This is a genomic window from Candidatus Omnitrophota bacterium (assembly GCA_016209275.1).
In the GTDB taxonomy this organism is placed as follows: Bacteria; Omnitrophota; Gorgyraeia; order Aquiviventales; family Aquiviventaceae; genus JACQWM01.
This window is the reverse complement of the sequence record JACQWM010000004.1, coordinates 57,537-115,207: the sequence shown is the minus strand read 5'-3', so window position 1 is coordinate 115,207 and position 57,671 is coordinate 57,537. Positions and strand designations below refer to the sequence as shown.

The window sequence follows — 57,671 nt, the reverse complement described above, 5'->3', positions numbered from 1 at the left end:
CCATCCGCGTCGCAGCATGACCCAGAGCGCGGCCCCGAAGAGAGCCACCGCCACCGCCCAGATCCTCATGTAATACCACTGCTGGTTCGCAAATGCCGAGGCGAGGAACGTAGCCGGCAGCGTGGCCACGCACCACAAAAATGCCTCCATGAAAAAGAGCGGCAGCCATGGGATGAGCGCGGCGTAGCGGGGCAAGCACAGCGTGATCAGCCCCGGAAGGAGGGCGAGCAGACAGGATCCGACGATCGCCGTCCCGTAGGCCAGGGCCACTGAGGGCTTGACCATCCACGCGACGATCTCCTCGCGGCTTGGCGTCTTGCCCAACGCTTCAAGCAAATGGGGTTGGTACGCCTGGAGACAATCTCCGAGGAAGGAAATCAGCATGGTGACGAGGCTGCTCGCGAAGACGACCAACCCGAGCATCTCCATTCCCCCCAGGCTTCCGATGAGGCTGCGCTGCAGATAGATCATCAATCCGCTGGTGCTGGACAGCAGCGTGGCCAGGGCGAGCGGCCATCCAATCCGTGTGAGCCGCTTCAATTCAGCCCAGTCGATGGACGGGGTCAAACACAGCCGCTGCGATCGCGAATAGAGCCACACGCCGAAGAGCGTCGCGAGCACCGTGCTCGTCAATGTTCCCAGCGCCCCGAAGAACGCCGCCGCAGCCATCTTCAATGCCGCCCCCACCGTGGCTACCGTCGCTTCTACCTTAGCCTGGAGAGGAAAGTTCTTCTCGACGAAGGCGTCCAGCACATAGAGCTGATTCAGTTTCGCGATGATCATGCCGGCAGCGCTCACCAGCACGCCACATCGCATGGACCAGCGCGGCACGATGACCGCGACCACGATGGCCACAACGGCCCAACACGAGGCCAACGCCAACTCAGCGACGTACACCGTGTTGCGAACTCGCCGAGCCGCTTCCAGGTCTCCGCGCCCCCGAAGGTGGGAGAGTTCGCGTCTGGCGGCCTGATCCCATCCGACCCCGCCGAATAAGGCGAGCGAGGGGATCAACGTCCAGATCGCCAGCGCCCCATATTGGCTCGGGCCCAACGCTCGCGCCACCACATAGCTCGTCACAATGGAGAGGATGAGGCTCCACACGCGCCGGCCGGCGAGGTGGAGCGAATCATGGAGAATTTTCTTCAGGCTCATGGCGTCACGGACGCTTCATCTCGCAACGCGGCGAATGTCTGTAGCAGATCCGCCTGGGCCGGGGCCGCCAGCGGACGGTGGCTCACCGGCTGATCCAAGTACTGATCCACGATGGCCACAGCTTCCTCCGGGGCCGTAAAACGCGAGAGTGAAGCCGCGAATTGGCTCACGGCCGTGGGCCGCAGCGCCCATCCCCGAGGGACGAGCAGGCGAAACGGCACGCCGGCCAGTGCGGTTTCATACAAGGGGGTGGAGGGCGTATCCATGATGACTCGGTCGGCCCAGGAAAGCCACTGCGTGAAGGGCGCGCGCGAGATGGAAAGATGCGAGGCCCCCAGATCATGCACGAATCGTTCCACGGCCGTGGGCCGGGTCGCCGCGCCAGGAAACAGCTGAATGACGAACGTGTAGTCGCTGCGGCGGGCGAAGAGCCGCAGCAGCGCTGTTTCCAATCGATAATAGGCCGTTTCAGAATAGTCCGGCTTATTCAGATAGCGAAAGGCGTCCTCAGGCCGACCGACCACATACACCACCACGGGCCGTGCAGAGGAGAGTTTCATCGGAGGGCGACGCAGCCCCAGCCCTGCCTCATCGCGCCTGAGTCCGGCCAGCCGCGGCCAACGGTAGCTGCCCACATGCACCTGGGCCACGGCTCGGCCGGGGTAGAGCGCGCGGCGCGCGCGGAAGTAGTCCGCGAACTCGACATGAGGTACGACGTAATGCTGGTAAGGAAAGAGCTCGATCAGATCCCACGCCGGGGCCTCATCAGGACCGTCTCCATGCGCCATGAGCACGCTGCGGGCGCGGCTGTTTGGTCGATGACATGCGGCGACGGCGGCGGAGAGCGTCCGGTGATTCACGCAGGATGTGACGACGAAATCGACGCCAGCCTGCGCGTAGAGCGCATGAAACTGATCCGCCAGCGAGATCATGGGATACAGCTCAGAGGCCATCCATGACGTCAGGTGATCGGCAAGCAGCGGTCTCATCGGAACACCAAACCAGCTATCAGGCCATCGCCACAGCGGGCTGGCAGGAGCGCAGAGCTCCTGGGCCGCCGCGTGCCAGCGCGCGCGAAGCGATGCCGCCCCTTCCTCAACCTCATGCAATGTCAGCAGGCAGCGCCCGCCGTGCGAGAGATCAATCACCCGCTGCCCCCGGCTCAGCAAGCAACGATGCCCCTCGCTCAGCGCATGCCGCAGCAACCCTCGCAGGTCGCGATTGGTTTCGAGAAACAACAAGACCAGGGGACTCCCAGCCGAAGGACGCAGGCTCGAAAGCCAGCCCAACATCCGCCATGCCCACTCCCTGCTGCGTTCGTGACGCGCTTGAGCAGGTCCATGGTTGCCGTTGACGGCCGGCTCATTCGGCGCGATCTGCTCTTCGAACGGAATCCCCCGCGCCGCGCACAACACAGGCCACACGCGGGACCACACCCCGCCGCGAAGACCGTGCCGCTTCATGGGCAAGACGAACTGGTCAAGCCCTCCTGGCGGCTGGGGCCTGGTCCACAAGACGACGCGATCGTACGATCGCTGATTCAGCACCAGGGAACTCTCAAGGCCGCGGACAAACAGCTGATCGAGCATGATTTTCCAATAGTGGCCATACAGCATGGTCGGGCGGATGTTTCGCGCGCGCAGCGCTTCCAACCGTTCTTGCAGATGGACATCGATGTCATCGAACCACGCCAGCTGCTCCTGCCAATAGCGCTCCTCGCGCTGCCGCAACGCCTGCTCCGTTCCCGCGTCAGGCGCAATGGCGTAGGGCTGGCCGGCCCGGTCGAGCCAGTAGCTGGCCTGCGCGGTCAAGGACACCACATGATCGCCGGGTTCAGGCGCAAAACCTGGCGGATATTCATCGAGCAGTATGAGACGCGTCATCGCCGATACTCCTCCTGGAGCACCCCGTACTCGATGAGATCGATGTAGCAATGCTGCTTGAAGAGCGCTCGGCGCCGGCGGCCCTCCGGGCGCATACCTACTGTCTCGGCGAGCCGCTGCATCGCGGTATGGTGCTGGCTCGTGCCGCAGCCGACCCGATGAAGATTCATGGTCCCAAACGCATGCTCGAGCAGCAACCGGCAGGCCTCGGTCGCGTAGCCCTTGCCCCAATACGCTTTCTCTCCAACGAGAATGGCCAGCTCGGCCGACCGGTTGACCATGTCGATCTGTTGAAGCGCGATGTTGCCGATATGGCGATTGGCTCGTTTGGCGACGATCGCCAGCACCAGATCGCTCGGCGAGCGTGAGACGCTCCTGACATACGCGCGCGCCGCCTCGGCCGAATACGGCACCACATGGTGCCCATTGTGCCGGCAGACCTCGGCATCATTCAGCCACTGAGGATACCGGCCTGCGCAATCCGCCTCGGTCAGCGGACGGAGGATGATGCGCGATCCGATGAGAAAAGGGTGGCGTTTCATTGCGCGTTGATTCCTGTGGGCAGATAGGCGCTCAGCTCGGCAGCCATCGCTTCAGGAATCAGCGCCCGCTCAGACAAGAGCCGGCACAACCGCAAGAGGACCGCGTCGGCGTAACGGCGCGCCACGAATTGAGCGCCAAACGGCAGACCGGAGGGGCCGTGGAACACCGGCGCGCTGATCACCGGCGCGCCGCACAAGGTCCAGATCAAACACGTATCCGGCCGATCCGGCGCCTCAAGGCCGCGCATCGCTTCCCCGCCGGTGGATAGGGTCAGAAGCGCATCCAACCGCCGAGCCTGCATCCACTGATCAAACGCCTGTGTCAGCGCTGCCTGTCGGGCAAGCGCACCGTGATATTGGTCGAGCGTGATCTGCTGGCCATGCCGAATCATCGCCTGCAGCCGCCAGCTCAGATGCTCGCGCTGGCCATATTCCTGCTTGAAGTAATACGAGAGCGCCTTGTCATAAATCGTTTCATGCGCCGCATACGCCTCATCGAAGTCTGGCGGCAATGCGGCGTCTTCCACGACGATGTCGTGATCGCCGGCGAGTTGCTCGGCATACGCCAACAGCGCGGTCCTAGCATACGATTCCGCGTCCTGCCATGTCGGCCCACGGACCAGACCGATTCGCCATGGGGTGGCATTTCCTCGCATGGCAAAGGCTTGTTCCACCTCGCCGCTGAAGGGATAATCTGTGCCCTGGACCCGAAGAACGTCAAACAGCAATGCGATATCGTCGATGGTTCGCGCGAACCATGATACCGTATCCAGCGTATCCGTCGTTTTGAGGCTGCCTGTCCGCGGCAGCAATCCAAATGATGGCTTACATCCGTAGACCCCACAGTAGCTGGCTGGCCGGATGGTAGACCCAGCAGTCTGCGAGCCAAGGGCGAGCGGAACCATTGATGCGGCGACGGCCACCGCAGATCCGCTTGATGAGGTGCCCGGCGTGCGTTCACCATCATAGGGATTGACCGTTGGCCCTGGATGATGCACCGCAAATTCTGCGGTCACGGTTTTTCCCATCACGATGCCGCCAGCCAACCGTATGGCAGAAACGACGCGAGCGTCATTCCCCGGGGTGTAGCCGCTCCACAACGGGCTGCCCATGCCGGTGGGCATGTCATAGGTATTGAAGATGTCTTTGATACCGATGGGAATACCGCCGAGCAGTCCTGCATCGCCCCCCTCGTGAATGACGCCATCGACCGCCGCCGCCGCGCGTTTCGCCAGCTCCGGAGCCAGGAACGCCCAGGCCTTGAGCGACGGGTCAAGCCGTTCGATGCGGCTGATACACGAAGCCACCAGCTCTTTCGCCGTCAGTTCGCCTGCCCTGATCTGGCCGATAGCGTCGGTGGCGCTGAGCAGATACGGCTCACGGGCGCTCATCCGCCGCCACGCTCAAGCCGCTCCACGATGGCCGGACGCAGCGGCCGGGTCGCATCGGAAGGGTTTTTCGTCGTGTAGTCCGTCGGCAATGCTTTCGCCTTGCCTTGCCGAAGGGCCACCAACGTGTCGATAAACTCGCGCTCGGTCATACCGGTGATCTGCAAGTAGTAATCCAGGGCACGCGGCCGCGCCGAATCGGCGCGCTTCGCCAGCTCAAACGCTTCCTCGCGCGTCAGCAGGCCAGCACGCGCATCCGCGCTGGCATGATCGCTGCCGCGGCCGAAGCCGCGCTTGATAAACTTGGCGTAGTCGTGGACGCCGGCCATGATGCATTCAACGCTCTTGTATCCCTTGTACGTCCCCTCCACGACGTCTTCCCGCCAGCCGTACACCCGCTTGACGAACTCCATCTGGCGCTCATCATCCCAGAACATATAGTCGCCCAGATGTATACCTACGACCCCGGCGCGCTCAATCTCCTCCACAGAAGGCAGTTGAAACGGATGGATGTCCTTTGGCGTGATGGTCTCATCCACCATGCCGTCGGCCTCCACCCGAGCCGAGACCTTGGTGAAATAATCCCGGTCATAGCGCGTGACTCCTTCGAAGTAGGTCGCGCGCCCGTCGTTTTCCGAGAGCGATTCTCCCCAAATCAGCAGGGGAATCTTAAACTTCACCGCGATCTGCAACGGAAACGCCCCCACACCCATATGGCAGTGCCAGCAGGCATCTCCGATCATCGGCAGCGATTTTTTGGCCAGCGCGTTGATGAGGCTGCGGTGGGGCGTGAACATGATGTGGTCCACCTGGAAGGTCTCCAGGGCGTTGTGCAGATTGTCCAGGCCGGTCTGCGTGTACCAGTTGTGGTTGAAGGTCACCGCCAGCGGCTTCATCCCGTAGCGCTTCACCAGCACATGGAGCTGGAATGTGCTGTCTTTGCCTCCGGAAATCGGCGCGATGCAATCGTAATTGCTGCCGGAGCGGCTCTTGTGGAACGCCAAGAGCTTGCGAAGCTCTTGCTCGCGCGCCGCCCAATCGATGTGCATCTTATCTTCAGAAGATCGGCAGGCGGTGCAGATACCCAGCTCATCGAAGCTCACGCCCTCAAGCGTCTCGGGCATGCAGCAGCGGGTGCAATAGTTCAGCACCCCATCGTATAAGGGCTTCCCGGGCGTTGCCATTTATCCTCTACGGGAGACGCGTTCAACCGCCCGCGCGATGTCCATCACGTCATCCAGGGTATGCGGCGGACGCACATGCTCATTAACCAACAGCTCCTCGAAGGACAATGACTCGGCCGCGGGGCACGCCCCGGCATAATAATTCGTCTGAATCGACTGATTTTCAGGCGCGGCGAACGGATATCCGCGCTTGAAGGCGATCCGCCGCTGGTAGAGCGGCTGAAGATAGAGCGGCCGGGTGTAGCCTTCGTGCCAGATGATCCCCTCGGCACGCATGAGCCGGGCAAACTCGGCGCGCGGCATCTCCAGCGCCTCACGCCGCAGCCGGACCGGATACAGGTAATACGTGCTGCGGCAGCCGCACGAGCCGGCCTGGCCGAACGCCGCATGGCTGCACGCCGGAGGAGGAATCAAAAATCCGTGAGGTGCGAGCGCTCGGCTGAGAGCTTCGACGAGACATAAGCGCGCCGCATTGAGACCCGCCAATTTCTTCAGTTGCTCACTGGCGATGGCCGCCGGCAGCTCGGTGAGCCGCAGGTTCAGGCCGATGATGTTCGTGATGGCCTCATAGCCGGCAGGGCCGACGACCGCCTCGCCATGATTGCGGATCAACGCCAGCCGATACCGCAGATCATCGTCGTTGGTCAGACACACGCCGCCCTCCCCGGCCTGGATCGTCTTATTCACGTTGAGGCTGAACACGCCAATATCTCCCAGGGTTCCAACCGGCCTTCCTCTATAGAGGGCCCCATGGGCCTGGGCGCAGTCTTCCACGACCCTCAAGCCATGTCGTTTGGCGATGGCGAGAATCGGGTCCATGTCCGCCGGAATGCCGAACTGGTGGACCACGATCACCGCCCGGGTCCGCGGGGTGATGCGCGCGACAATCGATTCCGGATCCACACTTCCCGTCTCGCGCCGCACGTCCGCGAAAATGGGAATCGCCCCGTAGAACAGCGGGCAGCTCGCCGCCGCGGTCATGGTCAGCGGCGAGACGATCACCTCATCGCCGAACCCTAGCCCTAAGGCGCCGATCGCCGCCAGTAAACCGGACGTGGCGCTGTTCATGCTCACGGCGTGGCGAGCGCCGTAGGCAGCAGCCCATTGCCGCTCAAGCTCTTGCACCCTCGGCCCGCCCCAGAAACTAAACGGCGGCTCAGGCGCGTGCGAGCCCTCGAATAATGAGAGATAGCCGTCACGCATCACCGCCTTGACCGCATCTAGCTCTTCTGGGCCGGTGGTGATGTTATCCAGCCATGGCTTGGTCCTGACTGGTGAATGGTGCATGAGCTCTGTCATCCCGCCACCTGAGGCATGGCCAGCTCCTGCGCTTGCCACACCAACGCCATGGTCTCTGACGCCGCGGCCAGATCAACGCCAAGGGCTCGCCCGCGGTCTTCACCGCCCAATATGGCGGCGATCGCATCCACCGCATGCGCCAGCGGGTTCATCAAGCCGAGCCGCGGAAATCCCTCGGCGGGCACGAGCACGCGCTCCCCGTACCGGTTGACCTGCACGCGATCCACGATAATCCGTTCTCCGGCATCGAGTAGGCGCGCGCGGCCTTGCTCAAAACGAAACTCGAATTCCAGCAGTTTGTAGTGAGTTTCTTCGATCGCCTCAAGAACAAGCGTCGCGCCTGCGCACCGCGCGCGCACCGTCAAGTTCTCATCGCCTTCTCTGCCTCCTGCGACTACGGCGGATGACGCCACCTCAATGGGAGAGTCAAACAACAGACGCACCGTATCCACCACGTGGGTGCCATTGTTCAGCCAGCCGCCGTAATAGGTGCAGCGTCCGCCCAGCAGCGCCCCGAGCGCGCCGGAACAAATCAGGGACGCAAGCTCCTGGTGGATCGGATCAAACCGCCGTGTATGATTCACCAAAACCCGCACGCCGGTGGCTTCGGCGCGATCGCGCAGCTGCCGCATTTCGTCAGGGTGGCCGCACAGCGGTTTCTCAACGAAGAGGACCCGAGGGCGATGCGCCGCCTCCATGATCTGCATCGCCTGCGGAACATGGCATGGCGTCGGGCTGCAGACGCTGATGACCTCGCACGATTCGATGGCCAAGAACTCATCCAGCGAGGCATAGCCTCGCGGCACATCCCAGGCACGCTGAAACCGCTGCAGCCGCTGCTCGTTGGGATCCATCGCGGCGATGAGGCGGAAGCGCGGATGTTGCGCGTACGCCTGCGCATGGCTCTCGATCGGCGCGCTACTGCCCGGCGCATCGTAGGTGCCGGCCATTCTGCCGCACCCAATAATCCCCACGCTCCACCGCTGCGCCATTAGCCAATGTCCACTTTTCGTTCGGCAACCCACCGTCGAGGCACATGGCGGTTGCGCTCGGCGAGCGCTGGATGCGCATCCAGAAATTCGATGATCTGAGCCAACCCAAACCCCGGATGCTTGGGGTAAAAGTGCTCAAAGATCGCCGAGATCACCTCGAAATCCTCAGCCGCATCGACTTCAAGATGGAGATCAGGACGGCGAAACCACGCTGGGGCTTCCAGATTGCGCAATCGGTACCGTTCGGGATGATGCGCAATATGGAGATCCACATTGGCCCGCTGAGCCGGGTCGGTCACATAGCGCTCGGCATCCACCAGGACGCGCGTTGGATACACATACAGATCGATGCCCGGGGGGTACGTGATCGTTAAGGCATTCGAGACATAATCATACTGCTCGGCGTGCTTCAGATAATAGCCGATGACCTCATCAATAATGCGGGGGTCCGGCAGGGGGCTGTCCCCCATGAACTCCGCGTGAAGATCCACGTCAAAGGCCTTGAGCGCTCCGATGATTCGCGATAAGCAGTCCTCTTCGCTGCCCCGGAAACATCCGACGCCAAGCGTATGGGCTAGCCGTTCAATCGGATCGTTGCCCTGCTCCACTGAGGTGGCAATCACAACCTGATCGATCAATCGGCTCTGCTGAATCCGCTCAATCTGCAGTTGCAGCATCGGTTTTCCGACAATCGGCTTCAGCACTTTTCCCGGAAGGCGCGAGGACCCCATCCGCGCTTGAACCGTCGCCACGATATTCATGACGCCATCCTGGCCTCAACCGCCAGCTCCATCACCAGATCGGCGATCCGAGCGGCGGCCCCCTGATGCGCGAGCACTCCTGCGGCGGCCTGGCGCATCCGATCTCTGGCGGATGATCCGGCGCTGCACGCCTCGCTGAGCCATCGCCGCAGCGCCTCAACGGAGAAGGCAGACTCAACCAGACCCAGCTCAGAGCCGATAAATGCCTCGGCAGCGGTCCGCGTCGGCCGGAAGCTGCTCGCCGGCCGGCCGGCGAGCACCGCCTCCAGCAACACCATCGACAACATCCCCACGACGAGATCAGCCGCCATGACGCAAACAGATGACGGCTCTTGTCCTGACACCACGCAGAGATTGCGACGCTTCGCGCGCGACCCAAACTGCAGCGGTTGCGATTGCTCCCGCGGGTGCCGCTTCACTACCAGCGCTAGACGCCCGCGCGTCTGCTGCTCGAGTGTTTCAATCGCTTCCACAACGCCCTCCAGGGCGTCTTGCTCAGTAAAATCATACGGGGACGGGCTGCCTGGCCCATGAAATTGAGAAAACGGCTCTGATACGAACAGGACGACGCGCGAGCCATCAGGCGATCGGCCGAGCGATTCGCACCAAGCCCGGCGCAGCTCGCGAGCGCGCGCTTGGCACCCTGGGGCTTCCAAGGCGTTGATCATGGTTTCAAGATGCGGGTGCCCGGTCGCGATCATCAGATCCTCAGGCAGACCTGCGCGCGCGGCTTGGGCGAGTGCTACCTGATCCGGCACCGCGATTCTCGTGGGAAGCACGAGCCGATTCGATCTCGGATCAAGAAACCGCTCTCGGTAATGGGTCCAATGATCCACCACCGAGACCGACGGCAGCAAGCACTCATTGCCGAGCGACAGCAAGCGTTTATCGAGCGTCCATCCCCACGATGTGCCCAATAGCAGGACGTTGGGCGATGCCTCGCGCATCAACGGTTCGATCGCGTCCGCCTGGCGTGGCGAGAGCCCGGCACCCGCAAAGACCTCTGCCGCTTGCGCGCAGGCGGCGACGACCACCTCGGCAGACAGGCTTCGGCGCAACGTGGTGATGACCGGAACCAGCGCGTTGGCTGCGCCCGCTTCCTGCGCAGCCGCCAACACGCGCACGCGGCCCGAACGCTCCATTAATTGTTCCATGCCGGCCGCCACTCAGGGCGCTGGGGAATCGTGACCGCCTGCCCCGCAGGCTCCACGGCGCGATACAAGGTGTTCAGCGATGGATTGCGCGCGAAAATCCTGGCCAGGCCGATGCGATCAAAGCCGTAGAGTCTCAGGCATTGTTCACGCTCTTTGCGTTGAGCATCCGTAAAGTACACGCGGAAGGCCATCGGCGTTTCGCGCGCAAAGGCGCCGAGGGGTTTGCCGCTGCTGTCGCTGAGCCATTGAGGGATGTCGTAGGCAAGCTCCACGAACACGTCGTCAACGTTTCCATCCTTGCGCAAGACCCCTTCGAATTTCGCCAGCAGGAACTGCTCAAGCGCGTGAACCTCCTTCCTCACGGCCTCAGGGTTCGCGGTGGGCACGCGCTCCTGGACGAGTTCGCGGCACATGCGGGCGATGAACGGCACCCAGTCCTCAATATGCCGGCTGATCATCAGGCCTTTATGGGTAAACACGACATTATGCCCGGCCTCGCCCTTGAGCAGCCGGGCATAATGTTCCGGCCGGCGATAAAACTCGAATAAGGCCTCTTCTGAATCCCACAGCTCTTCTTGGGTATCACGGATGAAACTTTGCACGATCTGTTGAACGGACTCGGGGGCCTGGTGCAGGTGCTCCGCCGTGTTCGCCAGCCAATCAAACGGCGAAATCCCCCACGCATTGAGATATTTCACGAATTCCCAGCATTGATAATCGTTGTACATCGTCTCCGTCAGCAGCGCGAAGACGCGGATCTTCACATAGTCGTCGAATGACAGGCTCTTGGACGCCACCGCCACTTCTTCCACGTCAAAGATCTTCGTGCCGTCGTAGGCGCCGAAATTCAGCGGCACGAGCCGCCACTTGCCCTGGTAGCCCCACTGGGCTCGGTACGCCGCGTCCTTGTACTCCGTGCCGTAGAGCAGTTGCAGCGTATAGGAGTAGATGAGCTGGGCCTTGGTGTCCATGAGCTCCTTCAGACCCTGCATGAACGACGCGAGCGTTTCGCCAGGCAGCGGCACGATCATCTCGGCTTTCTGCACGCGGCCCTGTCGCACCAGCACCTCGTTGATCTGCTGGTACGCCTCAAGACTCACATTCTGACGCCGGATGTTCTCCAGCACCGCCTGGTTCATTGATTGGACAGACATGTTGATGCTCATGCTGGTCCCTAAGATTTCCGTCGCCTTGATGATGCGGTCCTTGCTGTTCTTGCCGGTGGTCGAGAGGATGCGCAGGGGCCAGCCGTGCCGCTCCTGCAGCCGCTTGAGGATCCGGCAGAGCTCCGCATCGCGAGGATACATGCCGAAATTGTTGTCGGCCAGCACGAGCAGGCCCACGCCTGAGGCCGCCATCCGCGGCGCGATGTAGGAAAACTCCGCCTCCAGATGCTCCAGCGGGAACATGTTGACCTTCGAAAAATAGCTGTTGCCGGCGTTGCAGAAGTTGCACGTGAAGGGGCACCCGCGATTCGTTTCGACAATGGGAGTGAGCCGCCCATCGAAAAATTGATCCAAGAGGCCGGTGGCATAGGGCGAGGGGATCTCCCCCAACGCGCTGATGCGCGCCACCGCGGCTCCGGACACCAACCGGCCGGTGGTCGGCGAGATGGACTGGCATCCGTCGATCGGACGCTCGCGCAGCTCGCGGACATCAGGAGACGATTGAAACGCCTTGAGAAGATTCACAAACGCGGCCTCGCCTTCATAGTACACGTGGAGATCCGTGGCTGGCCGCGTTGACAGAAACGCCAGCTGGCTTGGCGCGTCAAACGGATAGTTCGTGCCCCCTTGCACCGTGACGATCGCGGGGTTGATCTGCTTCGCGTGCTCGCAGGCGAATTCCGAGAGGTGGCTGTTCCACACGTAATTGCTGCATCCGAGGATGTGCGGCGGTTGGCACTTCAGCGCCTCAAGCAGCGGTTGCACATATTTGAAGAGCGAAATCTGCACCGCATCGCCAAGCTGCTGCTTGGCATACGAGGCGATGAGGCCGATGTTGTAGGGCATCATGTCGACGGCGAGCTTGCCGGTGCCGTCGTGCGTGAGATCGGCGAGGAAGATGCGCATCGGCTCTTGGCTCATTTCGGAAACCTCGCACGGACCGCGTCGCGAATGGCCAGCTCCGCCGCCACCGGCTGCTTCTCGGCCACCCCCAAGAGCCGCTCCACCCGGCGAATGCCGTCCACCATGGCCCTGAGCTCCTCCGGGGTGACAGAGAGCGCATGATCCGTGCCTGGCAGCGATTTATCCATGGTGAAATGCTTCTCGATCACGGCAGCGCCCAACGCCACGGCGATCAGCGGCGCCGTGATCCCGATGGTGTGATCAGAGTATCCGATCGAATGCTCAGGGAACGCCTGCCGCAGCGCTTCGATGGCCCGCAAGTTGGCGTCCTCATCCTTCAGCGGGTACTGGGTCACGCAATGCATGATGATCACGCGCGGGACGGCGCGCAGGCGGGTGACCGCCTCGCGCACCTCATCCAGCGTCGCCATCCCTGTCGACAGATACACCGTCTCCGCCTGCGTGCTCACATAGTCCAACAACCGCCTGTTCAACAGCTCGGAGGAGGCGATCTTGACGGCCCGCAATCCCATCTGCTCGCACAGAAACTGCGCCCGCTCAACGGTGAACGGCGCGCTCAAGAATCCCACCCCGGCGGCTCGAGCCGCCTGGGCGAGCTGCCGGTGCACGGCATCCGGGACTTCCACGCGCCCAAACCACGTCTTTTCCGGATCGTCATCCGCCACATCCGCGCTGCGATAGGACTGAAATTTGACGATGTCCGCGCCGGTGGCGGCGGCAGCACAGATCATCTGCCGCGCGCGATCCCAGTCGCCGACATGGTTCTCGCCGATCTCCGCAATGATGGTGGTCCGCGGCGCCATCAGAACGCGGCCTCTGCGCAGGCTGTTGAATCCGGACACCGCCCAAACCGTTCCAGCATGCTTGCCGGCCACACTCGCTGCAACTCTTCCCATCCACGGCGCACCGCCGCAGGATCACTGGTCATGCTGCCGTGGTGGCGGCGGTACGTAAACAGCGGCTCAGGCACCCGGGACGCCGCCCGGCCGCTGCGCAGCAAATACCGCAGGTAGAGGTCGTATTCTTCCCAGAAGAGTTCGCGGTACCCCCCGACGCTCAACACGAGATCGCGCCGCATCATGGTCCCGACGGCCGTCAGATCAAAAAGATTAAAGCTCCCTAATGTGATGAGACGGCGCGCCCGGCGCTTCTCGGACCACTCGTAGCGGTCGGAATACACCAGATCGGTCTGGCCCTCACGCAGCAGCGTCGACATCCGTTCAAGCAGCGGCGGCTCAAACGTGTCGTCCGCATCCAGGCGGACGATATACTCGCCGTGTGAGGCCTCAAGCGCCTGGTTGCAGGAGGCCACGAGCCCTTGATTGCGCTCATGGGCCAGGTACTGCACGTTGCTGCGCGCACGATACGGGGCCATCGCCTGTTCTGTCGCGTCGGTGGACCCGTCATTGACGAAGACCACTTCGTAGCCATCGCGCGGCATGGTTTGTCGGTCAAGGCTCCCCAGCGCCTCGCCGACCCAGGGGGCTCCGTTATAACAGCAGAGGATCACGCTGATCCGACTCATGCCCAGCGCATCGCCGCGCTACCGCAAGGCCGGGTCGAGCCGGGCTTCTTCCGCATCCCGCTGGTCCTTCCGGTGCTTGACCCACTGCACGTACCGCCGCACGCCCTCTTCAAATGGCGTCGTCGGCTCCCATCCAAGCTCCTGTTTCGCCCGCGCGCTGAGCACCCGCTTGCCGCTGAAATCCCCAGGCCGGGCCGCCACATACTCAATGCGCGCGCCGCCGAGGACGCGCTGCACCGTCTCGGCGATCTGCTTGATCGTCACCGGCTCAGCTCCATCGAGGTTATAGATGCGATTCTTCGCGGCTGGAGCTAACGCCAGCGCGTTGCCCTCAGCCAGGTCCTCGACATAGACGAACTTGCGGAACTGCGAGCCGTCGCCGGCGATCGTCAGCGGCTCGCCCTGAAGCGCTTTGTTGACGAAGATCGGGATCACCGCCCCATCGCGCGCGCGAGGGCCATAGGGAATGCCGAAGCGCAGGATCGTGTACTCGATGCCGTAGAGCTTTGCGTACGCCTGGCAGTAATATTCCGACGCGATTTTCGTGGCGGTGTACAGATGCGAGGGCGCGGCCAATGGCGTGTCTTCGTCCACCTCCTGCTGGGGCACGTCGCTATACACCCAAGTCGTGCTGCCATAGACGATGCGCATCACCTTGGAGCGCCGGACCGCCTCGAGCACGCAGGCCGTGCCGCGCGTGTTCACCATTTCGGCGTAGGAAGGATCCTCGAATACATCTTTCACATCCGCAACCGCCGCCAGATGGATGATCGCTTGCACACCGAACATCGCCACCCGCAGGGCCTCCACGTCCAGGATGCTGCCGATGCAGTGCTCGACCGACGGGTGATACGTGGAGCGCTGCTGATCGAAGATGAGCGGCACCACCCCGTGCGCCACCAAACGATCCACCACATGCGATCCAATAAAGCCTGCGCCGCCTGTCACGAGAACTCTCATGCATCCACTCCATTGTTGTCCAGCTCAGGATGGTAATAGAGCGGAACGCACCAGTGATGCTGCGCGATCCACTCGGCGTTGGGAAATGATCCGCCCTGCCCCATGATGGTGTGGCAGAGCGTGTCGTAAACCTTGCCGCTGGAGCGCGCAATCGGCTCAAACACGATGTATTTGTAGTAGCCGGACTGCATACCCTCAGGCAGCCGCACGCGCTGCGCAAACACAGGATCAAGATCCCTGGCCGCCACCGCGCGCTTCCAGGCCACGATCTCCTCCATGCGCTCAACCTGGACCACGCCGAGGGCCGCGGTGAACTCCGACATCCGGTAGTTCAGGCCCGACACCTGGTAGGTTGGCTTGCCGTAATTGCGGAATCCTTTCGCGAACTCGATGAGGCCAGGATGTTTTGAGACCAGCATGCCGCCCTCGCCGGTCGAAATCGTTTTGGTGCCGTAAAATGAATAGACCCCGGCATCGCCGAAGCTGCCAGGCCGCTGGCCGTGCCATGAGGCCCCATGCGCGTGGGCGCAATCTTCAAGCAGGATGATGCCGTTGGCCCGGCAGAACTCCGCGATGCGCGGCGTGTCAAAAGCCAGATGGCCGCCGATGTGCACGAGCCACACGGCCGCAAGCTCCTGCGCCTTGGCCGCCTGCGCCACCGCCTCGTAGCTGAGGCACAAATCGTCTCGGTTGCAGTCGCCGAAGACGACCGTCCCGCCGGCATGGATGACCGACAGCGGGGTTGCCATGAACGTATTCGTAGGGCATAGCACGGTTTTCCCGCGAACCTTGAAATAGTCCAAGGCGGCCAGCGCAGCCCCGCCCCAGCTTGAGGTCGCCACCGCCGGCAGCGCATTCCACGCGGCCCACAACTCCTCGAAGCGCTTGGTGTACTGGCCTTCCACCCACTGTTGCGAATTAAAAATTTCACGCCAATACTCAAGCACCCTCACCTGATCCGCCGGGTGGAATCCGATCCGAAATGCGCTAAACGCCGCGGCGGAGACAGGCATGGCCAGGGCCGATGGATCACCGGGCATGGAGCGCCCACCGTGTTTGGTCATACGCGCCGGCCAGATGCAGCGCGCGCCGGAGCTCAAACCATAGGCGCGGCCCGGGCATCTGCTGCTGCGCGCGCAGCGTGTTCGGAACGGAAAACGGCCGCATCGTTTCAAGGTAACGCCAGTACTCGATGCCGCTGCGGGTGCGCGCTTGCACCACGGTTTTCAGCACGGGCGGGTTCTCCACGAGTGCGGCGGCATCCGCCAAGGAGCCATCCGGCATACGGAAGATCAACCCATCCGCCACGTCGACGATCACCCACTGGCCATCGATCTTGGCAAACGACAGCACCAGCACTCCCGGAGTGTCGCTCGCGCGCAAATCTTTCCAGAACGCGGGAACGCCAGCGTACGTGGAGAGTGTGGTGAAGACATCCGCCATCTGATCGCCGAGGCCATAGCCTCGGATGATGATGTTGAGGATGTGGTCATCGATGACCGGCCAGCCCTTTGGCATCGGCTGGATATGCTCCCGCGTCCAATTGAAGACCGCGAGCACTCGGGCGTCATCGGTCGTCTTGCCCTCGGTGATCTCCCGTGCCAGGCGCTGATAGGCGTAGTGCCGATGGAGGAAATCGATCGCTTTCACATACGGAGGGATGCGGTGCTGGGACACCTGGAAATTCACCCCTTGCCGCGTCGAGGCGACCGGGGCGATCAGCAGACAAACCGCGCCGAGGCCGACCCCCATCACCACCAGCGCCTTCGGAATCCGCCGTCGCTTCACCCTCATGATGAGGAGACCTCCACCATCGCCTCCGGCAGCGATGGGACTTGCTGCTCTTCAGCAATCCGGACGATTTTTTGCTCCGGCACGCCCCAGCGGCAGAGCTGCTGGATAATCTGCCGGTGATTCTTAAACGACGCGATCAGCACCCAATCAAACGAGAGGCGCTCGAGGGCCTCAGGCGGGGTGATGGCATGGCTCATGAACAGGCTCTGGTCGCTGCGCGACTCATCCACGACCCCGACCACGCGCAAGCCGCGCTGCTGCATCAAGAGAAACGCGATCTCCGCGATCTCCCCGGTGCCGTAGAGCACGACGGAAGCGCCCGCTGAGACGGCCATGGTCGAGATGGTGCGCGTCACCAGGGTGCGGATCTGACGGTAGAGGTGGAGCGAGTATTCCACGTATTCGTAGGTGAGCCGGGCTTTTTCAGCGATGCCTTTCGGGGTGATGAGATAGCGAAGGCGTTTGCGCTCCAAGTTGACGATCTTGACATAGCCCTTCTTGACCAGCCGTCGGATCAGGAAATTCGTCAGGCCCAGTGCCAGGCCATGCTTTTGCGCCAAGCGGCGCTGAGTGACGGAATCGCTTGCGGAAATCTCCGTCAGGAGCTGTAATTCTCGGTAGGCGTCAACGTCCATGATGATGTTCAGAATATGAACACTGCATCAATTGTATGGAAACCGCTCTTCACTTGCAACTCAATTATTGTGTGACGAGGTTGAGGGAAGGCGCGGCCGCGCGGAACGCGCCGCGGCGCAGCTGCTGCAGCCAGACTTCAAAGGTCAGCAGCGTCCACAGCCGGTGGGAATGGTCGCAGCGCCCGGCGAAGTGCTGTTGAACCAGCTGCCGCACATACGGCTGATGCAGATACTGCCGCAGCAACGCGTTCGGTGCAAGCAGCCAATCGGTGACGAAATCGCGCAGCTCATACCGAAACCAGTGATGCAGCGGCACGCCGAAGCCCATTTTTCCCCGCGTGAGCACTTCCGGGGGCAGCAGGTCGGCGAACGCCTTGCGAAGAATGACTTTGGTCGCTCCTCCGCGGAGTTTCATGGCATCCGGCAGCCCACACACGTATTCGATGAGGGCACGATCCAGAAACGGCGATCGGGCTTCCAACGCATGCGCCATGGAGCACCGATCCATTTTCACGAGCAAGTCATCCAACAGATACATCTTGAAATTGACATAGAGCAATTGCGTCAGCGCCGAGGCCTGCCGGCTGCGCGCCAGGTAGGACGCGCAGGCTATCGAAGGATGCGTCGCGCCCCCTGATGCGCCGAGCCGCAGCTGCGGCAGATCCTCGTAGAAAATTGAGACCCAGCGGTTCACCCGGTGCTCAAACGGCAGCACGGTGCCCTGCGCGAAGCGTTGCGCTCGGCGATACAGGCTTCGGGGATGCCCCCAGGCCGGCAGCCGGGTCAGCGCTGAAGCGCCGGCCGTGCGGAGCCACCTGGGAATCGCTTCTGACAACAGGACCGCGCGGAACCGCTGATAGCCGGCAAAGAGCTCATCGCCCCCATCGCCGCTTAACGCCACCGTCACGTGCTGTTTGGTCAACTGAGCCAGCAGATAGGTCGGAATCGCCGAGGAGTCGGCAAACGGACCGTCGTGATGCCACACGAGCCGGTCGATGAGCTCAATCGCTTTCGGCTCGACGATAAACTCCGTGTGGCGCGTGCCAAATCGCTTGGCCACGATCCGCGCGTAGGACGTTTCATCAAACGCAGGATCCCCGGCAAACCCGATGCTGAACGTCCGCACCGGCTCATCACACAGCCGGCTCATGATCCCCACGACGATCGAGGAATCAATGCCGCCGCTGAGGAACGCGCCCAGCGGCACGTCGCTGATGAGCCGCCGTGCCACTGCCGCCGTGAGGAGCTCGCGCACGCGCGAAGCCGCCTCAGCCTCGGAGGGTGCGCGGCCGCTGGATGCCGGCGGCAGCGGCGCATCCCAGTACTCCTGAAGGCGCACGTGGCCGTCTCTTGCGATGAGCACTTGCCCAGGCGGCAGCTGTTGGATCCCCTGGTAGATGGTCGCGGGCGAGGGAACATACCCAAAGAGAAAAAACGCAGGAAGTGTTGCGGTGTCTACTTCAGGAACGATATCCGGGTGCTGAAACAACGCCTTCATCTCCGAGGCAAACGCGATCATCGTCGGGGTCGCACGGTAGAACAGCGGCTTCTTCCCTGCCCGGTCTCTGGCCAGCAGCAGCTGCCCTTTCCGGCTGTCCCACATCGCGAAGGCGAACATGCCCTCAAGCTGCTGCACGCACGCGTCGCCGTCCGCCTCGTAGAGCTTCAGCAACACCTCGGTATCCGAGGAGGTCCGGAACCGGTGGCCTCGCTGCTCAAGCGAGGCGCGCAACTCACGAAAGTTATAGATCTCCCCGTTGAAGACGAGCCAGATGGAGCCATCATCGTTTCCCATCGGCTGAGCCGCCGCATCGGACAGATCGATGATCTTCAGCCGCGCATGCCCAAGTCCGATACGGAGCGAACCGGTCGCCAGGCTCTGGATCCCTTCGCCCTCCGGTCCGCGGTGGCGGAGGGCGGCGACCATGCCCTGCAGGACGTCGCTCGCAACCGGACGCCCGTCGAAGTGGACCACGCCAGCGATGCCGCACATCGAGCTACTTCACGCCTCCGGACAACGCGTCTTCGAGCGCGCCGGCCTGACGATGCTCATGGGGACTTCCCTCAGGGAGTGCTGGAGGCCTCCGAAAGATCCTCCGATAGATCTCGATGGGGTCACCGTGCGCGGCAATGAGCAAGAGGGGCAACAGAAACAGCAGCCGAAGCCGAAACAGCGTGCCCATGTTGGCCACGACCAGGGACACGGGCGCTGCAATGGAGGCGATCACCGCCAGGAGGAAGAGCGCTTCCACGCGCCGCAGCGATGCGAGGCGAGACACCCCGCGGATCAATCCGGGAATGAGCAGATAGAAGCCCAGCATTTCCAGGCCCGCGAACACCCGCATGATCCCGGTGCTGCCGCGGAGATCAAACCATTGCCAGGGAAACGGAGCGAGAAAACCAATCGCCATCGCTCGCGGAAGATACGTGATCAGTTTGCGAGGGCTTGAAATTTTCGCCCAGGCATCGGTGAGGGAGTACCCTCCGCTGGAGACAAATCCCTCGCGCCGCACCGCGAGGGCTTCGGGGGATGTTTCACGGATCGTCGCGATCGCTTGCTCATCCATCTGGGAGACGCTGTGCGACAACATGGAGAACCCTCGGCCGCTTTCGCGCGACAACCGCAGCCGCAGCGCACCCCCGGTCCGTGGGAACAAGGATAACGCCAGCGACAGCAACTCTTCCGGATTCACTGACATACCGCTGCTCTTCGGCAGCACCGCAGGCATGATGGAGCGTTTGCGGATCCACCTTCGCGGCTTTCCCTTAAGCAGCGCCTGAAGCTCGGCCTGCGCTGCGGCGAAGTCCGCTTGCTCCTCCGAGGTATGGATCAACGGTTTGGCGCGCTCCAGCGCAGCCTGGGCCTTCTCAAAACGCCGCAGCTGGGCCAGCGCCATGCTGTACTCCAGGTGAATCGGCAGCAGGGTCGGCTCCAGCTCCAAGATCTGTTGATAGGCCGCGGCCACGCCTTCCCAGTACGCTCCATCCGTATTCGCCTTCGCGCGATCCAGATAAATCTGCACCATGCGATCGATCGCCGCCGAGTACTCCGCCTGCTCCTCCGGGGTGCGGATCAACAGCTTGGCGTGTGCCAGCGCGTCCTTGGCCTTCTCAAAACGCCGCAGCTGGGCCAGCGCCATGCTGTACTCCAGGTGAATCGGCAGCAGGGTCGGCTCCAGCTCCAAGATCTGTTGGTAGGCCGCGGCCACGCCTTCCCAGTACTCCGCATCCGCATTGACCGTCGCGCGATCCAGATAGATCTGCACGATGATCTTCCGGATCACCGCTTGCTCAGTCGGATCGCCTTGATGCAGGTACTGCTTATAGATCTCAAGCGCCTGGGGGAATCGTTGCCGCTGCACCTGCACTGCCGCAAGCCCTAGGGCCGCCTCTCGAGAGGTTGGATCCAAGGATACGGCTCTCGATAAATGGTGCTCCGCCCGCTCGAGGTTCCCCTGCGCATAGTAGCTCTCGGCGAGCCGGAAATGGCCGCGTTCCGGATGGGCTGGCGACACGAGGGCCAGCACCGGCAGCGTCCTCGCAAAAATGGTCGAAAGCGCGACCACCGTGACGAGCCCTCCATACGCCAGCGCGCGCGCCATCTGCCTTCGCCGAAGGGCGAGGCCTGCAGCCGGAAGCGCCACGATGATGGCCCCGAGGAGGAAGGCGGACCCGAGGTAGAACCGAAACCGCGTAAGGAAGAGCACTGAAACGGCAAGACCAAGATACCGCGCAGACAAGCGGCCAGCGCCGCGTCCTTCGTGATGCTTCGCCGCGCGGACGATGCGCACCACCAGCACGAGCGCTGAAAACACCAGGCACCATGTCACCGAGTCCTTCAACAGTTGGGCGGACCAGATGAAGGTGGAGGGCCAAGCGCTCACCAAGGCCGCGGTGACGATCGCCGTCCGCGGCCCGAAGACGTCCCGGGCGAGCACAAATGCCAGCAACCCGGTCGCCGCCGCCAGCCAAGCGTTGAGCAGGATGGGATACAGGGGGTGGGCGCCAAGCATCGTGTAGATGCTCGCGACCACCACGAAATAATCAGGAGCCAGGACCGGATCCGGCAGCTGCGTGCCGTTGGCCCACGCCTGGGCAAATTGCCAGCCGTAATAATGGTACATCCGCGAATCAGGGCTGAAGAGCCAGAAGCCGCGCGAAAACTGCAGCGACCGAAGCACGGGCCAGCCCCAATAGGAGATCGCGTAGAGCGACACGCCGAGGATGGCTCGTAGGCTGAACGTCGCGATCAGCACGCTGCGAAGCCCTCGATGCGGCGTGACCCGCCTTGCCAGAAACCACAAGAGCCCAGTCCCCACCCCGATGAGGAGCAGCAGCCTGAATCCGGCCTCGAATGGGCTAGGCTGCGGCATGACTCGCTCCCGCATGAACCGGCTCGCTGAGAGGCACGCCATCGCCCCGAGGCCCGTCATGCGCCTCGCGGAGCACGCGAATCAGGCGCGGCGCTTGGGCCTTGACGGAATATTCCTGCTCGACCATCGCGCGGCCAGCACGCCCCATGCGGCGCCGCAACGCTTCATCGTCGATGAGCTGAGCGAGCCGATCGAACCACGTCTGCTCATCGTTGGCCAGAAACCCTGACACCCCATCCTGGATGATCGCGCTGTTGACCCCAACCGGCGAGGCCACGACAGGAATCCCAACACTCATGTAGAGGAGGGCCTTAAACCCGCATTTGCCCTGGGTCCAGGGATCATCCGGCATGGGCATCAGGCCGATATCAAACCGGTGCAACTCGTGTTGCTCGGATTCCAGCGTCCACGGAATCTCCTGGAGATTCGGCAGCCGATACGGCAGATGCCCGGCTCCCACCACGCGAAGCTCGACCTGCGGATGCGCTCGGAGGAGCTGTTCAAGCGGACGGCGGATTTCCTGCAAGTAACTGGCGGTCGTGTGGCTCCCCATCCATCCGATCACCAACCGGGACGAATCCACCCTGGCCTGCCGCGGATGAAAGGCCTCGGTATCGACCGGCGTGGGAATGATGCTCACCTTGGGGTTGTACCGGCGGGCGTAGCCGGCCAGCACGGAATTGCCGGCCGTGACGTGCGTGCTGGCGGCAATGACCTGGGAGATTTTTCCCGGACGCTTGAAGACGTTCGCCCACGCGTTGACCCGGCTCGCGTGCGGAAGGTAAATGGCATCATCAAAATCAAACACCATGGCGGAAGATCGCCGAGCCATCAGCCGCTCAAGCAGCGCCGTGCCCAGCGGCCAGGCTTCGCGATGGACCACCACCACGTCGGCCTTCGCCACGCGCCCCACATCGAGGCAGCGACGGATCACCGCTGCAGCGCTCATCGAAATTTTCTGCGGGAGCCGCCCAGGCTGATACAGGAGCCGATAAAGCGCCGGCGGCATGAACGGGCGGACCTCGCACTGGATGCCCTGCGCATGCAGCCACGGCAAGTACTGCAACACCCGCAGGCGGCCGCTTGCGGCCTCGATCGGATGAGGAATTACGAAGAGGACGCGCACGAGGATCCTTTCAGGGTCGCCATGTAACGCTGCACATACCGGCGCAATGAGGTCTGCCACGACGGCATCTGATCCATCCCGACGGCCTGCAAGCGGGCATTCGCCAGCGCTTCAGAAGCCGCCCGAGGCGCTGGCAACGGAAACGCATCTGAGCTAATCGGCCGGACGGTCACGTCGGTTCGGCCAAGAGACGTCACGATTTCACAGGCCACGTCATACCGAGAGCAGACGCCTTGGTTCGCCATGTGAAACAGGCCGGCATGGTCGGTGGCGATGAGCGCGGCAATACCGCGGGACACATCTTCCGTAAACGTGAGGCTGCCAATCTTATCGGTGACCACCGTGAGCTCTCGGCGCTCTTCCAACAGCCGGAGAATCTTCGCCACGAACTTCTTGTCCCGCGCAAAACCTCCCACCATCCAGCTCGCGCGAACGATTTGATGCCTGCCGCGGTACTGCGAAACGGCGTGCTCTCCGATCAGCTTTGAGCGTCCGTACACATTGACCGGATTGGGCGCGTCCGTTTCGACATACGGTGTGAGCTTCTCGCCGTCGAACACCCCGGCCGTGCTCATGTACAGCAGGCGGGCCTTCCCGATCCGGCAGGCACTGATCACATGCTCGGTGCCGGCGGCATTGACGCGATAGGCGAGGGATGGCTCCTGCTCGCATCGGTCGACGTCCGTCGCCGCCGCCAGATGAACCACCAGGGCGGGTTTCGCCTGCTCAACAGCCGCGCGCACCGCCGCCGCATCGCAGATGTCCAAAACCTGCGTGCCGGGGGTCAGCGGAGCCAGATCCGTCGGGATCAGCTCATGTCCGCACCGCCGCAGCTCAGGGCAGAGCGCGCTGCCCACCATGCCATCAGCACCCGTCACAAGAATCTTCATGATTTGGCCCACTCAAGAGGTCGAACCACCGAAGCCGATAATGGCTCCACATTTTCGGCGAATCGGTCATAGAGGGCAAGATATTTCTTCACGCCATCCCTCAGATCAAACAGGGCCAGCGCGGTGTTTCGGCACCGCCGCGCGCAGGCAGCATCGGCGAGCAGTGCTTGGACATCCTGCAGGCTCGCCGTCCATTCGCGCTCGGCGACGTCGCGCAACACCACGCCCACGCGATGCTCGCGAACCACCCCTCCGGAATCCCCGATCAGGTCGTTGATCACGACCGGCACCCCGCTGGCGAGAAATTCCGCCAGCTTCGTGGCGGCTGAAGCCGTTTTCGAAAACGTCGGCGTGATGAAAAAGACCCCCACATGCATCAAGGACAGATACCCAGGCATCTGCTCAAAGGCCGCCCGTGCCAAGCGGAAACGCTCCGGCGGGATGCCGGCGGCCTGCGCATCTCGGCGCAGCTGCGCATGGTCTTCCTGCGTCACGCAGAGGATGACGGCATGCTCGAGGTGCCGCAGCAAGAACGAACAATAACGCAGCGTCGGTGTTCTTAGATACCAGTTGCTCAACGTGCCAACACAGCCGATGACGGTCTTCCCTTGAAGGCCAAGCTGCGCTTGCAGATCACGGTCTGCTGCCTCCGGCGAAAAGCGCGAGGTGTCAGCGCAGGTGGGGATGACGTCGATGGGGGTTGCCGCCGGAATCTGATAGCCGAGCGTGTCGAAGGCCTTGACCCCGGCGTGCGTGAGCGAGACGATGGCGTCCGCCTGCTCAAAAAATTTCCGCTCGCACCATTTCGTTAGGCGATACGCCAGCGAGCCGCGGCGCCAATGGCCGGCATCGACCTTTTCCTCCGGCCAGAAGCCTCGCATGTCAAAGAGAAAGCGCGCACCAGTTGCGCGCTTGAGTGTGAGCGCAATCACTGACGGCACATACCCCCGCGCATGGATGAGCCGAATCTGGCGGCGCCGGCAGACGATCCATCCGACGATGATCCCGATGAGCGCATCCCACCCGGTGGCCAGCAGCGACGGGCGCTTGTGATACCGCAGCGGAATCCAGCGAATACCAGCAGCCTCCAGGCGCTGGCGCATCGTCGCATATCGGCTGACATCGCGGCGATCGGATGGCTTCTCGTACGAGAGCAGCGTGATGCGGCGCGTCACGGCCATGGGCAGCAGGTAGCTCACGACTTGGGAAGCCCCCAAGGGTTCGAGCATGCCGTCATACGACACATACAGAATTTCCCTTCCGGATGCTTGCGCCGATTGCCATCGATTTTTTAGCGTCTGTGTCATCAGGCGAGCCACATACTTCTGACGGCCCAACGCCATCACCGCGTCTTTGCAGATCTTCCTGAGCGTTGCCCCGAACAATGGGGAGGCGGCCAGCAACACCGGATACGAGGCCACCGCAGGGTACCGCAGCATCGAGATTCCCCCCTCCAGGGAAGCCGTATAGAGAGGAAGGCTCTGCCGCCTGCCTTGCAGGGCGGCAAACGCCGCATTGTGGCCGAACCACCACCGAACGCGGTGATTCAGCCGTGCGGACTCTTCGGGGCTGAGCCGCAGCGCAGCCGTCATGGTGGTGCGCATCTGATTCCATGCCGCTAGCGCTTGCCGCACATCATGCTTCGTTGGGCACGCCTGCCAGAAGGCATCGTCGCCGCGCAGCAGCGAGCTGATGAGGTCGAGATGCTCGGCATCTGCCCAGGCCGAGAGAAGCCGCGCATGCGCCCGCCTGCCCTGCGCCTGCTGCGCGGCCAGCCGCACGCGGCTTTGCTGCTGCGCATGACGCCGAAGCTTCATGAGCGGCCGAGGAATGCTGACCAATCCGTGGCGCCGCTCGGCCAAGTGGCACCATAGCGCGTAATCTTCGCACGGGGCAAACGACTCGTCATATCCGCCAAACGCTGCCAACACGTCGCGGCGGATCACCAGGGTTGGATGGCCGATCGGCGAGGCGAATGTCAGCGTCATGCCGAGGAATGTCCCGAACTCATCCACCCGCGTTCCGACCATCTCGGTCGCGCGTCCCTCAGGCCCGATGAGAAAGGCCCAGGTGCCGACGGCGGCCACGTCTGACCGCGCATCAAGACACGCCACCTGCTGCTGCAGCCGATCCGGAAGGCACACGTCGTCTTGATCCATCCGGGCGATGTAACGGCCACGCGATTCGGCCATCCCCAGATTCAGCGAGGGCGTTTGCCCGAGGTTGCGGGGATTGCGGATGAGGCGAATCCGAGGATCGCCAAATGACTCGATGCGCGCCGCTGATTGATCCGTGCTGGCATCATCGATGATGAGCAGCTCGAAGTCTCTGAAGGTTTGCGCGAGGACGCTGTCAATCGCTTCTCGCAGATAGGGCACGCCGTTATAGACGGTCATGAGCACAGTCACGCGCGGAGTCATCGTCGCGTTGATGCGGCAGCGAAGAAGTCGACCACGTGCTGAGCGCAGCGTTGCTCCATGGCCATGCGTGACGCACGGGTCAAGGAGCCGATATGCGGAGTACACAAGACTTGGGGCAGCGTTGCCAGCGGCCCGACATGCGGCTCGGCCTCGAAGACGTCGAGCGCGGCTGCGCTTAGCCGGTGCTCCTGGATCGCATCATGCAGCGCGGCTTCATCCACCAGATAGCCCCGCGACGTATTAATCAGCGCCGCCCCGGGCTTCATCAACGCGAACTCCTTGCGGCCGATCACCACACCCTCAGTTCGAGGCCGGCTGACATGCAGCGAGACGCAGTCCGCCTCTACCAACAGCGTCTCAAGCGACCGCAGATGGACCGATTTTGGAAGCTCGCTTGACGTGGCCTGCGGATCCGCCACCAGCACCGTCGGCTGAAACGGGCGCAGATACTGCTCCACACGACGCCCGATGCGTCCAAACCCCACCAGGCCGATGGTCCATTCGGACAACAACACCCCGGTCCGCTTCGTCCATCGGCCTTGGCGCGCATCGGCAAGGTGCTCAGGAATCTGGCGCGCGAGTGCCAGCATCATGGCGATGGTCAGCTGGGCCACCGGCTCGACGACTTCATCTCCGGTGGTCAGCACGGCAACCCCCAGCCGCTGTGCGGCCTCAAGATCAATCGCATCGGTGCCGACTCCGCAACGGCTGATGCACCGAAGCTGCGGCAAGGCCGCGAGCAGCTCGGCGTCGTAGGGCTCGATCCCGGCGAGCACCGCATCGACCCCTGGAAGTTCCCGCAGCAAATCCTCCCGCTTCATGCGCCGCCCAAGCCTGTTGACGTTCACGGCAACACCGGCTTCCTGCAGCAGACGCCGCGGACGGTCATCCGCCTCGCAGAACTGCTGCAACGCCACATACACCACCGGCCGCGTCATCGGAGAATCTCCTGCAAGACGCCCTGCTGTGACGCATCGCTCCTCAGGAGCTGCTCCACCACCGCGACCTCGCGCGGCTCGTTGATGCCAGGATAGCCTCGGGTGAATTCAATCGCCTGCAACAGCACATCGTGCTCCAGGATGCGGTTTTGATCAATGGAGCCTGCGCGCTCAAGCGGTGTGCGCGGAAGCTCGCCGTACCGCTGAAGAAATTCCCTCCGGTAGCCGAGAATGCCGAGCACCCGGCGCACCGGTTCATAGCCTTCTTCGCGCCGCACTCCAAGCGCCGAGAAATCCCTCGCGCAATACAACACCCGCCCGGAGCCTGAGAGCACGCACTTCACCACCGAGGGATCGCCGAGCTCCTCGCGAGTTTCAATCCGGGCCACCGCATTCCAGGCTGGAACTTCGGGCGCGGCTTCGATGGCTGAGGCCATCCGCTGCAAATCATGTGGCAAGACCAAAATTTCATCCCCTTGCACATTCACCACATGCGTGCAGTCACGCTGCGCCATCGCCTCGGCCACGCGATCCGATGCGGCCGGGTGCTCCGGTGATGTCATCACGCAGATTCCGCCATAGGCCTTGACCACCTCGGCAATGGCCTGATCGCATGTGGCCACAATCACTTCGGAAAACCCGGCGCACAGCGCGGTCCGGCGCCGCACATGCTCAATCATCGGCAACCCGTTGACCGCCAGCAGCGGCTTGCCGGGAAAGCGCGAGGAGGCCATGCGGGCCGGGATGATCGCGGCGATGCGCAAAGCACTCATTGGGGCAGCACCCCGCAATCCACATTCACGCACTGGCCGGTGATCGCTGAGGCGGCTGGACTCGCAAGAAAGTACACGACCTCGGCGACTTCACGCGCCGTCGGCAGCCGGCCCAGGGCGGTCTGTGTCGAGGCAAATGATGACAAATACGTTCGCACGTTGCGTCCGGCGGCCGGCGAGGCAGGATCGGCCAGCGATAGAAGAACGTGCTCGGTTTCCACATACACTGGGCAGACCGCGTTGACTCGGATGCCGCGGGGCCCAAGCTCCTTGGCGAGTGCTTGTGTGAGGCCATTGACGGCAAATTTGGTCGCGCAGTAGACGCTATTGTTGGCACTGCCCCGCTTGCCCGCCAGGCTGGAGATATTCACGATGCACCCACCGCGCTTCATCACCGCCGCGGCCGCCGCGCAGCCCCACAGCGTTCCCAGCAGATTGGTGCCGATCAATTCTTCTGCAAACACCTCATCCACATCGGTGATCGCGCGCCAACGCGAGACTCCGGCGCAATTGACCAGCACATCCAAGGTTCCGAATCGTTGTCGCACGTCCTTGGCAAATTGCGCCACCGCATCCCGCCGCCGGACATCCAGCGGCACATGGACCATCGCTGATCGCAACGCGTTCGCCCGCGGGGACCGCGAGCAGACCGCCACCGGGTGTCCTCGCGCCATGAAGAGCTCGGCGACCGCCAAGCCGATGCCGCTCGTTCCCCCGGTGACCGCCACCACCATCGGCGTGCGTTTCATCAGATCGTCATGGCGGTAAACCCGCCGTCAACCGTGACCAGCGAGCCGGTGACAAAGCTTGCCGCATCCGAGGCCAGCCAGAGGACGGCGCCGATCAGCTCCTCGGGTTTCCCAAACCGGCCCATCGGCGTGTGGCGGAGAATATCCCGCCTGCGCGTGCGATCGATGAAATGCGTCAAGCTCCACGCGGTGGGAAAGAACCCCGGACGCAGCGCATTGACGCGGACTTGAAACGGCGCCCACTCCCGCGCAAGATTTTGCGTGAGATTGTACACGCCGGCCTTGGCGGCCGAATACGCAAACGCCTTCGAGAGCGGAGGGCCGAGCGAGACGGAAGAAAAATTGATGATACTGCCACAGCGTTGCTTCACCATCGTCTCGCCGAAGACCTGGCAGCCGTAGAGCGTGCCGAGGAGATTGACATCAACGATCCGGTGAAACTCCTTCGCGGTGATCTTCAGCGCCGGTGTCGGCGCATTGGCTCCTGCGGCATTGAGCAGCACGTCGATGCGCCCATGGCGCTTCAGGATCGCCGTGCGGCAGGCGATGACATCGCGTTTTTCGGTCACGTTGCACCGCAACCACGCCACCTCGCGCCGCCGGATGCCGGCGCGCGCGCGATCCAACGAGTAGACCGTCATCCCGGATTCCGCCATGGCGCGGCTAAGGGCAGAACCCAATTGGCCTTCGCCTCCGGCGATGGCGGCGATTTTCCCGCGCAGGCGAAACCGATCCTCAAGCGCGATCATGACCCTTGACCCCGGCGATCATGCGATCGACTTCTTCGCTGCGATGCGATAAGTTAAACACGTCAGAGCCCAGCACTAAGAAACTAAACCCGGCCTCAAATTCCCGTCGGAGATCATTGGCATCAGGATAGACCAACTGATAGCCGCAACTTTTTCCGGCCGCAGCGCACGCGGCGATCACGCGGCGGCACGCCGCCGCCACCTTCGGATGCTGCAGCTCGCCGGGAAGGCCGAGCGAGCCGGAAATATCGTACGGCCCGACCATGACCGCATCCACGCCGGGATGGGTCACGAGCTCCTGAATGCGCTCAACTCCGTCGATCGATTCGATCTGGATCATCAGCGACAGCGCCTCGTTCGCCCCGCGCACATACGCGTTGAAATCGCGGCCATACCCCTGGGCGGCCGCCACGCCGAAGCCTCGTGCGCCTTGCGGCGGATACCACATGGCGTCCCGCACCCGGTCAATGTCTTGCCGGCAGCTGACCTGCGGCACAATGATGCCGTCAGCCCCCGCATCCAATAAGCGGCGGACCTGCTGTAGATCACCGCCGTAGATCCGAGGAAGGCACGCTTTGCGAAACTCATGGCAAGCCCGGATGATCTGCCCTGCCGTGGCCAAGTCAATCGTCGTGTGCTCCATGCAGATGCCGATGAAATCATTCTCGGCCCGCGCAAAAATTGCCGCGGTCTCCGGGTGGCCGATCGAGATCCAGCCACCGAAGAGCTGCTGCCGGCGCTGAAACCGTTCCCGCAACGACCGGGCGATCGTCAGGCTGTGAGGCGCTTTTGGAACATCCCGACGGACGATGGTCCGGCGAGCCGTGATCGTTTTTGGCATGGCCGCTCCGGGTTACTGCCGCTGGGCAAGGACCACAAAAAATCCTGGAAAATATTGGTGTTGTTTCACGTTGCGCTGGTACGAGACATCAGACAGCGTTTGTTCTTCCTCGATGACCGCGCGCCAATCCGTCGTCGGTTGGAATCGATTCAGGCTCGTCGCTCGGCAACTGAACCCTGCGTCCGCCAGCCACCCGTGGACCTCCTCAAACGTATGCTGGGACTCATGCGGATGCAGCACCTGATCGCGGAACCACGAACGCAGCAAGGTCTCGCTGGTGAAGGCGCCATGCAGCCTTCGGTAGCGCGCAAACGCCTCCTCCTCAATGGCGCTGCGCTGCGCATCAGAGGCCGCCGCGCGCAGGGCCTGCCGTGCCGGCTCAAACAGATCCAAAAACGGCTGGCGGCCGTAGCGATGGTACAACCCAAGATGCACCCATCCGCCGGGTGCCACCCACTGAAGGACCCGTGCCGCCGCCGCACGGCAATCGTGCGTATGATGCAGCACGCCGAGGCTGTTGATGACATCAAACGCCGCTTGGCCAAACACCGCTGCAGGATCCAGGGCGAAGAGATCCGCACAGGCCAGCTGCACACGACCCGCAAGACCAAGGGCCTCGGCCACGTCGCTCGCCCGCGTTAAGGCCGGCTCGCACAGGTCGACTCCGCATACGCGAGCCTTGTAGTGGGAGGCCACCGTGTTCACGAACCATCCAGCACCGCAGCCGACATCCAGGATCGAGGCGCCGCGAAGCCGCTGAAGCAGGGCATGAAGCGGCGGGTATGCCTCCGCCACTTGATTGCGCTCGGTGATCGTCTGGCAGGTCTGCTCGACCGTCTCTTCATAATTAAACGGCAGTGCCCGGTAAAACTGGGCCACCGTATTCGTCACAGACTCTTGCGTCGTCATCGGCATCCCCTGGCTACCACATGGGGTAAATATTTTTCTGCGCGCCGGACTCAGTTTTTTTCTTCCGAGAGAATAGCGATCGCACGCGCGCCCAGAGACGACCCCACCATCCTCGCATCATCGGCCTCCTGCGCTGACCATCAATGATTGGACCACCGGTAGTAATCCATCGGCCACCCGCCTGGCCATTTCCTCAAGACCCTGCGGGCTGAAGTGAATCGTGTCTGAGAAATGCTCCGGGTCGAAGGGCCCGACATCGAGATAATGGCATCCTGGAACCGCGGCTCCGAGCCGGGCCAAGGCCTCATTGTTCGCCTGCAGATAGCGGAAATAGACCTCGGCGGTTTCTGGGTGCGGCTCAAGGTAATTCGGCACGCGCCGCGCAGCCCAGTCGCACTCCCATTTGATGAGCACCGGCACGCAGTCCCAGGTCGTGGCGAGGGCGATGAGATTCCTGATATTTCGCTCAAACGCGGCGACGGCCTGCGGCTGAAACGACCGCGCGGATCGCCACGGTGGATCAGCGATCCAGTAGATTAGGGCATTCGCCTTGCCCCACCTCCGCATAATCCAGCCTCGAAGGAGCTCATAGCCGGCCCACCATGGGATCGGGGGCAAGCGGTTGATCCAGCCGACATCCCAAGGCTTATGGCGTCGGGCATGGGAATAGTCTGAGCGGAATCCCTCGACCATTTGGCAGGTCCACGCATCATTCACATTGTGATACACCACCAGCAGATCAGGTTTCAGGTCCACCCCGCGAAAGGCGAATTCGGCGAGCGACTCGGCAGACGTATACCCGGCGGTCCCGGCATTGATGCATTCAAATGCCGTGCCAGGAAACCGCTGCGCGAGCAGGTCTTGCAATTTTCCAGGCCAGCTCGCATCCGGTCCCTGAGCCGGATCATGCGCTTCGGTCGTCGAGCCGCCCACGCAATAGATGCGGATCGTTCCTGGCAGGCAAGCCGGCGGATACTCGCGCTTGCCGGCATAGCCGAGGCTGTTGGACGGATACAACCCGTCGCAGTTCGGCCGACGGACATAGAGCGCGTAGGGATGGCTCAGGAATGACAGCAGCCGCGGCGGGGCGGATGTCCACGTCAGGCTTCGAGCACGACGGAGACCTCGAACCATGCCCTCGAGGAGGGCCAGTGCCGCGATCAGCCCGGCGAGCGGCGTCATGCGCTTCTCACCCACAGTTGATTATCGCATCGCTCCGGCTGGCTCCAGGACATCTCGCGGCGCAAGCCGGCGGTCGCCAGCAATCGTTCGCACGCCCCTCGGATGGAGGGTTCCTCGGAGAGCTCGACGATCAGCGACCGCATCGCGGTCGACTGAAGCGTCCGCGCCGCCCCCTCCAAAATTTCGCGTTCGGTCCCATCCACGTCGATTTTCAAGCAGGTCGGCGCGCACTGCGTCTCTTCGCAAAACTGATCCAGCGTAAAGGTGCCGATGCCCTCCTGCCAGATGACGGAGCGCTCCGTTCTCGTGCGGCGCAAGGGCGCTTGCGATTCCGTATGGAGCGCTGCCCCGGGAGTGAAATCCTGGATGTGGAGCCGGCTGATGCCGGTGTGATTGCCGAGCGCGACCGAATAGACCTCCACCCGATCGTGCACGCCGTTCTGGATAAGATTATCTCTCAGCAAGTGCAGGTTGGCGTACTCCGGCTCGAACGCGATGATCCGCGCAGCAGGATGCCGCAGCGCCGCATAGATAGTATAGAGGCCGATGTTGGCCCCGATGTCGAAGAAGGTATCGCCATCGCGGATCCACCGGTCAATCCAGTCCAGCGTCTCAGGCTCCTTGGTGTTGTACGTGGACCACCGGTAGTGCGTGATCCAATTATCGCACTGCAGCGTAAACCGCAGCCCGCGGGCATGGACCGTGCGCCGGGGCGCGGCCCGCCACAGCAATTTTCTCGGAAGCAGCCGCACGCTCGCCAGATGAGGCCTCATGTCGCAATCGCCGGCTCCGGGATGGCCTGATGCAGCTTCGCGCCATCCGCCAGGAATTGGCGGACCGTTTCCTTGCTATACGGATGCACCAGCATGCCCTCCAGCAGCTGCGGCACGGCCGTGACGATGTCGGCCCCAGCCTCGAACCACTCAATGATGTTGAGCACTTCCCTGGTTGAGCCCACGATGATCTTGGCAGGACTCTCGAAGGCATCCAGCAATTGCCGCAGGCGGCGCACTTCCGATCGCGAGTCGTAGCCCATGTTGTTGACCCGCCCGCCGAAGAGCGAGACATACGTCGCCCCGGCTTGCGCGGCCAGCAGGCACTGCTGCGCGCTCATCATCGCCGTGACATTCACTCGGATATCTTCCTCGGTCTCCAGCCGATGCACGAGTTTCAGGTTCTCGGTGCCGCCGTCAGGGCCGTGGATCGTGACTTTCACGTTGACGTTCTCCGCCCAGGATCTGAAACGGAGCGCTTGCGCGAGCATCTCATCCGGATCGTTCGTGGTCACCTCGACCGACAGCGGCAAGGGATCAATCAGCGCCGCGAGCTGCTTGCACCGCCGCTCAATGGCTGGCCAGCCGCCGGTCAACCCCTCCTTGCAGAGGATCGTCGGGTTGGTCGTGACTCCGCGGATGATGCCAAGCTCATGGTAGGTGCGGACTTCCTCCAGCTTGCCCGTGTCCAAGAAAATTCCGGTCAGCGTTCTCATGCCCTGACTCCTTTCGCTAATCGAGTTGAAACTCCTTCTGCCATGAGGCATCCTCCGCCACCGGCTTCTGCTGAGATTTTTCGATCAGAAAGCTCTCCAGGACCAGCGCATCCATCTGTGTGCGCATGAAACAGCGATAGGCGTCCTGCGGCGTGCACACCATCGGCTCGCCGCGGACGTTAAACGAGGTGTTGATGACGACGGGACAGCCGGTGAGCCAATCGAACGCCTGGATAATATCATAGAACAGCGGGTTCGCCTCCCGGCGGATCGTCTGGATGCGCGCCGAATAATCGACGTGGGTCACGGCCGGAATCTCAGAGCGGACCACGTTGAGCTTCTTCATTCCCCACAGCGATTGTTCCGCATCCGCCATCGGCCGGCGGCGTTTCTCGGAGACATCCGCCACCAGGAGCATGTAGGGGCTCTCGCCATCCAGATCAAACCAGTCGCTCACCCGCTCCCGCAGCACCGTCGGGGCGAAGGGCCTGAATGACTCCCGGAACTTGATCTTCAGGTTCATCAGCGATTGCATCTGCGGCGAGCGCGGATCCCCGAGGATCGAGCGGGCTCCAAGCGCTCTGGGCCCGAATTCCATCCGGGATTGAAACAAGCCGACCACCTTGCCCTCGGCGATCAACCCTGCGACGCGGCGGGGCAGCTCATCGCGATCCACCCGGGTCGCGGCCACATCTTCCTGGCTCAACCAGGCGCTGATCACTTCATCAGAAAATGCCGGCCCTAAGAGACTGCCGCGCATATCATCGGCGAACGCTTGACCGATGCGAGCGCGCCGTGGCTGTCCCAGGGATCGATGCCACAACGCCAAAGCCACGCCGAGAGCCCCGCCGGCATCGCCGGCCGCAGGCTGCACCCAGATCTGCTCAAACGGCCCTTCGCGCAAGATCCGGCCGTTGCCGACACAGTTGAGCGCAACACCGCCAGCCAAACACAGCGATGACAATCCGGTTTCCCGGTGCACGTGCCGGGCCATCTTCAGCATGATCTCTTCGGTCACTTCTTGAATCGACCTGGCCAGATCCATCTCACGCTGCGTGATCGGGCTTTCCGGCTCGCGCGGCGGCCCGCCGAAGAGCCGCTCGAAGTTCCGGTTGGTCATGGTCAAGCCGGTGCAATAATTAAAGTAGTCCATGTTGAGGGTCAGACTGCCGTCGTCATGAATCTGCACCAGATGATCCCGGATCCGCGAGGCGTACCTCGGCTCGCCGTAGGGGGCCAGCCCCATCACCTTATACTCCCCGGAGTTCACCTTAAAGCCGGTGAAATAGGTGAACGCCGAGTACAGCATCCCCAACGAATGCGGAAAGCGCATTTCGCCAAGCAGGGTGATGTCCTTCCCCTTGCCGTAGCCGTACGATGACGTGGCCCATTCCCCGACCGCATCCATGGTCAGAATCGCCGCCTCATCAAACGGCGAGGGGTAAAACGCCGAGGCCGCATGGGACTCATGGTGGTCTCCGAAGAGGATCTTCCCCGAATACCCCAGCTCCCTGCCGATGAGGTCGGGAAGCCACAGCTTCTCGCTCAACCACACCGGCATCGACGTCAGAAACGATCGCCACCCGCGTGGGGCGTACGCCAGATACGTTTCTAAGAGCCGATCGAACTTCACCAGCGGCTTCTCATAGAAGCCGACGAGGTCAAGATCGTTCATCGTGATCCCAGCCTGCGTCAAACAGAACTCCACGGCGCGCGAAGGAAAGCGCGCGTCATGCTTCTTGCGCGTGAAGCGCTCCTCCTGGGCCGCGGCCACAATATCCCCATCGCTCAGCAGGCACGCCGCCGAGTCATGGTAATACGCTGAAATCCCCAGGATCCGTGTTGGCATCAAAACAGCGTGTAGATAAAGGGGGCCACCGCGCTGCTTTGCGAAAAGACCAGCAGCGCGCCGAAGAGGACCAGCACCACCACAATCGGAATCAGCCAGAACTTTTTTTCTTGCCAGAGGAACTGCCAAAATTCCCGAAGGACGCGTCCTTTGCTCATCATGCCCCTCTCAATCAAGCCGCTGCAATAACGGATCGACTAGGGCTTCGGCGATCCGCTGGTTGCCCTGCACCGTCAGGTGGATGCCGTCAAAACAGAGCGCTGGATCCCGAAGATCCGCCGTCTGCCCCACGTTGACATACTGAATGCGCGGATCATCCTTCCATCGCTCCTGAAGCCGGCGCGTCATCACCTGTTGCTGCTGGATATGGCGCGGAGACAGATACGGCTGCGTGACGACCATCACGGTCTTGCCATCATCGAGTGCCACGCTCACCGCCCGCTCCAGCGACCAACAGTAGAAGGCCCACAGATCTCCGCAGCCCTCCGCGGCGAGCTGCACCTGCTGGGCATTCACCGCCCCCAGCGCGCGCGACAGGTCGCCGTGCACGACCAGATCCTCTTCAGGAAACTCGAGCAGCGCTTTCTTGACGGCGGCCACCGCCTGCGCACCCTCGGAGGATTGCACCTGCGTATAATTCGGGCGGAAGGTCGGGCGCTTGCCCTGCTCGGCGAGATACGCGGCCTCCAAGTTGCCTCCGTAGCGAAGGGCCATCAGCTTTTCTTTGACGACGAGCGGCAGGATCGGGTAATAGCCGGTGAGCCGGAAGAGCGGCGACTCCCGCCGAATATTTCGGATGTTCGGCGCACCCAGATCGTTGTAGCCGGTGTAGAAGAGCGCCACATCGTAGTCCAGCGACGCGTAATCGCGCAGGGTGTCGGTAAATGAGTAGGCGCCGACATGCAATGCTCCCAAGTTGACGATGCTCACCGGCCCTTGGTGGCGCGCTCGCCGCTGCGCATTCACAGACCGCTCCAGCGCCGCAGGCCAGGCCTCGGCGCCCGAGACCCCGAAGCAAAAGGCCGTGCTGCCTCCGAGGACGGCGACGCGCTGCTCCCCGGGGAGTTTTCGATGGACGACCGGGCCGCGATAGCCCCGCCAGTTCATTCCGGCGACCTTTTCGAACCGTTTGTGGTACCACAGATCAAGCCCGAGGAGCGCGCCGACGATCAGGACCGTGGAGATCATCACCGTCGCAACCGCAAACTTCAGAAAGCGCGTCTTCGTCATCATGGGCGATCAATACAGGCGTTCATAATGCTTCGGGCTCCGATGGCCTTCGGGATACGGCACCCACCCGCTGGACCGCCGCGGAGAACGCACACACAGCGGGTCCCACCGAACAAAGCGCAGGAGAATCCCCAGCGGTGTCAGGATGATATAAAACATCACCGACAGCAGCACGCGCGCGTTGAACCATCCCAACGCGTGAGCCATCGTCCACCACCATGCGCTCGGCCAACGCAAGAGCATCGGCCGCAGCCATGCGGCGGCGATCAACACGATCGCGAGGACGCTAAAGACACTCGCGGCGAGTGGCCGCGCGCGCCACACCTGAAACCCGGCAAGCAGCGCGCACACGATCCCCACGGAATAGCCAAAGGAGCGTTCTTGATTCGGTCGACGCGTCATTGCGGAGCTTTCAGCAACAGGACAATGTCCTGGCAGCCTTCTGGGTAGGCTTCAATGGCCCCCTCGACATGATCGAGCAGTGTGAGCCCGCTCACCTTTGGCCAGTGCGCCGCCACGTACGCTGGGCTGATAATCGCCAGCCCGTAGGCTGGCTGTGTGGGATCATCCATGGTATAGGTATAGCCTGTGCCTGAGCGGATCAACGCATCGACCGGCTGCGGTAATGCGTACTTCACCAGCGATTCCGGGCTGAAACGCGATGCCCGCCGGAGAAACTCATGCGAGTGAATCGTATGCAGCATCACCCCGCCGGGGCGCAGCACGCGGGCGAGCTCCTTCAACCAGGCGCGATGATGCGCTTCCGGCAGATGCGTGAAGACGCTGTAGGAATACATCAAGTCAAACGATCCATCCGCGAACGCCAGCGGCGGCAGCGCGCCATTGGTCACAAAGCGTCCCTGAGGAAACTTCCGTCGGCAGACGGCGACCGCCTTGTTCAGCACATCGCACCCGGCAATGGAAGCACCCGGAACGAAATCCGCCACCGGCTTCAGCAGCCGCCCATGGCCGCAGCCGAACTCCAGAATGGTCGTGCAGTCCTTGAGGGACCGGCGATGGCGGTTGAGGACTGCCTCGAACCGCTGCAGCTGATTCAGCGCCGCCCGCTGCTGTAATTGGGCCTTGGAGAGTCCGCGCCGGCGCGGGATGAGAGCCGCAAGCTTCATCAGACCTTCACGGCCTCCTGGTCCGAGGCCAGACGCTCCCACGTGTTGCTGTGGGCCATCAGGCGAGGATCGCACACGATCCCATGCCACACCACCGCCTGAAACGCTTCGGTGTGCGGCGTAATCGACTGGGGATTCACCGTCGGAATGACGAGCACGATATCGCCGCGCTGCTTGGTGTAGCCGCCGTCTCGCCCGACAATGCCCAGCACATCCATGCCGCGGGCTTTGGCTTCATCGATGGCCGCCACCAGATTCGCACTGATGTTGCGCTTGCGATCGCCACCGCCCACGGAGAACACCAAGAGCACATCGCGCGCTCCAGCGCGGCTGCCCCGCAGCCAGCCGGCAAACACCGTGTCCCATCCCTCATCGTTGGCGCGCGCGGTTAATTCAGACACATTGTCCACCGGCGAATACGCTTCGATGCCGGCCAGCTTCCTGAAATCATTGACCGCATGGCTGCAGTTGCCAGCCCCCCCGCCGACCCCGCAGAGAAACAACCGACCGCCCTCATCGCGAAGCTTGACCAGGCGCTGCACCATGCGGTCGACCACTTCCACGTCGAGCGCGCGCGCAACGTGTGAGGCCTCTTCAAAATATCGAGTTAAAAACGTCTCTGGGATCATCAACCCTCCGAATGTTTCCGGCCAACCAGACGGGCAAAGGAGCTCAGCGCCTGCTGCTGCAAAAATGTTTGAAACGCGCGCTGCGTCTCGTGATCCGCCGTGACCAGCTGCCGCTCGAAGACCGATAGCGGTAAGGACGCCTCGTGCTGCAGATGGGCCTGGATGATCTCCACATCAAGCATGCCGGGCGTGCTCACCTCTTGCAGCGCAAACCCCGAGCGCTCCAGCAGCAAGGAGAGCCCTCGCAGGCTAAAGCAGTTGGCGCGATCCGGAGGATAGAGGTAGGCGCTGCGGCACCCCAAGACCGCCAGGTCAAATCCGGAGGCGACCAGCGCTGTCACAAACAGCAATCCGCCATCCACCAAGCGGCCAGCCACCGCGCGCAGCAAGGCCGCGGGATCATCCACCCGATCGAGCGACTCGCAGAGCATCGCCGCCTCGACCTGATCCGCCGAGGGACGAGGCGTGCGCTCATGGGCGAGCGCCATTTCATCCTCAACGAGCAGGTCTGAAAATCGGCCGCTGGCCTGTAACAGCGCGCTGATCGCGCTCGGCGGTGTCGTGACTTCCAGGACCCGTGGCCGGTCCAGGCCGTGCAGCCGCATCGTCTCGAGCATCCACTCGACCTTGGGCGCGTGGACATGATCGGCGCGCGATTGCGCGAGCCCGGGATAAAAACCGCGGGATGACACGCGGTGCCGGCTCACCTCGCGCAACAGCTCGGCCCATCGCGCGGAATCCGCAGGGAGTCGTGACAGCAACAGGCTGCCGGAGTCAGGACACCGCGAGTACGGCAGCCCCTCGATCGCTTCCCACGGCTCAAGCCGTGCGTTGCTGACTGGCGAGCGCGCTCGCACCGTGGTCGGCCCTGCGGCCAACGCTCGGCGCGTGGCCTCAAGGCAAAACGCTCGATACTGGAAAACCTCCTCAAGCGGCTTGACGGATGAGAGCGGCACGGTGGTGCTCGTTTGAATCAGTCGCATGAGACGTGTCCTTTCGCGCGTTGCCCTTCGGCAAGCGCATACGCGTCGCGCACGACTTGCATGGCGCGCCGCGCATCCTCCAGCGTGCCGTGGGTCGCCGGGCGACGCTGAATGGCCGCATCAAGAAATTCATTCACTTCTTTTTCCCATGACTCATCGCGGTCGAAATAAATAATTTCCTCGCGCGGATTGCCCAGCGCCATCGCCTCATCCTCGAACTGCCGTTTGCCGATCACCAACTGCTCCCGGCCGTAGCTTCCGGTCTGCGACAGCAACCCGCTGGCCACGAGATAGCCATCGCGGCACCCGATTTCGATGCGGAACGTATGCTTCCACAGCGTCGCCGAGGAATGCAGGAATGCCGGAATCCCCTGGGCTGAGCGCATCAGCACGAACGCATTATCCTCGCCGCCCACACCCCAAAACGCGTTGGCCAGGACCGCATCGACCACGGTCAGCGGACCATCGAGGAACAGATGAAACACATCCAGCATGTGGATGCCTTGATCCAGCAGAATGCCGCCGCCGGCAAGCTCAAGATTGCTGCGCCAGTTCTCGCGGAAGCGAAGCCCTCCGGACTTGCCGTAGGTGCCTTTGACATAGAGAATCTCGCCCAACCCCCCTGGCCCCACGAGCGCCTTGGCCGCTTGCACCGAAGGATGCAGCCGGTGGTTGAAGCCAAAGACCAGTGTGTGATCCGGAATGCGGGCCGCAGCCTCGGCGATCCGTGAAAAATCATCCCAGTGGCGGCCGGGAGGCTTTTCGCAGAACACTCGCCCGCACCGTCGGAGACTCTCGATACACAGATCCGCCGTCGCATGATTGGGCGTGCAGATAAACGCCGCATCGCATGTCTCCCACGGAATCGGCGCACCCTCAGGCAGGGCCACCACGCCCAGCCCTGACACCGATGCAGCGTTCAGCGCTGGATCGACGACGACGATCGAGCGCACCTTCGGATGGCGGCGCAAGACCTCATAGCGGATTTTCCCCATGTAGCCATAGCCGAAAATGATGCACCGCATCACGTCCTTGCTCCGCGGAAGGCGTCAATGAACCGATCAATCGCCGCCTCATCCACCGGTATCACGTACTGATCGACATAGGCGGCGGCCGATAGCCATTCGGCGGCCGCTGACGGCACGGCACCGGTGGCATACGCCGCGAGCCGATCATGCGCCTGGGTGGCCGCCTCGACCCCCTCACGCCACGCGCTGAGCTCAAACAATGGATCCACATCAGGGGCTGCCGCGTCATGCACGTAGATCGGCTTCACACCGTGCAGCACCGCATATAAGACCGTCGAGGATCCTCGGTACAGCACGACGGAAGCCCGGCTGAAATCTTCTTCGATCGTCTTGCGCGTTGAAATCTCGATATTGGTCATCTGTGCTGGATCGCGCTGAAGATGCGGCCGGACTTGAGAAAACGGCAGCACTGGGTGCGAGCGGAAAATGAACCTGTGGTCTGGCATGATCGCTGCGACGTTCATGGCGAAACGAAAGAGCAGGCGCGCCTCGCTCTGGAACCCCTCAGGCAAGACGAGGACCGTCCGAAGATCCGGCCGCGGGCCGCGAGCCGAACCGCGGGAAGCTGGCCGCCGGCATGTGCCAAACGTGATGAGGCGATTGCCGTGCGGCTGATGTCCTGGGGCGATCATTCGCCGAGTGGTTTCTCCAAGGCACAGGACGATGTCGGGTGCTGCAATTTCTTTCCCAATCGACTGGGGGCGGCGGACAGCCAAGGAATGCGGCATGATGACGGTGTGCTGATAGCCGACGAGGCGGCATGAGGGATTCGCGGCTCTGGCTCCATGCCACGCCGGTTGTTCCCAGGGTTGTCCTTCGTACAACGTGACAAACGCGCCGGCGTTCCATCGTTTCACGGCCGCCCGCGCGATGTGATATTGCAGCAGATTACGCATGGTAATTGGTGTCAAAGCATTCACGCAGGCCGTCGCAGCCACGGCGGCCAACGACGAAGAGGCGGCTCGTTGTGCCACGCGGCGCAACGACAACGCTCCCCAAAGCTGCCGGCACAGGGTGATCATCGGCGCCCACCAGGGCAGCAACAGCCATTCGGGCACGTAGCGAACCGCGCCCTCCCGCAAGAATGCTGTGAGGAAGGCGAGGTCGCATCGCTCTCGGGTGTCGCCGCACAACACGACCGTGGAGATCCCTTTCGCCTGCAGCTGATGCGGTACGGTGCCGTAATAAAAGTCACGCGCGGCATCAAACGACTGCGGACCAAAACACCAGGTCTTCATCACCACGGTGGCTGGCTGCTGCGACAGGCGGCGCAACATGCCTCGGCCATGCCAGGAAATCCACACGAGATTGGCTGTTTCTTGTGCCGCGTAGACGGCCAATTTCAGGGCGTGGGTGATGATCCGCGGCCATGAGGGAATCGGCCAAGGCGCGTCTTCTTGTGGCCGATCCGCCAGCTCCACCTGATCCGCAGGCAGCGAATGCCGCGGGTGCAGCGTGGACGTGCCCAAGACCGCAAACCGCGGGCACGCTCGACGAACTTCATAGAGTCGCTCGGCTAACGCGCGGTACCGCGTGGACCAGTCGGTCTGAGCCGAGGCGGTCTGCTGCTGGCGCTGCTGCAAGAGCCAATCAACCGCGTCGCCAAGTGTTGGGGCTTCATAATCTGCCGTGGTCCCATTGGCCGGCTCAGCCGGATGACCGCTCTTGACAAGGATCGCCCGGCTGCCGGCCCCGCGGCCGGTTTGGACATCCTGCCATCGATCGCCGATCACATACGACTCAGTCAGTGAGAGCCCCAGCTCATCCGCCGCCTTGGTCAGCATGTGCGTTCCAGGTTTTCGGCACGCACAGCCGTCATCCGGATGATGCGGGCAGACATAAATCGCATCGATCCGCGCGCCGACGCGAGCCAGCTCCTGCTGCATCTTTTCATGGATCGAGGACAACGTCTCCATCGTGAGCCATCCTCGGCCGACCGCGGACTGATTCGTCATCACCACCACCGGCACGTTCGCGTCATTCAGTTTGCGGATCGCCTCGCCCACCCCAGGCAGCAGATCAAACTCCTCAGGCGATCGGCAGTACTCGCGGTATCGCGCGATGGTGCCATCGCGATCCAAAAAAACCGCCCCGCGCCGCTGCTGCGTCATCTCGCCTGCAAGGCGATATCAGATATCAAACCGCGGTTTGATATCTGATATCGAATTGAGCCGGCCGCGTTAACAGAGGTCACCATCTCGTGGCCCCATTGCAAGGCATAGCGCTGCGCGGCATCAGCCATGACCGTCTCGCGGCTGGCTCCGGCGGCAAATCCTTCGAGCAGCCACTGAAGATACGTGCTCAGCCGCTCGGCCGCCCGGCCGTCTCGAAACGGATCCAGCTCATCAAGCATCGAAGACCAGTCGCCAAATCCCGGCACACCACCCGGCTGATGCCAGTGCTCACGGCACCGCTTCCACAAGGACTCCCAGTCATGAAACACCACCTGCCCCACGCCTAATCGATACAAGGGGCTTGCCGCCCACCCCTCGTGATCAAGCAACAGCGTGGGCACGCCGGCTAAGGCAGACTCCACCCCGGCGGTGGCGGCATAGAGGTGGCCGTGGATCATCACATCGGCGGCCAGTGCCGCGGCGGCCGGCGGAACCGAGCCGTGAAGAATCCCTCCTTCGAGCACGATGCAGCGACCCGTGGCCTCGGCGCGCGCTAAGAGCTGGGCGATGGCCCCAAGCCGCGGCCGCAGCTTCACCGGCCGCTTCGGCTTGACCACCAATCCAAGCCACGGCTCATTCAGCACGCGCTCAAGCAGAAAGGCATAGTCGCGCTGGGCCTGCGGATGCCCAGGAGCCCACCGCGCGTCATCTTTCGTCGATTCATCGGCGAAGGCGAGGATCTGCCGCGCCCCGCGCTGTTGCAGCGACTGCCGGATCTTCATCGCCTCTCCGCGCCACAGGGAAACGCGATGATCGCCGACGTAGCCGGTCGTGACATGGTAGGCGATCGTCGAGCCGGAGCGCTGCTCCACCTCCGCACCCATCGTGGAGAAACCGAACATGATATCAGCATTCACCGTCGTCTCTGCCGAGGCAAGACCTTCATACGCCCGCTGATAGACCGCGAGGATGCCGCCAAGATCCCGCAGCGCATCCGCGATCGCCGCATGGACCCCGTCATATTTGTACCAGGTCAGGTAGATCTTCACGCGGTGTGCTGCGCACAGTTCGCGCCACGACGCCCGCAGCGCGTGATAGGACTCGGCTTGCTCCGCCAGCCATGCTGACTCGCAGCTGCGCCCCCGAGGCTGTTTCACGCTCACACGCCGTCTTGGACTCCACACGCGCGCCTTGGGGAGTGTGGCCGCGCGCGGATTGAGCACCACCGCCTCAATGCCCTCCTCGGCCAACTCAGCCGCCTTCTTCATATCAAGCGGATCCTGCGGAAACTCAAAGAACAGGACCGTGTCGCTGCCGCGGATCGCGGACTGCTGCAGGAAAAACAGATCCGAGTAGCGCCCCGGATGCTTCAGGTTCAACTGGCCATAGAAGGTTAGCCCGATCCGCGGCCGAGCTGTTGGGGCGACTCGGCCGGCAGTCACCGCCTGTGTTGGCCGCGGTCGAGGAATGCGATCGATGAGCCGGCGCGCCAGGCGGCGCAGCCGCCGATTGAGATCCCAGCCGGCGGTAACCGGAATGACGCGAAGCCCGTGCCGATTGGCATAGCGCTCAATCGCGCCATGCCACGGCTGCCGCTCCATCACCACGACCGGTGTCTCGTGAGATTGCCCATCGCTGGAAATATGCCGCGCGCAGATCTGAGTGGTGAGCATCCTTCGCCAGAGGGTTCCCCGCTCGGCCCGATCAATGGCCGCCAACCCCTTGGCCAGGTAGGGCAGCAAGCGATCCGTCCCTTGAGCGCGCTGTTGGCACGCAATGAAATCCGGCTCGCGCATCGCATCGGCTTGCACCTCGGCCAAATCTCGATAGGCCAGCCGCACGCGGATCGACAGCCCGGCGTCATCGCGAATCTCCATGAGGCGGAATTGAAGCCGCTCCGGCGTGATACCGATCAGGCGCCCAGTGACGCGAGCCGCCTGCAGTGCGAGCCGCGATCCTTCAATCACGTAGCAGCGCACCGGCCTGCGCTGTCCTCGCAGCCGCGCCATGAGCAGCCGAGGCAGCATGGCAACACCCCATGTTCGAAACGTCAAATGTTCAACGAAATATGTCATGAGGCTAACAAGGTGTCTCTGACGGTGGCCACGCACTCAGCGAGCGTCTCGCCGCCCAAGCCCACCCCGGATGGCAGGCTCACCGCCCGCGCGTATAACCGAGGCGCGTATTCGATCGCCACCCGCTGGCACCGCCGGTAGGGCCGCAAGGCGTGCAGCGGATGCCACAACGGCCGGGCCTCGATCCCGGCGGCGCGCAGCGCTCGGATGACCGCCTGGCGCCGCGCAATCGTGGTCCCGGGTGCGAGCAGCACGGTGTAGAGCCAATAGGTCGGCTCCGTGTGCGGCGGTGCCGGCATCAAGGTCAGGCCATGGATCGTCCCCAGCGCCTCGGCATACACCGCGGCGATGGCGCGCTTTTTCGCGATGAACCCATCCAGCTGCTCCAGTTGCGCCAGCCCAAGCGCCGCCTGGATATTCGGCAGCCGGTAATTGTATCCGATGTGGTGATGCACATACTCCAGCGCATCATCTTTGGCCTGCGTGGTCAGATACCGAGCAGCGGCCGCATGGCGCCGACTGCGTGTGAGGACCATGCCGCCGCCTCCGGCAGTGATGATTTTGTTGCCGTTGAAACTTAACACTCCGGCATCGCCAAACGTGCCGACATGGGTTCCGCGATACCGCACGCCCATCGCTTCGGCCGCATCTTCGACGACCTGCAGGTGATACTCGCGTGCGAGCGCCATCAGCCGATCCATCTCGCAGGCTAGTCCCAGGATGTGCACCGGCACGATAGCGCGCACGCGCCGGCCGGTACGCTGGTTGTAGCACGCCTTCCGACGGCGCTGGCATGCCGTGCGCAAAAACCGCTCCGCCTTCTCCACATCCATCTGCCACGTGTCGGCCTCGGCATCAATGAACACCGGGTGGGCCTGGCAATACCGGATCGCATTCGCCGGCGCAATAAACGTCACATCGGAAACCAGCACTTCATCCTCCGGCTCAACGCCGACCATGCGCAGAGCCACATGCAACCCCGCGGTCCCGTTGACGACGGCCACCGCCTCAGGGCTTCCTACATACGCCGCCACCTCGCGCTCAAACCGCTCCACAAACGGGCCGGCCGAGGAGACCCACCCGCTGTCCAGGCAGGTCTTGAGATACTCCCATTCCCGCCCCTGGAAGAGCGGCGCGCTCAACGGCACCGATGCCTGGGATGCCTGGCGGTTAGATGGCGTAGAGGCCTGCGCGGTATCCATCAAGGTGTTCTCGCATCCATGCCATGGTGATTCGCAACCCCTCCTCAAGCGTGATCGACGGCTCCCAGCCGAGTACTTCGCGGGCCAACGCATTCTTGGCCAGCAACCGGTCGACCTCGCTCTGCGGCGGACGAAGACGGGACTCGTCTTCCTCGATCCGGATCGGCCGATCGGCCAGACCGGCAATCACTGCCGCCAGATCCCCGATGCTGATTTCCCGGCCGGAGCCGAGATTGATCGTGCGCCCGATGGCCGCAGGAGCCTCCGCCGCCCGCAGATACCCCTCGACTGTGTTGTCGACATAATTCAGATCTCGCGTGGGGTGCAGATGGCCTAAGCGAATCACGCCATCCGTCAGGCATTGCGTCATGATCGTCGGGATGACCGCCCGAGCGGATTGCCGAGGCCCGAAGGTGTTGAAGGGCCGCACGATGACGACCGGTAATCCAAACGCATGAGCGAACGATTCCGCCAAGGCATCCGCCCCGATTTTGCTGGCCGCATAGGGAGACTGGGCGTGCAGCGGATGGGCTTCATCAATCGGCACGTACCGCGCCGTCCCATACACTTCGCTCGTGGACGTATGGACGACGCGTTCGATGCCATGCGTGCGCGCCGCTTGCAGCACATGCAGCGTGCCCTCGACATTGGTATGGATGTAGGAGCTCGGCGCGTGGTACGAATACGGAATGCCGATCAGCGCGGCCAGGTGAAACGCGATATCGATGCCCTGCATGGCCTGCTGCACACTCTCGGCATCCCGCACGTCTCCGGCGACGATCTCGATCTGTTCCTTCATCGGCGAACGGTCCAGCCAGCCCCAGGAGCCGTCGCTGCGGTAATGCACCAGGGCGCGCGTCTTGGCCCCAGCGGCCGTCAGCTTCTCGGCCAGATGGCTGCCGATAAACCCTCCGGCTCCGGTCACCAAGACCCGTTTGCCATGCCAGCTCATTCGGCAGCCTCCTTTGCCAGATTCAGCGTTTTGGCATGCTCCTGCGCCAACTGATAATCCGCATGCTGGCCGATGTCCAGCCAATATTCCCGGATCGGAAAACTGGCCACCGGCCGCTGGTGGTCCAGCAGCCGCTGGATCAGATCCGTCATGTCAAACCGCTCGCCATTCGGAATGAAGCGATAGACCGACGGTTCCAGCAGATAAATCCCGGCATTGACGAACAGGCGGCTGACCGGCTTCTCGGTCAGCCGGCGGACCATGGCCCCTTCGCACTCCACCACGCCATACGGCACTTCAACATCGTAATGGCGGACGGCCACGGTCAAATCCGCTTGGTGCTCGCGGTGATACGCCAACATCGCCCGGAAATCGACTTGCGTGAGAATGTCGCCGTTGATCACCAGGGTGGTTTCGTCAGGCACCTCCACCAGCCCCAACGCTCCGGCGGTGCCCAACGGCCGGTCCTCGGCCACATACGACAGGCGCACCCCGAAGGCCTGCCCATCGCCGAAATGCTCCTCGATCTTTTCCGGTTTATGATGGGTGGACACTTTGACGCGCGTGATACCCGCCGCGCGCAATTGCTGGATGACGATTTCCATCAGCGGCCGGTCGCCCACCGGCAGCATCGGCTTCGGCAGATCCTCAGTCAGCGGCGTCAACCGGCTGCCCTGCCCTCCGGCCATGACGATGGCGTGAAGCGCCAGCGGCTGGTGCTGGAGAAACTGCTCCATCGTCGCGAGCCCGGCCACCCGCTGGCGGGCATCGAGCAGCGGCAGGTGCAAAATCCGGTGCTGGGTGAGGAGCTCCAGGTAGGTCGCTGGATCTTGCCCGATGGGCGCGGTAATCGGCCGGGCATACGGCGTCCTGGATTTTGTCTCCAACAGCGCTGTCACCGGCTCGCGAAGGTCAATCCGGCTCAGGATCGCCCGACGCACATCACCGTCGGTGATCGTGCCCACCAGCTGCTCATGCTCATCCACCACCAGGACAATCCCCCGGCGATTGCGGTCCATCTGCGCGATCGCCTCGCCGAAGGCGCGATGGCGGTCGACGCATAGCGCGCTCACATCGTGGTCCATGCGCTCTCCTCCCTCAAGCCACCTGGTGCCGAAGCTTCCACTGCCCGCCCTCCTGTTTCCACAAATGGGGCGAGCGGAACTGATCGCACAACTCCATGAATCGCTCAGGCTTCATGCCAAGATACTCCATGACCTCGCGGAAATATTTCTCAGGAAACTCCCCGTCGAAACGGCGCACGAGTCCCACCCCTTCCTCGCGGGTCAAATGCTTGTTGCGAATCTCCTGTGAGGCATCGTACGTGGCACGCCCGATGCCGAACTTGATGTACGTCGTGTAGTAGTGGAAGCCGTCGATTTTATCATCCAAGCTGTTGTACTTGCTATACGTCCCCTCGGTGCGGACGGGGTTGGCTTCAAACCCGGTGTGCTCCACCGCATAGTAGTAGCTCTCCTGCGGCGTCCACTTCAGGTAGTAGCCGAGGTAGCGCACTTCGATGTTCGAGCGCGCCAACGCCGCCGCATCCGCCGGCAGGTACGCCATCAGCTCATTGAGTGCCAGCCCGTGCCGCTCGATCAGCTCATCGACCGACAGCCCTCCGAGGCGGATCTCGCCGAGGTGCTGCATCGCGAAGTACGACTTATCGCGCAGCGACTGGGCGTTATCCGCGATCGGGTTGCCGTACTCGGCCTCGTTCTCGCCGAAAAAAATCAAGGGCACGTTGAAGTGCAGCGCCATCTTTGGGGCGAGGTTCTTTTGCCCGAGGATGAAGGTCTGAAAGGGGTGGAGCAAGTGCTCAATGGCCAAGCGCGTCAAGAGCTGGTGGGCGCGGCCATTCTGTTTGAAGGTCACATTATCGAATCCGCCGACTTCAACCCAGTTGCGGAAATTTTTCCAGCCGATGTCGGTGTAGAGGATCGGCGGCCAGGTCACGGTCAGCGGATGCATGCCGTACTTGTACTTCAGCACATGCGCGGCGTACGCGCTGTCCTTGCCGCCGCTGCCCGGCACGATGCAGTCGTAGCCGCCGTCGCTGCGCCGGTGCTGCTCTAAGAGGGCCAGCAGCTCGGTCTCGCGCGCCGTCCAGTTGATCTGCTCTTTGTGCTCGGCCACTCGGCATGCATCGCACACCCCATCCGCGTCGAAATGCAAGGTGCGATGCTGGTGATCCAGCCCGTGCTTGAACTCCACCGAGGAGGCCGGACGCTGGTTCGACATCACGCAGCGGCGGCAAAACGCCACCTCCCTGGGCAATCCGTATTTGGCTTCGAGCCCTTCGGATAAGGACGCCGTCACCTCAGGCATGTGGAGCCACCTCCTTCATCGTGCGTTGCGCCATCGCGGCGAACTGGCGGTAGATGCGCAGCCCGTCCGGCCCGCTGCGCTCAGGATGGAATTGGCAGGCAAACACGTTGCGCCGCGCAAGACTTGAGCAAAACGTCGCATCACCGTAGCGCGTCGTGGACACCATCACCTCAGGATCGGCTGGACGGGCATAAAACGAATGGACGAAATACGTCCACGCCCCGGGCGGCGTGTCCGCCAAGAGGCTGTTGCGCCATGCTTCCGGGGCCGTTGGCGTAATCCGATTCCATCCCACCTGGGGCACTTTCATGGCCCGCCCGTCATAAGCCCCTGGACTGAGTCGCACCACATCGCCCTCAATGATGCCCAGCCCTTGGTGGCGCCCGAACTCCTCGCTTTCCGTCATCAGCAGTTGCATGCCAAGACAGATTCCCATCAACGGTTTGCCTGACGCTGCGCATTCCTTCAGCAGGCTGACCAGATCCAGCCGTCTTAAGGCCGCCATCGCATCGCCGAAGGCTCCAACACCCGGCAGGATGATCGCATCGGCCGACTGGATCGCCTCGCGCGAGGAGGTGATGATCGCCTGCATGCCGGCATGCTCGCAGGCGTGTTTGACGCTGAAGAGATTGCCCATCTCATAGTCGATGATCGCGACGGTCGGTGCGGGGACGGTGCTCTTTTTCGAGCATCGAAAAAGAGCACCGTCCCCTGGTCGGCACTCGACGTGTTTCGATGCAAGAAATGATTTGATCTCCCCGAGTGTGGCTCCGCGCACCTTGGAAAATCCTCGGCGGCTCTTCAGATACTCGGTGTTGCCTTCCTGGGCCGCCACATGTTCCGCGGTTCGGGGAGCGCCATCGGCATAATGCAGCATCGACGCCAGGCAGACCGCATCCGCGCGCCCGGCCGCGACAACCTCCTCCACATGGGCGAGTTGGCCAGCTCCTCCGCACGCAATCACCGGAATCGGCGCCGATTCTGCGATGGCGCGCGTCAACTCCACATCGAATCCTTTGCCCGTGCCTTCGCGGTCGATCGAGGTCACCAGCAGCTCCCCGGCTCCGAGCTCGGCCGCACGGCGCGCCCACGCCATCGCATCCACCCCGCTGCGCTCCCGTCCATTGTCGGTGTACGCCTCATAGGACCCATCAGGTCTCTTGATCGCCTCGATCGATACGACGATGGTTGAGCTGCCGAAGCGCTGGGCGGCTTCACGGATCAGCTCAGGCCTCTGGATGGCCGCCGTGTTCAGCGACACTTTATCAGCGCCTGCGCGCAAGACCATCCGGATATCGTCAATCGAACGCAGCCCGCCGCCGACGGCCAGCGGGATGAAGATTTCCCGCGAGGTCCGCGAAATCAAATCGAGCAGGCTGTTACGCTGATACAAGCTGGCCACCGCATCCATGAACAACAATTCATCCGCGCCGTGCTCAGCGTAGCAACGCGCGAACGGTTCAGGCCGTCCCAACACCCGCAGCCCCTCCAGGTGAATGCCCTTCACCAGGTTGGGGCCTTTGATGTCAAGACGCGGGATGATCCGCACGCTCATGTATTTTCGCTCACAAACACCGTAAACGGGCACCGGAGCTGCTTGACCTCGTAGGGCGCGAGCCACCGCAGCAGCATTTGCGATGGACCGCGCAGCATCGCGCGGCACCATTCTTGAACGGGCCGCGGAGAATGCTCAAGGAGCTGATGGGCGCCGATCACCCCGGGACAGAGCGCCGCGAGCTGATGCTTCCAGGCCGCCCGCGGGCGCTTTTCCTGCACCATCGAGCAGGTGCCGTCCGTTGACACGCACACGTGGCCGAGCGACGCGCGATCCCAGGAAAATGCCGTGGCATCCGCATCAGGAATCACGATGATCTTCGAAGAAAACGAAAAAATCCCGCGCTCAAAAAATGCGGTTCGGACGTCAAACATCGCCACGCTGTGGCCGATCGTCACCCCGATCTTGAGCCGTCGATGCGTCTTCCACGCTGAGGCGATCGCCTCCAGCGCCTGCGCTGGCATTCCTTCTTCGGGGCGCACATCGCACAGCCGTTGGAATCGCTGGCCGACGGCGTATGCGACTTTCACCGCGGACTGCCCACGCATGGGATCGGCCGCCCCCGCCGGCACGTGCCAGAACGAGTACGGCAAGATGCTCACGCGATTGCCCTGGTACGCAAACACGAATTTCTTTCTCCAGAGATTCCACGGCACATAGCCCCGAACTCCAGGGCGAAGCGTGCCAACCGAGAGATGCGACACGCCAAACCAATACAGCTGCCGCGCCGCGGGAAACAGGATGACCCCATCCGGATTGTAATAATGCTCTTCGTATTTGCCTGGCCCGAGGTCCTGATAGTAGGAGAAATCAGCGCCCTCGGACATCAGATCATAGAAGGATTCCACTTCGCAAAGACCATCAGATTCCCACCCTCCTGCGCCGCTCACAGAGGGCAGCGCTGCCATACGGATCTCGTTTCCGTTCGATCCAATACGTCTTCTGTTCGCGATGCTCATCCGGTTCCTGCCGTCGACAAGCGCTTGAGCTCGCGCGCCGGCACCCCTACAACCACCGTCCCGGCCTCGACCGGCTTGACGACAACCGCCCCGGCACCGACGATCGCCGCTTCACCAATGGAGAGGCCTTGGCGCACCGTAGCCCCTGCGCCCACATGCGCGCCGCGGCCAACACGCACCGCGCTGGCCAGGACCGCCCCGCTGGCAACGTGCGCATGATCCTCGATCACGCACTCATGCTCCACAATCGCGCCGGAGTTGATAATGACATTGCCGCCGATCACCGCACCCGCGTTGACCACCGCCCCTGGGCACAGCAGCGAGCCGGCTCCCACCGTCGCCGATGATGAGCACACGGCAGACGGATGGCGCACCGACAACGGGGTGAGGCCGCGGGAGATCCCAAGCTCAAAGAGCCGCTGCCGCGGTCCGTTGTCACCTACCGCGCCCACTCCGACGATAAACAGCGTTACACCTTCGCGCGCGAGCTGAGCGATCATCTCATCCCCGCCGAGAATCGGCACGTCAAGCACCTCAGTCCCCCATAGCCGCGGACTCGCATCAAGAATCCCCTGCGGCTTCGCGATGCCGCTCGCCAGCAGACAGTCGATCACCACCCGCGCATGCCCCCCGCCGCCAAGAACCAGACAGCATCGCTGATCAGTCGGCATGCGACACCACGGTCGGTTCAGGGTGACTCGCAGAAGCTGCGGGAAGATCCACAAACCGTTTGCGGAGCAGCCGAGCGTCGATCGGCATCTCCTTTAATCGCCGCACAATCATTGCCGCCGCTCCGCCCTGGTCGTACGGGTTTACCAGCCCGCGCAGCCGCTGTCGGAAGGCCGGAGCGGTTGCTTGGCGGATGCCATCAAGAATGTCCTGCCGTGTTTCGCCGACATCAATCACGTTCGCCGCACGGATCCGTCCCTGCTGGCGCGAACCGATGTTGACCACCGGCAGCTCGAAGGACGGCGCCTCGATGAGGCCGCTGGACGAGTTGCCAACCATCGCGCACGCTTGCGCCATCACGCTGACATATCCCTGGCGTCCCAGGTGCTCGATCATCTGATGCTGCGGATGGGCCGAGAGAAACGCCTCAATCGCGCGCCGGATGAGCCGGCCGTGCGTATCCGCATTCGGCGCCGTGAAGACGACGGTGCCGGTCCACTCGGCCAGTGCCTCCAGCAGCTGCGCGATGTGCCACTCGGTCCGCTCGAATTCCAGCGTCACCGGATGACACGTGACTAAGAGGATGGGCTCGCGCAGTCGCAACCCAAATTGCACGTGCAGCTCTTCCCGGTTCAACCGCGGGATGTCTGTGATGTGATCCAAGCTGGGCGCGCCGCAGCGTGTGACGCGCCACGGCTCCTCGCCAAGCTGCATGACGCGCTTGGCGTAGGCGTCGGTGGCCACAAAATGGACGTGGCTGAGTTTCGTCATGGCATGCCGCAACGCATCATCGATCGCACCCTCGGTGAGCTCGCCTCCGTGCAGATGCGCGACTGGAATGGTCATGGGCAGCGCCGCGAGTGCCGCCGCGCACATCTCCACCCGGTCGCCGAGAATGAGCAGCACATCAGGCCGTGTGGCGGCAAAGGAGCGCGCGAATCCCGAGACCCCTCGGCCGATCGAGTCGGCGATGCCCTCCGGCGTATCGGCATGGCGCAGCATCTCCACCCGGTCGCCGATTGGCACCCCATCGCGCTCGATGTCGTTGATGGTCGCTCCGAATTCCGCCGAGAGATGCGCGCCGGAGACGATCAGATGCAATCGCAAGGACGGTTCGCGCTGTATCGCTTTCAGGATGGGCGTGACCATGCCGTAATCTGACCGGCCGACCGTCACCACCCCGATCATCCGTGGTGTCATGTCAGCATCTCCAGGGTAAAGAGCGCATCCGCCGGAATATCTTCCGCGGCGATTTTTCCCACGATGCGCGAAAGCTCGGTGGGTGCTAGGCCGGTCCCCGGCCGCTTGATCGCCACGGCATCAGCCGTCACCACACTGCCCCGAGCAATCGGCCGCGCCGCCACCAGGCTCTTGCGCGCCACCGCCGCCGTGTTCGCTTCGCTCGCCGCCGGCTCTTTGCGCCCGTGGCCAAGTGAGGCTTCCACCGTTCGGATGCCTCGCACCAACGAGGCGAACTCATGCGGCTCAAGCGACGCGCGGTGGTCAGGCCCGGGCAGCGTGCGGTCCAGTGTGACGTGCTTTTCAATGACGCACGCACCCAGGGCGACCGCCGCCAACGCCACTTCGATGCCGAGCGTATGATCTGAATACCCCACCGGCACGCCGAACACATCGCCCATCGTCTGCATGGCCCTGAGATTCGCATCGGCCGCATCGGCCGGATAGCTGCTCACCGCATGCAGCAGAATCAGCGGCGGATTCCCTGCCTGCCGGATGGCCTCCACCGCGCTGCGGACCTCGGCGAGGGTGGCCATCCCGGTTGACACCAGTATCGGCCTGCCCTTCCTCGCCACGTGCGCAAGCAACGGCAGGTTGGTCAGCTCTCCGGATGGCAACTTAAATGCCGCTACACCGAGCTCGGCCAAGAAATCCGCACTCGCCTCATCGAATGGCGTGCACAGATACATGATCCCTCGCTGCCGGCAGTAGGCGAAGAGGTCCTGATGATCGCGCGCGGATAATTCCAGGCGCGTAAGCATCGCCAGCTGCGACTCGCCTGCGCCGGTGGTGCGCGCCTGGTACGCCGCCTTCGGCGCAGAGGCGGCCACGAGCCGCTGGGCGGAAAAAGCCTGAAACTTCACGGCATCAGCGCCGACATCCACCGCCGCATCCACCAACCGGCGCGCCGTCTCGATGCTGCCGTTGTGATTGACCCCGGCCTCGGCGATGATCACACACCGGTGTCCCAAACCCACGCGATGCCCAGCGATGTCGACGTTCATCACCACGCGGTCCATCCTCCATCCACCATCAGATTATGTCCTGTGACGTATGCCGAAAGATCGCTGGCGAGGTAGGCGACCGCACCTTTCACATCCTCCTCGGTTCCCATCCGGCCAAGCGGTGTCCGCTCTACGTAGCGCTGTTGGAAGCTGCTCGGCTGGCCGCGCAACAGCCCGCCGGGAGAAATGGCATTGACCCGCACCCGGGGGGCGAGCCACGTAGCTAAATACCGCATCAATTGCAGCAGCCCGCCTTTGGACGCCGCATACGCCGCCGGGTTGGCCATCGCGGTCCCCTCATAGAGACGAAAGTCCGGCGCGGAAACGCCATAGATGGAGCCGATCAGAACGATGCTGCCATGGCCTGAGGCACCCAGCGCCTTGTGGGTTTCCTGCGCCATCACAAATGCCGCGGTCAAATTCACACGCAGCGCAGCATCCCACCCCTCCACGGTTTGCTGCTCAAACGGCACCGACCAGCCAGGCCGAGACAGGTTGCCCACATAGGCGGCATTGTGAATCAGAATGTCGACTCCGCCCATCGCCTTGACCGCGGTCCGCAGCGTGCCGCGCGTCTCGGCCTCATCCGTCAAGTCGCACGCCAGCCCGAGCGCTTCGCCGCTTCCGGATCTCGAGAGTTCCCGGGCGCGCGCGCGAACGGCGGACGCGTCGAGATCCAGCAGTGTCACCGTCGCACCTAGCTCGATGAGTGTTGCGCCGATGACCCGCCCCACATGCCCGGCCCCACCCGTCACCACGGCGCGTCGGCCATGAAGATCCATCAACTCCGCGATAGATCGCATGGGACGTCGCGTGCGTCTCGCGCGCTTAGCGGCTGGCATGCTGTCCTTGCATCCACGGGAAGGCAATCATCCCGCTTTTCACCAGCAGCTCGGCCCGCTCAAACGCCTCCAAGGTGTCGATGGAAATCGCCCGAGACTCCGGAATCTCATAGATCACATGGCGTCCCGTCCGCCAGGACGGCTGGGCGGCTCGAAGAAATCTCGTGCGCCAAATGTAGAGCGCGCCGTTAATCCGATACACCACCGGAGCGTCTTGCCGGCGGGTGATTCGGCCGCCGCCAGGGATCAGGTCCGCCATCCATCCGTCCTGCTCCACCACGCAGTGCCAGACCGGATTGAACTCCGGACGCGAGACGCTAACCACACCATCGGCCGACGGAGCCTCATGAAGCCGGCGCAACGCTCCGGTCACATCCTCGATCGTTCGTGCCGGCGAGGTCGGATCCAGCAGCAGTAATTCGTCATACGGCTGGCCGTCCTCGGCTTCCGCCATCGCCAACGCGTGCCGAAGAACCGGCCACAGCGGAGTGTCATCTTGCGCCAACGCCTCCGGACGCAGAAACGGGACCTCGGCCCCGAACTGCCGCGCGACGTCGGCGATTGACGATGAATCCGTTGACACGATGCACCGCGTAACCTGGGGGCACCCTTTGGCAAAGAGAATCGTGTGGGCGATCAACGGCACCCCGGCAAAGGGCCGCACGTTTTTCCCCGGCAGCTCTTTTGAGCCGGTTCGCGCCGGGATGACCGCTAAGCGCTTAATGGCACTGGCCATCGCTCCTCCACAGTTGCCTCTCGATGCGCATCCGAGGCCTGGCGCGCCGCGTCACAGACGGCGAGTGCCCGAAGGCCTTCCTCCGCGGTCGCCAGCCGCTCATCCACGACACCGTGACGGGCATTGAGCCACGCGAGCAACTCTTCACGGATCATCGCATCACGGGTCTGGGATGAAGGAACGGTCGTGCGCGAGCCCCCGGGGAAATCCACGGTGACGGTCTGCTCCATCCCATCCCATTCGATGGTGCCGCGCGACCCGCTCACCCGCATCCGCCGCCGCGGCGGCTGTGTGAGATAATCCAGCGCCACGGAAACGCTGGCTCCGGCCGGGGTCTCCCACATTAATTCCGCCATCTCCTCGGCCGCAATCCCAAGCCGGCCGGTATTCCGCAGCCGAGCGGAGAGTGCGACCGGCCATCCGAAGATCCATCCGGCGTAATCGATCTCGTGAATCAAATCGCGCAGTACCCCGCCCTCCTCGGCGCGCGCGGAATACGAGTTCTGGTGCGGCCGATCCGGCCTCCACGACGGAAGGTATGATTGGCATTCAATCCGGACCGCGTGCGCCTCGCCCACATCAGCCAGCCGCTGGCGAAACGTCTTCAGCGACTCGGAGAATCGCACCACGCAGCCGACGAAGACCCGGCGCTGCAAGGCTCGAGCGCGTTCCAGCACGCGCAAGGCCGCCTCGGCATCCGTCGCCACAGGTTTTTCCACCAACAAGTCGAAGCCGCGCTGCAGCGCTTCACGGCTGTCGGTTTCATGGCGGCCGGTGTCGGTCGCCACAAGGCACAGGCTCGCCCCCAGCGCTGCGGCGGCCGCCAGATCCTCCGCCGTCTCGTACCCGAGGGCGCGCAGTTCGCTGCGCCGCGACGCTCTGATGGGAATGGCGATCGGCCGAGCCCCGTCGATGGTCCGCAACAGCCCCAGATGGCGCAGGCCGATGCTGCCGGTGCCCAAGACTGCGATTTTCATTTCGCTTACTTCTCGCCGAGGTATTCGAAAAACGGCGCGTGCGCCGTCCGCTCCATCAAGAACACTCCCCGCTGGGTAAAATATGAGGAGAGGGCCGGACACAGCCCGAAGTGCAGCCGTTTCGCCGCATCCCAAATCGGATAGTCAAGGATCGTCAGGTCGCTGTCGTACACCGGACGCGATTGCACGCGGTTGACGGTAAAGAACCACTTCGCCGATGTAAACGGCGGGGCCTCCACATAGAACCTGAACCACTCAGGCGTCATTTCACCGAAGGAAATAAAGTTGGTGACGAGATCCACACTCCCGCCCTCAAGCCGAGGGTAATACTGGCATGGGACGAGCACAAAATCATGCGCCTGGATGAACTCG

53 protein-coding genes (2 of these 53 cut by a window edge) are annotated in these 57,671 nt (G+C 62.9%); all 53 read right to left on the bottom strand.

Annotated features, from left to right (window positions below):
* Positions 1-1,155, bottom strand: the 5' portion of a protein-coding gene (locus HY737_01040) for a hypothetical protein (GenBank protein MBI4596972.1). The gene continues 303 nt to the left of window position 1, outside the view; the window shows 1,155 of its 1,458 coding nt (coding positions 1-1,155); it begins with the start codon at positions 1,153-1,155; its stop codon lies off the left edge, out of view.
* Positions 1,152-3,038: a hypothetical protein gene (locus tag HY737_01035; GenBank protein MBI4596971.1), complete on the bottom strand. Its 1,887-nt coding sequence runs from the start codon at positions 3,036-3,038 to the stop codon at positions 1,152-1,154. Before HY737_01035 ends, HY737_01040 begins: the two co-directional genes overlap by 4 nt.
* A complete protein-coding gene (locus HY737_01030; protein ID MBI4596970.1) occupies positions 3,035-3,580 on the bottom strand; it encodes a GNAT family N-acetyltransferase in 546 nt (181 codons plus the stop codon). The genes HY737_01035 and HY737_01030 overlap by 4 nt, the downstream gene beginning before the upstream one ends.
* Positions 3,577-4,971, bottom strand: a complete 1,395-nt coding sequence (locus HY737_01025; GenBank protein MBI4596969.1) for an amidase — start codon at positions 4,969-4,971, stop codon at positions 3,577-3,579. The genes HY737_01030 and HY737_01025 overlap by 4 nt, the downstream gene beginning before the upstream one ends.
* The gene (locus HY737_01020; GenBank protein MBI4596968.1) at positions 4,968-6,152 is read right to left on the bottom strand and encodes an N-acetyl sugar amidotransferase; all 1,185 of its coding nucleotides are present in this window, start codon (positions 6,150-6,152) and stop codon (positions 4,968-4,970) included. Before HY737_01020 ends, HY737_01025 begins: the two co-directional genes overlap by 4 nt.
* Complete coding sequence (locus tag HY737_01015; GenBank protein MBI4596967.1) at positions 6,153-7,439, bottom strand: DegT/DnrJ/EryC1/StrS family aminotransferase; 1,287 nt, start codon at positions 7,437-7,439, stop codon at positions 6,153-6,155.
* Between the two features lie 8 nt (positions 7,440-7,447).
* Complete coding sequence (locus HY737_01010) at positions 7,448-8,443, bottom strand: Gfo/Idh/MocA family oxidoreductase (GenBank protein MBI4596966.1); 996 nt, start codon at positions 8,441-8,443, stop codon at positions 7,448-7,450.
* Entirely contained in the window at positions 8,443-9,204 is a 762-nt protein-coding gene (locus HY737_01005; GenBank protein MBI4596965.1) for a glycosyltransferase family protein, read from the bottom strand. Before HY737_01005 ends, HY737_01010 begins: the two co-directional genes overlap by 1 nt.
* A complete protein-coding gene (locus HY737_01000; protein ID MBI4596964.1) occupies positions 9,201-10,358 on the bottom strand; it encodes a hypothetical protein in 1,158 nt (385 codons plus the stop codon). Before HY737_01000 ends, HY737_01005 begins: the two co-directional genes overlap by 4 nt.
* Entirely contained in the window at positions 10,346-12,445 is a 2,100-nt protein-coding gene (locus HY737_00995) for a radical SAM protein (protein MBI4596963.1), read from the bottom strand. The genes HY737_01000 and HY737_00995 overlap by 13 nt, the downstream gene beginning before the upstream one ends.
* Positions 12,442-13,251: an N-acetylneuraminate synthase family protein gene (locus HY737_00990; protein MBI4596962.1), complete on the bottom strand. Its 810-nt coding sequence runs from the start codon at positions 13,249-13,251 to the stop codon at positions 12,442-12,444. Before HY737_00990 ends, HY737_00995 begins: the two co-directional genes overlap by 4 nt.
* On the bottom strand, positions 13,251-13,973 hold the full coding sequence (locus HY737_00985) for a glycosyltransferase family 2 protein (protein MBI4596961.1): 723 nt from the start codon (positions 13,971-13,973) through the stop codon (positions 13,251-13,253). The genes HY737_00990 and HY737_00985 overlap by 1 nt, the downstream gene beginning before the upstream one ends.
* A gap of 18 nt (positions 13,974-13,991) precedes the next feature.
* Entirely contained in the window at positions 13,992-14,933 is a 942-nt protein-coding gene (locus tag HY737_00980; GenBank protein MBI4596960.1) for an NAD-dependent epimerase/dehydratase family protein, read from the bottom strand.
* On the bottom strand, positions 14,930-15,946 hold the full coding sequence (locus HY737_00975) for a DegT/DnrJ/EryC1/StrS family aminotransferase (GenBank protein MBI4596959.1): 1,017 nt from the start codon (positions 15,944-15,946) through the stop codon (positions 14,930-14,932). The genes HY737_00980 and HY737_00975 overlap by 4 nt, the downstream gene beginning before the upstream one ends.
* A gap of 16 nt (positions 15,947-15,962) precedes the next feature.
* Entirely contained in the window at positions 15,963-16,727 is a 765-nt protein-coding gene (locus tag HY737_00970; GenBank protein ID MBI4596958.1) for a transglutaminase domain-containing protein, read from the bottom strand.
* Positions 16,724-17,362, bottom strand: coding sequence for a winged helix-turn-helix transcriptional regulator (locus tag HY737_00965; protein ID MBI4596957.1), 639 nt, complete (start codon positions 17,360-17,362; stop codon positions 16,724-16,726). Before HY737_00965 ends, HY737_00970 begins: the two co-directional genes overlap by 4 nt.
* A gap of 64 nt (positions 17,363-17,426) precedes the next feature.
* A complete protein-coding gene (asnB, locus tag HY737_00960; protein ID MBI4596956.1) occupies positions 17,427-19,355 on the bottom strand; it encodes an asparagine synthase (glutamine-hydrolyzing) in 1,929 nt (642 codons plus the stop codon).
* A 4-nt stretch (positions 19,356-19,359) separates the two neighbouring features.
* A complete protein-coding gene (locus HY737_00955) occupies positions 19,360-21,735 on the bottom strand; it encodes a tetratricopeptide repeat protein (protein MBI4596955.1) in 2,376 nt (791 codons plus the stop codon).
* Complete coding sequence (locus HY737_00950; GenBank protein MBI4596954.1) at positions 21,722-22,861, bottom strand: glycosyltransferase family 4 protein; 1,140 nt, start codon at positions 22,859-22,861, stop codon at positions 21,722-21,724. Before HY737_00950 ends, HY737_00955 begins: the two co-directional genes overlap by 14 nt.
* Positions 22,843-23,751, bottom strand: coding sequence for a dTDP-4-dehydrorhamnose reductase (rfbD, locus tag HY737_00945; protein ID MBI4596953.1), 909 nt, complete (start codon positions 23,749-23,751; stop codon positions 22,843-22,845). Before rfbD ends, HY737_00950 begins: the two co-directional genes overlap by 19 nt.
* Entirely contained in the window at positions 23,748-26,171 is a 2,424-nt protein-coding gene (locus HY737_00940; protein MBI4596952.1) for a glycosyltransferase, read from the bottom strand. The genes rfbD and HY737_00940 overlap by 4 nt, the downstream gene beginning before the upstream one ends.
* A complete protein-coding gene (locus HY737_00935) occupies positions 26,168-27,109 on the bottom strand; it encodes a phosphoglycerate dehydrogenase (protein ID MBI4596951.1) in 942 nt (313 codons plus the stop codon). The genes HY737_00940 and HY737_00935 overlap by 4 nt, the downstream gene beginning before the upstream one ends.
* The gene (locus tag HY737_00930; GenBank protein MBI4596950.1) at positions 27,106-27,882 is read right to left on the bottom strand and encodes a 3-deoxy-manno-octulosonate cytidylyltransferase; all 777 of its coding nucleotides are present in this window, start codon (positions 27,880-27,882) and stop codon (positions 27,106-27,108) included. The genes HY737_00935 and HY737_00930 overlap by 4 nt, the downstream gene beginning before the upstream one ends.
* Positions 27,879-28,631 (bottom strand): SDR family oxidoreductase, encoded by a 753-nt coding sequence (locus HY737_00925; GenBank protein MBI4596949.1) that lies wholly within the window; start codon positions 28,629-28,631, stop codon positions 27,879-27,881. Before HY737_00925 ends, HY737_00930 begins: the two co-directional genes overlap by 4 nt.
* Positions 28,631-29,380: an SDR family oxidoreductase gene (locus tag HY737_00920; protein ID MBI4596948.1), complete on the bottom strand. Its 750-nt coding sequence runs from the start codon at positions 29,378-29,380 to the stop codon at positions 28,631-28,633. The genes HY737_00925 and HY737_00920 overlap by 1 nt, the downstream gene beginning before the upstream one ends.
* Entirely contained in the window at positions 29,367-30,221 is an 855-nt protein-coding gene (locus HY737_00915) for a 4-hydroxy-2-oxovalerate aldolase (protein MBI4596947.1), read from the bottom strand. Before HY737_00915 ends, HY737_00920 begins: the two co-directional genes overlap by 14 nt.
* Positions 30,222-30,233: 12 nt before the next feature.
* Positions 30,234-31,130 carry a class I SAM-dependent methyltransferase gene (locus HY737_00910; GenBank protein ID MBI4596946.1) on the bottom strand — a complete coding sequence of 299 codons (897 nt, stop codon included), beginning with the start codon at positions 31,128-31,130 and terminating at the stop codon, positions 30,234-30,236.
* Positions 31,131-31,247: 117 nt separating this feature from the next.
* Positions 31,248-32,312, bottom strand: coding sequence for an SGNH/GDSL hydrolase family protein (locus tag HY737_00905; protein ID MBI4596945.1), 1,065 nt, complete (start codon positions 32,310-32,312; stop codon positions 31,248-31,250).
* Complete coding sequence (locus HY737_00900) at positions 32,309-33,085, bottom strand: FkbM family methyltransferase (protein MBI4596944.1); 777 nt, start codon at positions 33,083-33,085, stop codon at positions 32,309-32,311. The genes HY737_00905 and HY737_00900 overlap by 4 nt, the downstream gene beginning before the upstream one ends.
* Positions 33,082-33,801: a transaldolase gene (locus HY737_00895; GenBank protein ID MBI4596943.1), complete on the bottom strand. Its 720-nt coding sequence runs from the start codon at positions 33,799-33,801 to the stop codon at positions 33,082-33,084. The genes HY737_00900 and HY737_00895 overlap by 4 nt, the downstream gene beginning before the upstream one ends.
* Positions 33,802-33,817: 16 nt before the next feature.
* Positions 33,818-35,650, bottom strand: a complete 1,833-nt coding sequence (locus HY737_00890; protein ID MBI4596942.1) for a carbamoyltransferase — start codon at positions 35,648-35,650, stop codon at positions 33,818-33,820.
* Positions 35,650-35,811 carry a hypothetical protein gene (locus HY737_00885; protein ID MBI4596941.1) on the bottom strand — a complete coding sequence of 54 codons (162 nt, stop codon included), beginning with the start codon at positions 35,809-35,811 and terminating at the stop codon, positions 35,650-35,652. Before HY737_00885 ends, HY737_00890 begins: the two co-directional genes overlap by 1 nt.
* 7 nt (positions 35,812-35,818) lie before the next feature.
* Positions 35,819-36,883, bottom strand: a complete 1,065-nt coding sequence (locus HY737_00880; protein ID MBI4596940.1) for an SGNH/GDSL hydrolase family protein — start codon at positions 36,881-36,883, stop codon at positions 35,819-35,821.
* A 6-nt stretch (positions 36,884-36,889) separates the two neighbouring features.
* Positions 36,890-37,282, bottom strand: a complete 393-nt coding sequence (locus HY737_00875; protein MBI4596939.1) for a hypothetical protein — start codon at positions 37,280-37,282, stop codon at positions 36,890-36,892.
* A complete protein-coding gene (locus tag HY737_00870; GenBank protein ID MBI4596938.1) occupies positions 37,279-38,007 on the bottom strand; it encodes a class I SAM-dependent methyltransferase in 729 nt (242 codons plus the stop codon). Before HY737_00870 ends, HY737_00875 begins: the two co-directional genes overlap by 4 nt.
* On the bottom strand, positions 38,007-38,636 hold the full coding sequence (locus HY737_00865; GenBank protein MBI4596937.1) for an SIS domain-containing protein: 630 nt from the start codon (positions 38,634-38,636) through the stop codon (positions 38,007-38,009). The genes HY737_00870 and HY737_00865 overlap by 1 nt, the downstream gene beginning before the upstream one ends.
* Complete coding sequence (locus HY737_00860) at positions 38,636-39,619, bottom strand: hypothetical protein (protein ID MBI4596936.1); 984 nt, start codon at positions 39,617-39,619, stop codon at positions 38,636-38,638. The genes HY737_00865 and HY737_00860 overlap by 1 nt, the downstream gene beginning before the upstream one ends.
* Positions 39,610-40,644 (bottom strand): Gfo/Idh/MocA family oxidoreductase, encoded by a 1,035-nt coding sequence (locus tag HY737_00855; GenBank protein MBI4596935.1) that lies wholly within the window; start codon positions 40,642-40,644, stop codon positions 39,610-39,612. Before HY737_00855 ends, HY737_00860 begins: the two co-directional genes overlap by 10 nt.
* Positions 40,644-42,758, bottom strand: coding sequence for an HAD-IIIA family hydrolase (locus tag HY737_00850; protein ID MBI4596934.1), 2,115 nt, complete (start codon positions 42,756-42,758; stop codon positions 40,644-40,646). The genes HY737_00855 and HY737_00850 overlap by 1 nt, the downstream gene beginning before the upstream one ends.
* Entirely contained in the window at positions 42,755-44,836 is a 2,082-nt protein-coding gene (locus HY737_00845) for a hypothetical protein (protein ID MBI4596933.1), read from the bottom strand. The genes HY737_00850 and HY737_00845 overlap by 4 nt, the downstream gene beginning before the upstream one ends.
* Positions 44,833-46,038, bottom strand: a complete 1,206-nt coding sequence (locus HY737_00840) for a LegC family aminotransferase (protein ID MBI4596932.1) — start codon at positions 46,036-46,038, stop codon at positions 44,833-44,835. Before HY737_00840 ends, HY737_00845 begins: the two co-directional genes overlap by 4 nt.
* The gene (locus tag HY737_00835) at positions 46,007-46,990 is read right to left on the bottom strand and encodes an SDR family NAD(P)-dependent oxidoreductase (protein MBI4596931.1); all 984 of its coding nucleotides are present in this window, start codon (positions 46,988-46,990) and stop codon (positions 46,007-46,009) included. The genes HY737_00840 and HY737_00835 overlap by 32 nt, the downstream gene beginning before the upstream one ends.
* Entirely contained in the window at positions 46,987-48,075 is a 1,089-nt protein-coding gene (locus tag HY737_00830) for a nucleotidyltransferase family protein (GenBank protein MBI4596930.1), read from the bottom strand. Before HY737_00830 ends, HY737_00835 begins: the two co-directional genes overlap by 4 nt.
* Before the next feature lie 13 nt (positions 48,076-48,088).
* Positions 48,089-49,318: an N-acetyl sugar amidotransferase gene (locus HY737_00825; GenBank protein ID MBI4596929.1), complete on the bottom strand. Its 1,230-nt coding sequence runs from the start codon at positions 49,316-49,318 to the stop codon at positions 48,089-48,091.
* Positions 49,311-50,873 (bottom strand): imidazole glycerol phosphate synthase subunit HisF, encoded by a 1,563-nt coding sequence (hisF, locus tag HY737_00820; protein ID MBI4596928.1) that lies wholly within the window; start codon positions 50,871-50,873, stop codon positions 49,311-49,313. The genes HY737_00825 and hisF overlap by 8 nt, the downstream gene beginning before the upstream one ends.
* On the bottom strand, positions 50,870-51,781 hold the full coding sequence (locus HY737_00815; GenBank protein MBI4596927.1) for a hypothetical protein: 912 nt from the start codon (positions 51,779-51,781) through the stop codon (positions 50,870-50,872). The genes hisF and HY737_00815 overlap by 4 nt, the downstream gene beginning before the upstream one ends.
* Positions 51,782-51,828: 47 nt before the next feature.
* Positions 51,829-52,503: an acetyltransferase gene (locus HY737_00810; protein MBI4596926.1), complete on the bottom strand. Its 675-nt coding sequence runs from the start codon at positions 52,501-52,503 to the stop codon at positions 51,829-51,831.
* The gene (gene neuC / locus HY737_00805; GenBank protein MBI4596925.1) at positions 52,493-53,701 is read right to left on the bottom strand and encodes a UDP-N-acetylglucosamine 2-epimerase (hydrolyzing); all 1,209 of its coding nucleotides are present in this window, start codon (positions 53,699-53,701) and stop codon (positions 52,493-52,495) included. Before neuC ends, HY737_00810 begins: the two co-directional genes overlap by 11 nt.
* Entirely contained in the window at positions 53,698-54,744 is a 1,047-nt protein-coding gene (gene neuB, locus HY737_00800) for an N-acetylneuraminate synthase (protein ID MBI4596924.1), read from the bottom strand. Before neuB ends, neuC begins: the two co-directional genes overlap by 4 nt.
* Entirely contained in the window at positions 54,744-55,547 is an 804-nt protein-coding gene (locus HY737_00795; GenBank protein ID MBI4596923.1) for an SDR family oxidoreductase, read from the bottom strand. Before HY737_00795 ends, neuB begins: the two co-directional genes overlap by 1 nt.
* 25 nt (positions 55,548-55,572) lie before the next feature.
* Positions 55,573-56,322 (bottom strand): acylneuraminate cytidylyltransferase family protein, encoded by a 750-nt coding sequence (locus HY737_00790; GenBank protein ID MBI4596922.1) that lies wholly within the window; start codon positions 56,320-56,322, stop codon positions 55,573-55,575.
* Positions 56,298-57,299 carry a Gfo/Idh/MocA family oxidoreductase gene (locus HY737_00785; GenBank protein ID MBI4596921.1) on the bottom strand — a complete coding sequence of 334 codons (1,002 nt, stop codon included), beginning with the start codon at positions 57,297-57,299 and terminating at the stop codon, positions 56,298-56,300. The genes HY737_00790 and HY737_00785 overlap by 25 nt, the downstream gene beginning before the upstream one ends.
* Before the next feature lie 5 nt (positions 57,300-57,304).
* A protein-coding gene (locus tag HY737_00780; protein MBI4596920.1) for a putative sugar O-methyltransferase crosses the window boundary here: on the bottom strand, positions 57,305-57,671 show its 3' end. It continues 698 nt past the right edge of the window; the window shows 367 of its 1,065 coding nt (coding positions 699-1,065); the start codon falls outside the window, past its right edge; the stop codon is at positions 57,305-57,307.

Coding starts and splice junctions, on each gene's coding strand:
- HY737_01035 (MBI4596971.1), bottom strand. CDS start 3,038: ATGACGCGTCTCATACTGCTCGATGAATATCCGCCAGGTTTTGCGCCT.
- HY737_01030 (MBI4596970.1), bottom strand. CDS start 3,580: ATGAAACGCCACCCTTTTCTCATCGGATCGCGCATCATCCTCCGTCCG.
- HY737_01025 (MBI4596969.1), bottom strand. CDS start 4,971: ATGAGCGCCCGTGAGCCGTATCTGCTCAGCGCCACCGACGCTATCGGC.
- HY737_01020 (MBI4596968.1), bottom strand. CDS start 6,152: ATGGCAACGCCCGGGAAGCCCTTATACGATGGGGTGCTGAACTATTGC.
- HY737_01015 (MBI4596967.1), bottom strand. CDS start 7,439: ATGCACCATTCACCAGTCAGGACCAAGCCATGGCTGGATAACATCACC.
- HY737_01010 (MBI4596966.1), bottom strand. CDS start 8,443: ATGGCGCAGCGGTGGAGCGTGGGGATTATTGGGTGCGGCAGAATGGCC.
- HY737_01005 (MBI4596965.1), bottom strand. CDS start 9,204: ATGAATATCGTGGCGACGGTTCAAGCGCGGATGGGGTCCTCGCGCCTT.
- HY737_01000 (MBI4596964.1), bottom strand. CDS start 10,358: ATGGAACAATTAATGGAGCGTTCGGGCCGCGTGCGCGTGTTGGCGGCT.
- HY737_00995 (MBI4596963.1), bottom strand. CDS start 12,445: ATGAGCCAAGAGCCGATGCGCATCTTCCTCGCCGATCTCACGCACGAC.
- HY737_00990 (MBI4596962.1), bottom strand. CDS start 13,251: ATGGCGCCGCGGACCACCATCATTGCGGAGATCGGCGAGAACCATGTC.
- HY737_00985 (MBI4596961.1), bottom strand. CDS start 13,973: ATGAGTCGGATCAGCGTGATCCTCTGCTGTTATAACGGAGCCCCCTGG.
- HY737_00980 (MBI4596960.1), bottom strand. CDS start 14,933: ATGAGAGTTCTCGTGACAGGCGGCGCAGGCTTTATTGGATCGCATGTG.
- HY737_00975 (MBI4596959.1), bottom strand. CDS start 15,946: ATGCCTGTCTCCGCCGCGGCGTTTAGCGCATTTCGGATCGGATTCCAC.
- HY737_00970 (MBI4596958.1), bottom strand. CDS start 16,727: ATGAGGGTGAAGCGACGGCGGATTCCGAAGGCGCTGGTGGTGATGGGG.
- HY737_00965 (MBI4596957.1), bottom strand. CDS start 17,362: ATGGACGTTGACGCCTACCGAGAATTACAGCTCCTGACGGAGATTTCC.
- asnB (MBI4596956.1), bottom strand. CDS start 19,355: ATGTGCGGCATCGCTGGCGTGGTCCACTTCGACGGGCGTCCGGTTGCG.
- HY737_00955 (MBI4596955.1), bottom strand. CDS start 21,735: ATGCCGCAGCCTAGCCCATTCGAGGCCGGATTCAGGCTGCTGCTCCTC.
- rfbD (MBI4596953.1), bottom strand. CDS start 23,751: ATGAAGATTCTTGTGACGGGTGCTGATGGCATGGTGGGCAGCGCGCTC.
- HY737_00940 (MBI4596952.1), bottom strand. CDS start 26,171: ATGACTCCGCGCGTGACTGTGCTCATGACCGTCTATAACGGCGTGCCC.
- HY737_00935 (MBI4596951.1), bottom strand. CDS start 27,109: ATGACGCGGCCGGTGGTGTATGTGGCGTTGCAGCAGTTCTGCGAGGCG.
- HY737_00930 (MBI4596950.1), bottom strand. CDS start 27,882: ATGAGTGCTTTGCGCATCGCCGCGATCATCCCGGCCCGCATGGCCTCC.
- HY737_00925 (MBI4596949.1), bottom strand. CDS start 28,631: ATGAAACGCACGCCGATGGTGGTGGCGGTCACCGGGGGAACGAGCGGC.
- HY737_00920 (MBI4596948.1), bottom strand. CDS start 29,380: ATGATCGCGCTTGAGGATCGGTTTCGCCTGCGCGGGAAAATCGCCGCC.
- HY737_00915 (MBI4596947.1), bottom strand. CDS start 30,221: ATGCCAAAAACGATCACGGCTCGCCGGACCATCGTCCGTCGGGATGTT.
- HY737_00910 (MBI4596946.1), bottom strand. CDS start 31,130: ATGACGACGCAAGAGTCTGTGACGAATACGGTGGCCCAGTTTTACCGG.
- HY737_00905 (MBI4596945.1), bottom strand. CDS start 32,312: ATGACGCCGCTCGCCGGGCTGATCGCGGCACTGGCCCTCCTCGAGGGC.
- HY737_00900 (MBI4596944.1), bottom strand. CDS start 33,085: ATGAGGCCTCATCTGGCGAGCGTGCGGCTGCTTCCGAGAAAATTGCTG.
- HY737_00895 (MBI4596943.1), bottom strand. CDS start 33,801: ATGAGAACGCTGACCGGAATTTTCTTGGACACGGGCAAGCTGGAGGAA.
- HY737_00890 (MBI4596942.1), bottom strand. CDS start 35,650: ATGCCAACACGGATCCTGGGGATTTCAGCGTATTACCATGACTCGGCG.
- HY737_00885 (MBI4596941.1), bottom strand. CDS start 35,811: ATGATGAGCAAAGGACGCGTCCTTCGGGAATTTTGGCAGTTCCTCTGG.
- HY737_00880 (MBI4596940.1), bottom strand. CDS start 36,883: ATGATGACGAAGACGCGCTTTCTGAAGTTTGCGGTTGCGACGGTGATG.
- HY737_00875 (MBI4596939.1), bottom strand. CDS start 37,282: ATGACGCGTCGACCGAATCAAGAACGCTCCTTTGGCTATTCCGTGGGG.
- HY737_00870 (MBI4596938.1), bottom strand. CDS start 38,007: ATGAAGCTTGCGGCTCTCATCCCGCGCCGGCGCGGACTCTCCAAGGCC.
- HY737_00865 (MBI4596937.1), bottom strand. CDS start 38,636: ATGATCCCAGAGACGTTTTTAACTCGATATTTTGAAGAGGCCTCACAC.
- HY737_00860 (MBI4596936.1), bottom strand. CDS start 39,619: ATGCGACTGATTCAAACGAGCACCACCGTGCCGCTCTCATCCGTCAAG.
- HY737_00855 (MBI4596935.1), bottom strand. CDS start 40,644: ATGCGGTGCATCATTTTCGGCTATGGCTACATGGGGAAAATCCGCTAT.
- HY737_00850 (MBI4596934.1), bottom strand. CDS start 42,758: ATGACGCAGCAGCGGCGCGGGGCGGTTTTTTTGGATCGCGATGGCACC.
- HY737_00845 (MBI4596933.1), bottom strand. CDS start 44,836: ATGACATATTTCGTTGAACATTTGACGTTTCGAACATGGGGTGTTGCC.
- HY737_00840 (MBI4596932.1), bottom strand. CDS start 46,038: ATGGATACCGCGCAGGCCTCTACGCCATCTAACCGCCAGGCATCCCAG.
- HY737_00835 (MBI4596931.1), bottom strand. CDS start 46,990: ATGAGCTGGCATGGCAAACGGGTCTTGGTGACCGGAGCCGGAGGGTTT.
- HY737_00830 (MBI4596930.1), bottom strand. CDS start 48,075: ATGGACCACGATGTGAGCGCGCTATGCGTCGACCGCCATCGCGCCTTC.
- HY737_00825 (MBI4596929.1), bottom strand. CDS start 49,318: ATGCCTGAGGTGACGGCGTCCTTATCCGAAGGGCTCGAAGCCAAATAC.
- hisF (MBI4596928.1), bottom strand. CDS start 50,873: ATGAGCGTGCGGATCATCCCGCGTCTTGACATCAAAGGCCCCAACCTG.
- HY737_00815 (MBI4596927.1), bottom strand. CDS start 51,781: ATGGCAGCGCTGCCCTCTGTGAGCGGCGCAGGAGGGTGGGAATCTGAT.
- HY737_00810 (MBI4596926.1), bottom strand. CDS start 52,503: ATGCCGACTGATCAGCGATGCTGTCTGGTTCTTGGCGGCGGGGGGCAT.
- neuC (MBI4596925.1), bottom strand. CDS start 53,701: ATGACACCACGGATGATCGGGGTGGTGACGGTCGGCCGGTCAGATTAC.
- neuB (MBI4596924.1), bottom strand. CDS start 54,744: ATGAACGTCGACATCGCTGGGCATCGCGTGGGTTTGGGACACCGGTGT.
- HY737_00795 (MBI4596923.1), bottom strand. CDS start 55,547: ATGCGATCTATCGCGGAGTTGATGGATCTTCATGGCCGACGCGCCGTG.
- HY737_00790 (MBI4596922.1), bottom strand. CDS start 56,322: ATGGCCAGTGCCATTAAGCGCTTAGCGGTCATCCCGGCGCGAACCGGC.
- HY737_00785 (MBI4596921.1), bottom strand. CDS start 57,299: ATGAAAATCGCAGTCTTGGGCACCGGCAGCATCGGCCTGCGCCATCTG.